At 71.1% G+C, this 45,552-nt stretch carries 35 protein-coding genes and 3 pseudogenes; 17 read left to right on the top strand and 21 right to left on the bottom strand.

Annotation, left to right across the window (positions count from 1 at the left end; all coding sequences use genetic code 11):
- Nucleotides 1-1,416: phosphopyruvate hydratase (gene eno, locus AB0I16_RS17705; RefSeq protein WP_363250291.1), on the bottom strand; the 1,416-nt coding region annotated here is incomplete at its 3' end.
- A gap of 293 nt (nucleotides 1,417-1,709) precedes the next feature.
- Between eno and AB0I16_RS17700 the strand changes: the two genes are divergently transcribed.
- The 5 genes from AB0I16_RS17700 (at nucleotide 1,710) to AB0I16_RS17680 (ending at nucleotide 5,467) form a co-directional block, all read left to right on the top strand.
- Nucleotides 1,710-2,132, top strand: coding sequence for a MarR family transcriptional regulator (locus AB0I16_RS17700; RefSeq protein WP_363250290.1), 423 nt, complete (start codon nucleotides 1,710-1,712; stop codon nucleotides 2,130-2,132).
- A gap of 31 nt (nucleotides 2,133-2,163) precedes the next feature.
- A complete protein-coding gene (locus tag AB0I16_RS17695) occupies nucleotides 2,164-2,538 on the top strand; it encodes a hypothetical protein (protein ID WP_363250288.1) in 375 nt (124 codons plus the stop codon).
- A 317-nt stretch (nucleotides 2,539-2,855) separates the two neighbouring features.
- A complete protein-coding gene (locus AB0I16_RS17690) occupies nucleotides 2,856-3,068 on the top strand; it encodes a cold-shock protein (RefSeq protein WP_363250287.1) in 213 nt (70 codons plus the stop codon).
- Nucleotides 3,069-3,367: 299 nt separating this feature from the next.
- Entirely contained in the window at nucleotides 3,368-5,194 is a 1,827-nt protein-coding gene (locus tag AB0I16_RS17685) for a hemopexin repeat-containing protein (protein WP_363250286.1), read from the top strand.
- 12 nt (nucleotides 5,195-5,206) lie between these two features.
- Nucleotides 5,207-5,467: a hypothetical protein gene (locus AB0I16_RS17680; RefSeq protein ID WP_363250285.1), complete on the top strand. Its 261-nt coding sequence runs from the start codon at nucleotides 5,207-5,209 to the stop codon at nucleotides 5,465-5,467.
- 133 nt (nucleotides 5,468-5,600) lie between these two features.
- On the opposite strand, the gene AB0I16_RS17675 is transcribed toward AB0I16_RS17680, so the two are convergent.
- From AB0I16_RS17675 to AB0I16_RS17655, 5 genes are all read right to left on the bottom strand, one after another.
- Nucleotides 5,601-6,038 carry a hypothetical protein gene (locus tag AB0I16_RS17675; RefSeq protein WP_363250284.1) on the bottom strand — a complete coding sequence of 146 codons (438 nt, stop codon included), beginning with the start codon at nucleotides 6,036-6,038 and terminating at the stop codon, nucleotides 5,601-5,603.
- Nucleotides 6,035-8,179, bottom strand: coding sequence for a site-specific integrase (locus tag AB0I16_RS17670; RefSeq protein WP_363250283.1), 2,145 nt, complete (start codon nucleotides 8,177-8,179; stop codon nucleotides 6,035-6,037). The genes AB0I16_RS17675 and AB0I16_RS17670 overlap by 4 nt, the downstream gene beginning before the upstream one ends.
- Complete coding sequence (locus AB0I16_RS17665; protein WP_363250282.1) at nucleotides 8,176-9,975, bottom strand: hypothetical protein; 1,800 nt, start codon at nucleotides 9,973-9,975, stop codon at nucleotides 8,176-8,178. The genes AB0I16_RS17670 and AB0I16_RS17665 overlap by 4 nt, the downstream gene beginning before the upstream one ends.
- Before the next feature lie 92 nt (nucleotides 9,976-10,067).
- Complete coding sequence (locus tag AB0I16_RS17660; protein ID WP_363250281.1) at nucleotides 10,068-10,415, bottom strand: hypothetical protein; 348 nt, start codon at nucleotides 10,413-10,415, stop codon at nucleotides 10,068-10,070.
- A gap of 326 nt (nucleotides 10,416-10,741) precedes the next feature.
- A complete protein-coding gene (locus tag AB0I16_RS17655) occupies nucleotides 10,742-11,635 on the bottom strand; it encodes a site-specific integrase (protein ID WP_363250280.1) in 894 nt (297 codons plus the stop codon).
- A 508-nt stretch (nucleotides 11,636-12,143) separates the two neighbouring features.
- Here AB0I16_RS17655 and AB0I16_RS17650 point away from each other — a divergent pair.
- Entirely contained in the window at nucleotides 12,144-12,575 is a 432-nt protein-coding gene (locus AB0I16_RS17650) for an SgcJ/EcaC family oxidoreductase (RefSeq protein ID WP_363250279.1), read from the top strand.
- Nucleotides 12,576-12,663: 88 nt separating this feature from the next.
- On the opposite strand, the gene AB0I16_RS17645 is transcribed toward AB0I16_RS17650, so the two are convergent.
- On the bottom strand, nucleotides 12,664-13,056 hold the full coding sequence (locus AB0I16_RS17645) for a DUF393 domain-containing protein (RefSeq protein ID WP_363250278.1): 393 nt from the start codon (nucleotides 13,054-13,056) through the stop codon (nucleotides 12,664-12,666).
- Between the two features lie 75 nt (nucleotides 13,057-13,131).
- Nucleotides 13,132-14,274: an RICIN domain-containing protein gene (locus AB0I16_RS17640; RefSeq protein ID WP_363250277.1), complete on the bottom strand. Its 1,143-nt coding sequence runs from the start codon at nucleotides 14,272-14,274 to the stop codon at nucleotides 13,132-13,134.
- A gap of 767 nt (nucleotides 14,275-15,041) precedes the next feature.
- On the opposite strand from AB0I16_RS17640, the pseudogene AB0I16_RS17635 reads away from it, so the two are divergent.
- A pseudogene (locus AB0I16_RS17635) lies at nucleotides 15,042-16,324 on the top strand (MalY/PatB family protein).
- A 49-nt stretch (nucleotides 16,325-16,373) separates the two neighbouring features.
- On the top strand, nucleotides 16,374-16,880 hold the full coding sequence (locus AB0I16_RS17630; protein WP_363250276.1) for a DinB family protein: 507 nt from the start codon (nucleotides 16,374-16,376) through the stop codon (nucleotides 16,878-16,880).
- 34 nt (nucleotides 16,881-16,914) lie between these two features.
- Here the strand turns inward: AB0I16_RS17630 and AB0I16_RS17625 are convergent, their stop codons facing one another.
- The 7 genes from AB0I16_RS17625 to AB0I16_RS17595 all read right to left on the bottom strand — a co-directional run bounded on the left by AB0I16_RS17625 (nucleotide 16,915) and on the right by AB0I16_RS17595 (nucleotide 24,869).
- Nucleotides 16,915-17,949, bottom strand: coding sequence for a sulfotransferase (locus AB0I16_RS17625; RefSeq protein WP_363250275.1), 1,035 nt, complete (start codon nucleotides 17,947-17,949; stop codon nucleotides 16,915-16,917).
- Nucleotides 17,950-17,998: 49 nt separating this feature from the next.
- Complete coding sequence (locus tag AB0I16_RS17620; RefSeq protein WP_363250274.1) at nucleotides 17,999-18,889, bottom strand: alpha/beta hydrolase; 891 nt, start codon at nucleotides 18,887-18,889, stop codon at nucleotides 17,999-18,001.
- Nucleotides 18,890-18,919: 30 nt separating this feature from the next.
- Nucleotides 18,920-21,580 (bottom strand): SpoIIE family protein phosphatase, encoded by a 2,661-nt coding sequence (locus AB0I16_RS17615; RefSeq protein WP_363250273.1) that lies wholly within the window; start codon nucleotides 21,578-21,580, stop codon nucleotides 18,920-18,922.
- A 133-nt stretch (nucleotides 21,581-21,713) separates the two neighbouring features.
- Nucleotides 21,714-22,385: an AIM24 family protein gene (locus AB0I16_RS17610; protein ID WP_363250272.1), complete on the bottom strand. Its 672-nt coding sequence runs from the start codon at nucleotides 22,383-22,385 to the stop codon at nucleotides 21,714-21,716.
- 111 nt (nucleotides 22,386-22,496) lie between these two features.
- The gene (locus AB0I16_RS17605) at nucleotides 22,497-22,871 is read right to left on the bottom strand and encodes a hypothetical protein (protein WP_363250271.1); all 375 of its coding nucleotides are present in this window, start codon (nucleotides 22,869-22,871) and stop codon (nucleotides 22,497-22,499) included.
- Nucleotides 22,872-22,890: 19 nt separating this feature from the next.
- Complete coding sequence (locus tag AB0I16_RS17600; RefSeq protein WP_363250270.1) at nucleotides 22,891-23,826, bottom strand: hypothetical protein; 936 nt, start codon at nucleotides 23,824-23,826, stop codon at nucleotides 22,891-22,893.
- 272 nt (nucleotides 23,827-24,098) lie between these two features.
- On the bottom strand, nucleotides 24,099-24,869 hold the full coding sequence (locus tag AB0I16_RS17595; protein WP_363250305.1) for an endonuclease/exonuclease/phosphatase family protein: 771 nt from the start codon (nucleotides 24,867-24,869) through the stop codon (nucleotides 24,099-24,101).
- 166 nt (nucleotides 24,870-25,035) lie between these two features.
- Here AB0I16_RS17595 and AB0I16_RS17590 point away from each other — a divergent pair.
- The 4 genes and pseudogenes from AB0I16_RS17590 to AB0I16_RS17575 all read left to right on the top strand — a co-directional run bounded on the left by AB0I16_RS17590 (nucleotide 25,036) and on the right by AB0I16_RS17575 (nucleotide 29,168).
- Nucleotides 25,036-26,009: pseudogene (locus tag AB0I16_RS17590) on the top strand (MerR family transcriptional regulator).
- 83 nt (nucleotides 26,010-26,092) lie between these two features.
- Nucleotides 26,093-26,170 (top strand): annotated as a pseudogene (locus tag AB0I16_RS17585) (TetR/AcrR family transcriptional regulator); the annotation flags it as partial.
- 513 nt (nucleotides 26,171-26,683) lie between these two features.
- Nucleotides 26,684-27,268, top strand: a complete 585-nt coding sequence (locus AB0I16_RS17580) for a DUF2867 domain-containing protein (RefSeq protein WP_363250304.1) — start codon at nucleotides 26,684-26,686, stop codon at nucleotides 27,266-27,268.
- Nucleotides 27,269-27,401: 133 nt separating this feature from the next.
- Nucleotides 27,402-29,168 (top strand): glycoside hydrolase family 18 protein, encoded by a 1,767-nt coding sequence (locus tag AB0I16_RS17575; protein WP_363250269.1) that lies wholly within the window; start codon nucleotides 27,402-27,404, stop codon nucleotides 29,166-29,168.
- A 39-nt stretch (nucleotides 29,169-29,207) separates the two neighbouring features.
- Here the strand turns inward: AB0I16_RS17575 and AB0I16_RS17570 are convergent, their stop codons facing one another.
- Nucleotides 29,208-29,978, bottom strand: coding sequence for a TetR/AcrR family transcriptional regulator (locus AB0I16_RS17570; RefSeq protein ID WP_363250267.1), 771 nt, complete (start codon nucleotides 29,976-29,978; stop codon nucleotides 29,208-29,210).
- 261 nt (nucleotides 29,979-30,239) lie between these two features.
- On the opposite strand from AB0I16_RS17570, the gene AB0I16_RS17565 reads away from it, so the two are divergent.
- From AB0I16_RS17565 to AB0I16_RS17555, 3 genes are all read left to right on the top strand, one after another.
- The gene (locus AB0I16_RS17565; protein WP_363250266.1) at nucleotides 30,240-32,501 is read left to right on the top strand and encodes an MMPL family transporter; all 2,262 of its coding nucleotides are present in this window, start codon (nucleotides 30,240-30,242) and stop codon (nucleotides 32,499-32,501) included.
- 143 nt (nucleotides 32,502-32,644) lie between these two features.
- Entirely contained in the window at nucleotides 32,645-33,916 is a 1,272-nt protein-coding gene (locus tag AB0I16_RS17560) for an APC family permease (RefSeq protein ID WP_363250265.1), read from the top strand.
- A 274-nt stretch (nucleotides 33,917-34,190) separates the two neighbouring features.
- The gene (locus AB0I16_RS17555) at nucleotides 34,191-34,982 is read left to right on the top strand and encodes a phytanoyl-CoA dioxygenase family protein (protein WP_363250264.1); all 792 of its coding nucleotides are present in this window, start codon (nucleotides 34,191-34,193) and stop codon (nucleotides 34,980-34,982) included.
- A gap of 53 nt (nucleotides 34,983-35,035) precedes the next feature.
- On the opposite strand, the gene AB0I16_RS17550 is transcribed toward AB0I16_RS17555, so the two are convergent.
- From AB0I16_RS17550 to AB0I16_RS17535, 4 genes are all read right to left on the bottom strand, one after another.
- Entirely contained in the window at nucleotides 35,036-36,112 is a 1,077-nt protein-coding gene (locus AB0I16_RS17550) for a hypothetical protein (protein WP_363250263.1), read from the bottom strand.
- A 121-nt stretch (nucleotides 36,113-36,233) separates the two neighbouring features.
- Nucleotides 36,234-36,956, bottom strand: coding sequence for an alpha/beta hydrolase (locus AB0I16_RS17545; RefSeq protein ID WP_363250262.1), 723 nt, complete (start codon nucleotides 36,954-36,956; stop codon nucleotides 36,234-36,236).
- Between the two features lie 211 nt (nucleotides 36,957-37,167).
- Entirely contained in the window at nucleotides 37,168-38,391 is a 1,224-nt protein-coding gene (locus AB0I16_RS17540) for a hypothetical protein (protein WP_363250261.1), read from the bottom strand.
- Nucleotides 38,388-39,725, bottom strand: coding sequence for a cytochrome P450 (locus AB0I16_RS17535; protein WP_363250260.1), 1,338 nt, complete (start codon nucleotides 39,723-39,725; stop codon nucleotides 38,388-38,390). Before AB0I16_RS17535 ends, AB0I16_RS17540 begins: the two co-directional genes overlap by 4 nt.
- A gap of 331 nt (nucleotides 39,726-40,056) precedes the next feature.
- Here AB0I16_RS17535 and AB0I16_RS17530 point away from each other — a divergent pair, with 331 nt between their 5' ends.
- Entirely contained in the window at nucleotides 40,057-40,557 is a 501-nt protein-coding gene (locus AB0I16_RS17530; RefSeq protein WP_363250259.1) for an Lrp/AsnC family transcriptional regulator, read from the top strand.
- Nucleotides 40,558-40,732: 175 nt separating this feature from the next.
- Nucleotides 40,733-44,335 (top strand): indolepyruvate ferredoxin oxidoreductase family protein, encoded by a 3,603-nt coding sequence (locus AB0I16_RS17525; RefSeq protein ID WP_363250258.1) that lies wholly within the window; start codon nucleotides 40,733-40,735, stop codon nucleotides 44,333-44,335.
- A 118-nt stretch (nucleotides 44,336-44,453) separates the two neighbouring features.
- On the opposite strand, the gene AB0I16_RS17520 is transcribed toward AB0I16_RS17525, so the two are convergent.
- Nucleotides 44,454-45,149: a L,D-transpeptidase gene (locus tag AB0I16_RS17520; protein WP_363250257.1), complete on the bottom strand. Its 696-nt coding sequence runs from the start codon at nucleotides 45,147-45,149 to the stop codon at nucleotides 44,454-44,456.
- Between the last annotated feature and the right edge of the window lie 403 nt (nucleotides 45,150-45,552).

Here is a 45,552-nt window from a genome sequence, read left to right as displayed (position 1 = left end):
GCGGAAGCGCTTGAGGCCCTGCGCTGGTCCCTGTCGACCGGGGTCGCACCCGTCATGATCACGAGCGCGCTCGCGCAGGGTGTGCGGGAGGCGCAGCGCGGCGCGGCCCGCGTAGCGCGCCGAGTCGCCCAGCTCCTCTTCGATCCGGATCAGCTGGTTGTACTTCGCCGTGCGGTCGGACCGGGAGAGCGAGCCGGTCTTGATCTGCCCGCAGCCCGTCGCCACCGCCAGATCCGCGATGGTGGTGTCCTCCGTCTCGCCCGAGCGGTGTGACATGACGGCCGTCCAGCCCGCCTCGTGGGCCGTGGCCACCGCGGTCAGCGCCTCGGTCAGGGTGCCGATCTGGTTGACCTTGACCAGGACCGAGTTGCCGACGCCGGTGCGGATGCCCTCGCGCAGCAGCGCCTCGTTGGTGCAGAACACGTCGTCGCCGGTGAGCTGGCAGCGGTCGCCGACGCGGGCGGTCAGGTCGCGCCAGCCGTCCAGGTCGTCCTCCGCCATCGGGTCCTCGATGGCGACGATCGGGTAGGCGTCGATGAGCCTGGCCAGGTGGTCGGCGTGCTCCGAGGGCGTGCGGCGCACGCCCTCGCCCGCGTAGTCGTAGACCCCGTCGCGGAAGAACTCCGACGACGCCGGGTCCATGATCAGTCCGATGTCCGCGCCGGGGCGGTATCCGGTGCGCTCGACGGCGGCCGTCACGAAGTCGAGCGCCTCCTCGGCGGTACGCAGCGCGGGCGCGAAGCCGCCCTCGTCACCGACGCCCGTGGAGTGCCCGGCCGCCAGCAGGTCGCGGCGCAGGGTGTGGAAGACCTCGCTGCCCATGCGGACGGCTTCCGCGAAGTTGGCCGCACCGACCGGTGCGATCATGAACTCCTGGAAGTCCAGCGGATTGTCCGCGTGGGCGCCGCCGTTGACGATGTTCATCATCGGCAGCGGCAGGAGGTGGGCGTCGGCGCCGCCGAGGTAGCGGTAGAGGGGCTGGCGGTGGGCCGCCGCGGCGGCCTTGGCGGTGGCGAGGGAGACGCCGAGGATCGCGTTGGCGCCGAGCCGGGACTTCGTGGCGGTGCCGTCGAGGGCGACCAGCGCGGCGTCGAGTCCCGCCTGGTCCGCCGCGCTCCGGCCGCGCACGGACGCCGCGATTTCTCCGTTGACGTGGGCCACCGCGCGGTCGACCCCCTTGCCGTGCCAGCGCGCGGAGTCCCCGTCGCGCAGTTCCACGGCCTCGCGGGCGCCGGTGGAGGCACCGGAGGGGACGGCCGCGCGCCCCAGGGAACCGTCCGCAAGGACGACGTCGACCTCGACCGTGGGGTTGCCCCGGCTGTCGATGATGCAGCGGGCGGTGACGGTCTCGATGGCGGCGTCGACGGTGCCAACTGCTCCGACTGCTCCGATTGCTCCGACTGCCTTCGCGGACATGGGAGTTCCTTCCGTTGCCGTGTGCCGTGGCCCTGGCTGCGACGACGCTGGCGCTGACCCCGACAACGCGGACTCTACAGCAAGGCTGAACAGTTCGGCTGATCAGTTTGGCTGTGCAGCTTTGCTGTTCAGCGCTCAGTGCCCAGAGCGGCGCCTGTGCGGTGCGCTGTGCGCCGTGCAGAGCCGCCGTGCAGCGGCACGGCACAGCGTTGCCTTTGCTCGTCGTCCTGCTCGGCCCCGCTGCTGCGCAGGTCAGGTGTCCGGTCCTGCCGGCCGGCGGGATAAAGTGCCCTATGCCCACCTCGGAAGCCGCCGCCATCGCCGCCGAACTTCGTACCGCGATGGGCAAGCTCACCCGGCGCGTCAAACACGAGGACCGCATCCCGCTGGGCCAGGTCGCCGTGCTCGGCGCTCTCGACCGCAACGGCGCCATGACGACCAGCGATCTCGCCGCCGATCAGCGCGTACGCCCCCAGTCGATGGCCAGGGCTGTGGGACTGCTCATGGAACAGGACCTGGTCACGCGCCGGGCGCACCCCACGGACGGCCGCAAGTCGCTGGTGGAGCTGTCGGACGCGGGCAGGGCCGCGCTAGAGGCGGAGCGAGGCCGCAGGGTCGGCTGGCTCGCGCGGGCCATCGAGTCGGAACTCACGGACGAGGAGCGGGAGTTGCTGGCGCGGAGCGCCACTCTCTTGGACCGGCTGGCCACGCGCTAGTCGACGCGTCACCCGGGCATGGAGCCGGATCGTGGAATGGCTGGCCGAGTACGCCCCGCCGTCGTACGCGGCACTTGAGCCCGGCGCTTCCGACGACGAGATCGTGGCTCTCGAAGAAGCCCTCGGCGTGAGCGTTCCGGCGGAGTCGCGGGCGCTGTGGCGGTTGTCCGCCGGTGAGACCGGTGAGACCGGTGAGACCGGTGAGACCGGTGAGGCCGGTGAGACCGGAGAAGTGCGCAAGTGGACCGGGTTCGGGGAGCGCGAGCGGCAGTACGAGTCGCTGCCCGCCTACCTGGAACTCATGGCGACGTCCAGCTCCTTCATTAGGCAAGTCACTTGTCGGGATGGAGGTTGTCGCCCTGCCTTGGGGTATCGCCGAGGTGAGCCTAAAGGGGCCACGGGGTGATCTTGCCGTGAGGACCCGGCCCGTCACCCGTTCGGCCCAGTGTCGTTGGTGGTGATGTCGACCATCGCCTGAGGTCTGGGGTGGGTTGTGACCTCGATCGAACGGACCGCGTATCCGCGGTTCAAGCGGCTGATCACCGCGCATGAGCTGCACGGCGCCACCACTCCTGAGCAGCCAATCGGCCCCTTCGGGGCGCTGGCCCGAATCTGTCCCGGAGGTGAATCACGCTGGCCAATGGCCTGATCTCCCTACGTCGGAGGGGCCGGAGTGGTGTGATTGGGGTTGATCATCACCCCCTCAGAGAGATCGGCGGCAGCGTGAGCAACCGACAGACCGGCACTGTGAAGTTCTTCAACGATGAGAAGGGGTTCGGCTTCATCGCCCCTGACGGTGGGGGCGAGGACCTGTTCGTCCACTTCAAGGCCATCGAGGTTGACGGCTTCAAGGCCCTCAAGGAGGGGCAGAAGGTGTCCTTCGTCGCCGAAAAGGGCCAAAAGGGCATGCAGGCCGCGCAGGTCCGTCCCGAATAGCTCTTCTAACGTGGTCGCACCTGCGAGTTCCCCTCGGGCGCAACTACCCCAGCCAGCAGCCCCCGGACAGGGGCGCTCAAACATCGATGGCACACGATCAATGCTCGATGGCACAGGGTGCTTTGGCACCAACCGCTGCCCCGTTGTTCGCCGAGGCCGTTGCCGGGGCAGCATCGAGGTGTTTTGGGTCTATAGCACCCAAAATGCCGCAAAATCGAATGTTCATTCGTTATGGGGGGCGTCGGGGCAGCCCGACACGACTTCATGCTGCGGCTGAAGTGCTCCGAGATGGAGACCAGATGACGGCAAACACCAGCACGTGGCAAGCATCTGCAGAGGGCAGGCAGGAGCGCTTGGACCGATGGCGGCGGATGCTGGCGGGAGCGCCAACTGTCGCGTCACATCGGCGGCAGCGGCGCCAAAACCCTGAAACGAATGTGGCGACAGGGGTATGGCTGCACACTGCGGCGCGCGCGGAGACGGGGCGGGAGCTGACCGAGTGGGAGCAGTCGTTCCTGGCGCCGCTAATCGGTGTGCTGGGGGAGGGCGAGGTGCGGGCGCTGGGGCGGGCCTACCGTGAGCAGCGGGATGCCGGCACGGTGGCGCTGGTGCCGCAGGCGGTCGTGCGGCGTGGCCTCGACGAGCCGTTCACGCCCGAGGACGTCGCTGCGCGCATGCGGGCCGTCGGGGAACTGGCGGCCAACCAGCCCAACGTCGCGTGGGTCAACCGCACCCGCCTGCTGGCGGGGGAGCAGTTGGAGACAGATGCGTTCAGCGACGCAGCCGATGCCTACGGCTACGGCCTGACCCTGTTCAACGGCGCCCAGTTCGGTACCGCCACGCAGGAACAGACAGACGGCAGCGCGCCCACGGATGGGTCGGCATCCAACACGCCGTTCAGGGCGAAGCTGGAGTGGGCCGGGTTCCGCTGCCGCCAAGCGGCCGGCGACCAGTGGGGCGGTGCCGACGAGATCTACTGGACCGCGGCCTGTCAGTCCCACAACTACAAGTTCCACACGCGCACCGGCGAGACAGGCAGTGTGTCTGGCAACAACGACTACCCCATCTCCGGCGAGCATGGCACCGGGAGAATGGCGTTCTTCGACGCCAGTTTCACCGGCAATCTCAGCGCCTTGATGATCACGTGCTGGGAGGCCGACCAGTCCAACGCCGAGTGGTACACCGCGCTGGGGAAGGCGCTCGGGGACGCCGTCGACGCGCTGAGTCTGGTCGATTTCGCGCTGAACTTCGTCCCTGGTGCGGACATGCTCGGCTACATGATCACCGGGATGAGCCTCCTGGCGACCTTCTGGGAGGCCCTGCGCAACCACGATGACATGGTCCTCACCCGCGGCTTCGCCCTGAACCGGTCGGACCTGAAGGCGCTGTACTACACCGAAGGCCGGCGCATGACCTTGCAGTTCAATGCGCGCTCCTCGGGGATGGGCCACTTCGCCCTGCATGTGAAGTACACGGGCGACACCCCTCCGGGACCTCCTCCGGAGGGAAGCTTCCAGTTCCTCGCCACCGGCTGGACCGGGCTGCTCGGCTCCTCTTTCACCCGCAACCTCGACGCCGCCTGCCTCGCTCCGGGCAGCGCTACCGACGTCTACCTGTTCCAAGGCGACCAGTACATGCGCTACGACTGCCGCAGCGAGGAGGGCCGCCAGAGCAGGCTGTCCGACGGCTGGCCTGGCCTGAGGGGCACGAACTTCACCAGCAACCTCGACGCCGCCTGCCTCATTCCGGGCAGCACGACCCACGTCTACCTGTTCAAGGGCGACCAGTACGTCAACTACGACTGCCGCAACGAGCGGGCCAGCATCGGCAGGCTCTCCGACGGCTGGCCTGGCCTGAGGGGCACAAACTTCACCAGCAACCTCGACGCCGCCTGCAGCGTTCCCGGCAGCTCCACCGACGTCTACCTGTTCAAAGGCGACAAGTACGTGCGCTACGACTGCCGCAACGAACGGATCCGCAACGGCGTCCAGAACATCATCACCGGCTGGCCGCGACTGGCCGACACCGAGTTCGCCTACAACCTCCAGGCCGGCTGCGCCGTCCCCGGAAGCGGAAAGGACGTTTACCTGTTCAAGGGCGAGCGTTACGTGCGATACACCATCTGACATGCCCTTCCCATGTGGCCCGCCCCCGCGTGGTGCAAGGGCGGCGGGCCACAAAGCAGTAGAACCAACAGTGCGCCGCAGGCACACTCGGCCGCCGGAGAGCTCACCATCGCCTTCGAGGTCCTGGAAATGGCCGCCGAACCCGGCCTCACCCTCACCATCTACACCGCCGCACCCGGCTCGCCCTCCGAAGAAGGACTGCGCCTGCTCGCCTCCTGGGCTGCCACCCAGAACAGCGACAGCCCCTCCACCACAAAGAACGCGGGCCGGTAGCGACACCACACCGGGCAGCTGGGCCACAAAGAATCATGGTGGTCACCTCTCATGGTGCTCGGCGCGGATCTGGTCGACGACGAGCGTCACTTTGCGGTCCTCTCGTGGCGGTGTTCATGGGAGGTGCCCAGCTTCATTCGGGCACTCGTCTGGTTTCTCGCGGGCCCGGAAGCCGGGTGACCTGCTGAGCCGCTGCGAGTTCTTCGCGGGCCTGCTCTAGCTCCAGGGACAGCTCGGTGGCAGCGCGCACCAGGGCGCGAACCCGTTCGCGCTCCGCCGCGAGATCCGTCTTGACCTTCCCCAGGGCCTCGCGCAGTGCGATGTTCTCGTCGGCCATGTCCTGGACGACCTGCGGGGTGAAGTACTGCGCCTTGGCCCGTGCCCGGAACTCATCCACAAGCTCTTTGTGATCGCCGTAGACGACGTCGCGCCGTAGCCCGCACTCGGCGATCAACTCGGTCCCCGTGAGCTTTCCGACGGGCGAGCGCAGGGGTGTCCCAGCCAGAAGGCGTTCTGTGGCGGCGCGTATGTGCTGACGTTCGACTTCCCGGTCTCGGTTCTTCCGCGTCATGCGACCCGACCGCCTTCCACGTGCGTGGCTTCCGCGCGTGACGCCTCGTGCCGCTCGATCACCGCGCAGATCTGCGCCGCTTGTGCGGAAGCTCGGTCCCGGCGCGGACGTGGAGTCATCGGGTCACGAGCCTCGGTTTTTAGGACGAGCAGCCGCATGCGGTGATCGGCGATGTCCCGGTCGGTGTAGGCGAGGTTTGCGCAGGTGCTGTGACACAGCGATTCGTCGGGCCCATCGTCGGCGGGAAGGCCGAGCAGCAGCTTCTCCTTGCGGCACTCGGCGGTTTCGGCACGATGGACGCAGGTCATGGCTTCGCCGTGATGAATGTCGGTGTCGCTCTGCTCGAGGAGCCGTTTGACGCTGGCCTGAGCGCGTACGGTGCGGCCGAGGAAGGTCGCTGCGCCGGCGGTGCGGCGACGGTACTCAGCTGCGGCCGGCCCGCTGACGTGCTCGTTGTCCTCATCCAGGCGGGTCCAGTCGTCCTCGGACTGCTCGAGGACCATCTCCAGTCGCTCCACGGCGACGTCGTCCAGCCAGGAATCGTCACCGGTGGCAGCGTAGTTCAGAGTGACTTTCGTCTTGAGATGGCCGTACTGCAGGGCAGCGGCGATGAGGCCGCGGGGTCGGCGGACGATGAAGTACGCGAGGGTGCGGCGGAAGCGCGACGCGTGCAGGTGCTTGATGGGATCTGGAGGAATCGCGACGCCACCATCGGCGGGGGTGAAGGTGGAGTTCACCCAGTCTTGGAGTCGCTGCAGCTCACGGATGGTCTTGCTGGAGCCCCACGTCAGGGTGCCCATACGATGACTCTTGCGGCCGCTGCTGCCAGGCAGGCGGGTGGGGAAGAGCAGGTCGGTTGCGTGCAGCGTCTCCAGCAGGTCGATGGCCTGGTGTACAGGGCGGACGACGGCCCAGGGGCGGCTGGCCGGTCTGTGTGACTCGGCCGCGGTGCGGTTGTGGCCCTTGCCGCGGTGCCCGAGCACCAGCAGCTCCCCGGAATCGGGATCCTCCGCACGGCAGTCGCGGCGGAGATTGGACACTTCCCCGGGGCGCATACCGGATAGATAGGACACGGTGACGAAACATGCCGCCGTCACCACCCAGACAAGTTCGGGAAGTTCGGACGCCGTGATCGGCTTGTCCCTCCATGGGCGCCCGTCGACCTGACCAGTGACACTACCGATGAAGAAGTCCCCGGCCACCGGAATCCCGGAGGCTTCGGCGATCGAACGTGGCGCGAGGCCGAGGGAATTGGACAGCACCGGAAGCCCGAGGAGGCAGGCCAGGTACTTGTAATCGATTGCGCCGGGGTTCTCGGGGTCACCTGGCAGTGCGACACCCGTGCGGTGCGCATCCCGGAGGAAGAGGTTCATGCGCTCGGTGCGCGGCAGCCCGGCAAACCGCGCCTGCCCGGGATGGGTTCCGGTGTACAGCTGACGGAACTCTCGCCAGGCGTCACGGACATCCGGGCCGATGTCTTCGACGATCCGCAGGGTCCAGTCCAAAAGGGGGATCATCGTGTCCACCGCGATCCTCGCGGTCTTGTTGCCGCGGCCGGTCTGGATGTCCTCCGCGAGCTCGCCCGGAGAACGCCCCTGCCACGGCTCCGCGACGGGCATACGGCATTCCGGAGACAAATACGATGCATAGGCCCACACGGCCCGAACTGCACTCAAAAGCTGACGGCGCGTGCCCGTGCTGGCCTGGATGGACCGGACATGATCCAGATACAGGTCGAGATCACGGTCGTTCACTTCGCAGAGCCGATCGATGCCACGATGCCGCAGCCAGGTCGCAAAAACGCGCAGACGCTTGAACCAATTGCTCACCGTGGAGACGCTCGCCTGATCGATCCCCGTGAACCTGCCCAGAGCGGGCGGGTACGGGCTGTCTAGGGTCGCCAGGATGAAGACCCGGAAGTCGTATTCCAGCAGGCTCGGGTACGTCGACCAATGGAGCGTGATCGATTGGGTGTGCTGGTCCGGCTGCGCTTCCGCCAGCGACCAGACACGATCCCCGACCCTCGACAGTGCCGCGCGGTCGGTTCCGTGCCGTACAGACCGGGTATGGAGCACTTCCCTGTCCGCAAGCGCGCTCAGTAGTGACGGCAGGGTAGCGGCACCGTCCTTGGCCTTGGTCATCGCAGGTCCATCCGTCCGGCCATCAGATCGTTGATCATTTCCGACTGGCGCCCGGTGAGCCGTCGGCGTGCCTGGTCCTGCTCGGACTGGTGGTACTGCCCCACCAGGTCCTCGAGTCGCTCATGGTGCACCGCGTGTCGCGCGTTCCACGTCGCTACGTCGGTGTGAACCTGCAGGTTGCTCAGTTGATCCAGAGCGGCTATTTGCAAGGGGAGTTGGTGGGGCAGCGCGCGGGCGTTCTCGCATCCCAGGCAAGCCAGGAACGATTCTGCGCAGGGTTCGCCCGGAGGGGCCCCAGGGCTGCTGAGGTGATCGGTGCACCCCGCCAGGACGGTGTCCTGTTCACCGGAGACCAGACGGTGAAGGACCGTAGGGTCCAGGTCAGCGTCCCGGGCGGCGCCCTCCAGGTCGGAGGCGGCCCGGGCAACCAGTGCGGCCGGCAGTACAGTGATGCTGCGTCGCTTGCGGGCAGCGGCGACTTGGGAGCGCAGTGCGTCCGCGACGACGACGCGGGACTGGGTAGCGACGTCCCTGCTGCGGGCGAGGTAGTGGTCGTTCATGGTGGACCGGGTATGGGCCACCGGGCGCCGCTTGCGCTCGATGCCGGTCTGCCGCAGCCGCCGCGCCTCCACCGGCTCGACTCCGTCCTTCGTGGGCTCCTTGGTAGGAAATCCGTGCTGAACGGACCATCGGGCGATGTTCTTGGCGTCGGCCCCACGCGTCCAGCGTTTCGCTCCGGATGTCTGCGTCCGGAATCCGGCGAAGGCCGAGCTGTGGCCGCCGTGGCGCCTGGCGAGCTGCGTCAGGTCCAGCAGCAGTTGGTAGACCCGTAGCGGTGAACGAAACAGCCGGGACTCTGGGTCATCGGCGACCAGGAGAACGGCCAGTTTTTCCGGCACATCTTCCACGGGTGTCACCATGTGCTCGCGCTCCGGGCCTCGCCGGGGCTTGGATGCCTCGATCAGCGCGATCTGGGGAACTCCCTCGACTCCACCATCCGGCCGGTAGTGCGCGGCGGGCCAGGCTGCCACCGTGCCGAAGTTCTCCGCGGTCAACACCGTCAGCAACAGGCCGAACGCCGTCAACTCCCTTGAGGAAAGGCACAACCGCCGAGTGATCTCCTGGGATCCTCCCAGCTTCCACACCACCCTCACCATGGTGCCTCCAGGCGCGCGTGGAAGATCGCCCGTGCGCTCGAAGACGTCCAGCAGCATGCCGAGCTCGTGGTCTGGATGCCCGGACCCGACCTGTCCGGCTTGGTAACGGGCCAGGAGATCCTGGCCGGCCCGGATGCGGTCCCGCGCCACCCGAACGTCGTGCCGCAGGGCGACCATGATCCGCTGCATGGCGTTGTCGTCGTATGCCGGGACGTCGGAAAGCTCCGTCACCTCCGGCATCCGCTCCTTGTACAGCGCGTCTCGCACCTTCTTCGACAGCTTCTCGTCATCGCGCCACAGCTGCCGGAGCCGATGAAGGTGGGTGCACTGCGAGGCGGCGTTTCGTCCTTCCGTGTGCTTCCACAGCTCCAGCACGTGCGCCTCAGTGACGTCGCCCGGCCCCCGGACGGTCGGACTCTGGACGGAGAAGTAGCGGGCGAGCCAGGACAGTACCGAGTAGAGGCTCTCGGCCCCTCTCACCCGCTTAACGCCCGAACGCGGCGAAGTACGTTCCGCAAAGGCGGAGGCGAACCAGCACTGCAGGCCCTCATCAATCACGACCCGCTTCCCCTTGGGGTCCTGGATGTTAGCGAAGTCGAAGACCCGCGACCGGGCGCCGGACTCCTCGATGACGCGCACCGCAGTACCCCCCGATGCCTCCAGCAGCCGCTCCGGAGGCCGCCAGTCGCTCGGCGGCATGCCCGCCTGGCGCCCGCCGCGCCCTACCCCGCTCACGCCCGGCCCCCCGTCTGAACGTGGGCGGCCGGACGAGCGACGCTGGTCAGCGTCCGTCCACCCTGCTCCGCCACGGTGCGGATCAGCGCCTCGACCGCTTGGGTCTCCTCGCTGTCCAGCAACTCCATCAAGTAGTCGACCTGCAGCGCGGTGAACGGCTCCAGGTACGCGTCCCGCGTTGTGGACGGGTCCGCGTGCCCCAACATGAGGGACAGCGCGTACCACACGCCGCCGAACATCTCCCGGATGTCCAAAAGTTCCTGCTCGGTGAACCCGTCCAGCTGGGGCTGCCACACCGTCGAGAGCAGCGAATACCACTTGAGGGCGAAGGAGTGCCGGCACATGTGCGGACGGCACCACAACGGCACGAGCCCCTCACCCCCGCCTGCGCCCAGACCCGCTGAATCCGCTCGTTGGCAGCCGTGAACGTGTCCTCCCAGCCCTCGAACTTCTTCGGCATCCCGTTCGGCGACAGCCACAGCGCCAACGGCTCCAGCCCAGACGAGGTGCGCCGGAACAGCAGACGGCGCTCGTCGGGGCCCAGCACGTCTACCGAGAGCGATCCCCCGCCCTCCAGATACAGCAGCCGGCTTCGGGCGTTGTAGCCACGGACCACCCGCTTATACGGGATCTTCTCGTAGGTCCCTCGCCGTTGGGCCCGGCGTATCGCCTACGTCCGGGAACCCTCCAATAGGTCGGCGTAGCCCTCGATCTCCCGCAGCACCGCCCTCGGTATTCGGTACCACCGCCCCTCCTTGGCGCCCTTCCCGCACGCCGCCGCCAGCCAGGCCCGTGCAAGACGGCCTCCAGCGGAACGTGGCATCTCTACATCCAGGACGCTTCCCCACTCCTGAAGGCGCAGCCCCGTGCCGTACAACCCGTCGACGAAGACCGCATCCCGGTCCTCGTTCGGTCCCGACCAGCCAGCTCTGCGCAACCCGTCGAAGCCGTAGCCGCGCAGACCGACGTCCCGCCACTGCTCGAAGGGCGCACGCAGCATCCACTTCACCTGCCGACCACGTGAACCCGCTGGTCGGAGCCCATCGCGCCGCTCTCGTCCAGGACCGACCTCTTGTCCAAAACGGCCGCCGGAGTTCGTTGCCAGGGCGACCCCGGACACCGGGTTCTGGACCCCGTACTTCCCGAACGCCCAGGTGTAGAAGGTGTTCAGAGCGGCACGGTCTGTGTCGAAGCTGGCTGCCTTGATCCGGTCGTCGTTACGTACATCGGTTAGGCGCCAGTCCTTGAACGCCTCCACGTCCCGGGCCGTGGCCTCCCGCCAGCCCCTTCCGAACACCTGCAGGAAGTTCAACCACACGACCAGCGTGTACGCGTACCGCTTCCAAGTCCGGGCCCCGCGCCCCTTCATCGGCGAGACGCGAAAGAACAGATTCACGCCTGGATCGGCAAAGCCCGAGACAGTGAACAGGACCGGCGTGCCATGCTGAGCTCCGTTCCTCGCCGCCCGGTCGTGCAGATCACCGAATCCTCCGAGCATGACCTCACCCAAGGACGGCGGCGGCTTCAGAAAGTCGTAGAACTCGACACTCCAGCGATCCCACATCACTTCTCCAAGGGCGAGCCATGAGCCGATTACCCGACAACTCTGAGAAGCCTAGTGAAGCGCACGGTTCGACCGGCGGCTCCTGGAGGCGATCCCGCCGCACTGTCCGGCGTTGCTGCCGCGGTGGAGGGGCATCGGCCCGCCTGATGGCCGATCCCCGCGGCGACCGGGCCGTACGCGCCGTCGTCAACGGCCGCCGCGCCTCGGGCTAGGCCGCACGCCTCGTGCCCGGCCACGGTCCCGGTCCCGGGGCCGGAACCGCCGCCACCGCCAGGCGCATCAAGGGCAGGGCGCGGCCTGGCGAGGAGCAGCCCGGAGGAGAGGCCGCGAGGGTACGCGACTGTCGCCCCTCGCGGCCCGCACCACGTACCCCGCCGCGCCGACGCCTCGGCCGCCCCGCCGCTCCTCGGCAGTGACACTTGACCTCAAGTGGCCTTGATGTCTGAAGATCTGGTCAAGGGCGGACGGACCGCCCCGTCACCCGACGACCTGTACCGGGAGAGTCGCCATGCGCACCGAGTCATCCACCGCCGAGGCCGCGGAAGTCGCCGCCATCCGCCAAGTCGTCGCCGATGCCGTCGAGTTCCAGAACGACGTGGACCGGTTCATCCCCTTGCACACGGCCGACACGGTCGTCGTGAACTTCGGCGGACGCCGGGTCGCGGGGCGCGGCGCACTGACCGAGGCGATGCGGCAGGCCCTGGCGTCGCCACTGGCCGACGTGATCACCACCGTCGACGTGGAGGACATCCGCTTCCTGCGCGACGACGTCGCGATCGTGGCGAGCGTCAAGCATGTGTCCGACCGCCGGCAGCCGGGGGCCGACGGCGAACCCGTGACCCCGCTGCACGCCACGTCGGGCCGGCTCACCCACATCCTCGTGAAGGAGGGCGGGACCTGGCGGATCGCTTCCGCGCAGACCACCCCGATCCTGGGCTGACCGGCCACCACCGACCGCGACCGGCCGCCCCGCAGTGCCGCCCCGTAGCGCCGTGCCGTCACACCAGGGCGACCGCGACGCTCGGCGACTAGGCGCGGGGCGGCTGTCCGCCGGGCGGTGTGCACGCCGCGGTGCCGCCCAGCCGGTGGCGGTTGTCCGCCACGAGCCGGTAGACACCGAGGGCGGCCCAACGCGCCGGTGGCAGCGTGAGGACCGCTCCCGCCACGCTCCACGCGCCGCCCGCGCTCAGCAGCAGTCTGGCCACGGCCTGCGCGCCGCCGTAGACCCTGCCCACCGGCGTCACCCAGAGCACTTCGTGCTGGGCGCGCTCCGCCGACACGCCCAACGCCGCGAGGTCGGCCCGCTGCCAGGGCGTGACGTCACAGCGCGGGCGTACCCTCCGTTCGATGACCCGCACCGCCGAGGTGCAGAAACCGCAGTCTCCGTCGAAGACCAGCACTGGTCTGTTCCGCGTACGCATACGTCCATCGTGCCCCGGGGGCGGCGCGCATGAAGGGCTCGCCGTGCCCGGTGATCCGTCGCCGTCACCCCTCCGTCACCGTCGTGACGGAGGGGTGCTTCCCGCGGCTGTCTGCGGAGGGGGAGTCAGTTCGATCCGGAAGTCCTGGTCGGCGGCCCCGGAGCAGCGGCCCTGGATGATCTCGGCTCCGTCATGGGTGTCCTGGTGGCGCAGGCTCAGGCAGTGCCCTGAGCCGACCGGGCGGATGCGGAAGTGGCCCGTGGAGGGCGGGCCGAAGCGTTCGATACGGAACTGCTGGGCCCGGTTGTCCTCGGCGCAGTCGTCGCGGGGTTCGAGCAGGTCGCGCCCCGGCCCGCTCGGCAGGACGGTGAGGCACCCGATGCCGTACTTCGGGTGGTGCCACTGGATCTGCACGGTGTCCCTGCCCACCGGTTCGAGGTACAACTGCGGCGAACCGGACTTCCCGCACCGGCGTTGAGCGGCGACGGCGGTCTCGTACCGGCCCGTGCGGTCCCGGCCTTCGGTGAGACACAGCTCCGGCGTGCGAGCGGGGTGGATCTGGGCCCAGCTGCCCACGGCCAGCATGCGCAGCCCGGTCACCGGCATCGTCGGCAAGGCGGCCGGCTCCGACGCGTCGCGGAGCACGCTGCTGGCGCCGAGCGTGCCCAGGACCCCGATGAGCGCGGCGCCGAGCAGGCCGGCCATGCGGCGCCACCGCGCGGCGGTCCGTGCGCGGCCGGTCGTGTCCGAGGCCGGAGCCGCAGGGCCGTCGCCATGGCCGTCCCCCTGGTCTCCCGGCCCACCCGTCTCACCCTTGAGGACATCGCTTCCGGAAGCCGTGCCCCCAGGGGCCTCGTCCTTGGGGGCCTCGTCCTTCGCGGTGCCCTCGTCGCCGAGCGGCACCGGGTCGGCGGTGGCGATGCGGCGGCGCGCCTCCAGCCACTGGCGGGCTTCCTCTTCGCCCAGGCCGCACGCGCGCGTGAAGGCGTCGACGAACTGTTCGCGGGGCAGGGTGACGCGGCCGAGAGTGGTCGCGATCGTGCTGGCCGGAAGTGTGTCGGAGTGCGCGGTGGCCTTGCCCTCAAGCTGGCGGTAGGTCAGCCCGGACCAGAGCCGCAGCGTGCGCAGGGCGGCCGTGAACTCGGCAGACGTCCGGGCCCGAGCGGGCTGGGGCGATTCCTCCGGTGGCGCGGCCAAGCCGTCTCCCTTCTGACCCATTACTTCAGCATGACCCCACAGCGGACCATGGGGCACCGTCTAATCCAGCCTTGTTCGCGCCTGTTCGGAACATCGTGAGCCCTGTTCCGAACAGACGCGAACGCTGAATTCCCTTGTCGGACCGGTGACTGTGCCGACAGTCTCGGCGGGGTCACCTCGCGCGGCCCGAACGGTCGGGGGGCCTCCTGGCCGGCGAGGGACAGCACGGCCCTGTCGGCCGGACCCGCCCCGGGCGAGGCGGCGGCCGACCGGTGCCGTGCAGGGGGGTACGCCGAACCGAAGGAGCACCATGCGCACTCGTGCACGATCTGCCGGCCCCGTGAGGGGCGCCGCCCGGCCGCCGGCCGGTGGTCCGGTCGCGGTCGTCGGCCGGGCAGACCCTGCACCCGCCCGGGCGGGCATGACGTCGACTGCCGCGCAGGGCTCCACGCGGTAGCCGTACCCCCGCACCTCCACGTGCGTAGAAATCCGGCTACCTCTGTATCTCCTGTAATCCCCGTAATCCTCGTAATCCCTCGTACCGTACTGGAATCCGGGGCAAATGATGGACCACCGTGGCCTCCGTACCGCAGCCGATGCCGCAACCGCCGAAAGCGGTGACGCGAGCAGGTGCGAGGCCACTTCTGAGGGGGGACCTTGCTTCGCTGTGGGGCTGCCGATCACGGCTCCCACAGCGAAGCAAGGGGGCTGGCCGGGCGCCTGCCGTGCGCTGGCGCGCCGCCTCCCGATGCTTGCGCCGAGGGCGGCGTGACGGTCCAATACGGAAGATGACCTCTGTCGACGGACGCGCCCCAGGAGACGCCCATGCCGGGCGAGGGCAGCACGCGAACCCCCTGGAAGAGCTCTCGCTGGAGCGACTCCGCCGGCGCGGGAGCATGAAGTGGCGCACCCACCCGGCCGACGTCCTGCCGCTGTGGGTGGCGGAGATGGACGTCATGCTCGCGCCGCCGATCGCCGACGCGCTGCACGAAGCCGTCGCCGCCGGTGACACCGGCTATCCGGCGGGCACGGCGTTCGCCGAGTCACTCGCGGGCTTCGCCTCCCGGCGCTGGAGCTGGGACGGTCTCGACGTGGATCGCGTGGCGCTGATCCCCGACGTGATGACGGGCGCGGTCCAGGTGCTGCGGCTCGTCACCGACCCCGGCGACCCGGTCGTCGTCAACTCGCCGGTCTACGCGCCCTTCTACGCCTTCGTCGAGCACGACGACCGCCGGATCGTCGAAGCGCCGCTCGGGCGGGATCTCCGGCTCGACCTGGACAGGCTGGAGGAGACGTTCCGGCACGCCCGGCGGCGGAGCGGCACCGGCAAGATCGCGTACCTCATGAGCAACCCGCACAATCCGACCGGTACGGTCCACACCTCCGAGGAACTGGCGGCCGTCGCGGAGTCGGCCCGCCGGTACGGAGTCCGGGTCGTCGCCGACGAGATCCACGCCCCGGTCGTGCTGCCGGGGGCCCGGTTCAGCCGTATTTGAGCGTGCCGGGGGCCGAGGACGCCTTCTCACTCATGTCGGCGACCAAGGCTTGGAACCTCGCCGGCATCAAGGCGGCGCTCGCCGTCGCGGGGCCCGCGGCAGCCGGTGATCTGCGCCGGATGCCCGAGGAGGTCCACCACGGTGCCAGCCACCTCGGCGTCATCGCGCACACGGCGGCCTTCCGCCACGGCGACGCGTGGCTCGACGCGCTGCTGACAGGGCTCGACGCCAACCGGGACCTGTTGGGCCGGCTCGTCGCGGAGCACCTGCCCGAGGTCGGCTGCACCCGGCCGGAGGGAACCTACCTCGCCTGGCTCGACTGCCGCCCCCTCGGCCTCGCCCCGGAACAAGACGCCCCCGCGGCGGAGAAGGGCCCAGCGGTGGTCACCGACCTGGCGGGCCCCGCGAAGCTGTTCCTCGACCGGGCCAAGGTGGCCCTGTCGTCGGGGCACGTCTTCGGGACGGGCGGAGCCGGACACGTCCGCCTGAACCTGGCCACGTCCCAGGCCATCCTCACCGAGGCGGTCACTCGCATGGGACGGGCCGTGAGGGAGCGGTCGCACTGCCGTCCGTAGGGCCTCAAAGGCTTCGACATCGGCCGTGTGTTCGGGGATGCTTCGCGGGATGACCAGAATCGATGACACACCCGCCGCGTGGGACGAGCGCACCCAGCTCACCACGTTCCTCGACTACACGCGTGACACCGCCCGCGCCAAGTGCCGGGGCGTCTCCGAGGAGAACGCCCGCAAGGCGCTCCTGCCCGGCTCACCGCTGATGACCATGAGCGGACTGATCAACCACCTCCGCTGGGTCGAGTACTACTGGTTCCAGGTGGTCTTCCTCGGCGAGGAGGACCAGGGCCCGTGGACCGAGGAGGACCCGGACCGCGAGATGCGTATCGCCGTCGACTTCCCGCTCCCGCGGCTGCTCGACGAGTACGCCGGACAGAGCGCCCGCTACCGCGAACTGGTAGCCGGGCGCAGCCTGGACGACAAGGCCGAGGGAACCGTCCGCGGCGGCCTCCGCGTCGACCTGCGCTGGATTCTCCTCCACCTCACCGAGGAGACGGCACGCCACAACGGCCATCTGGACATCCTGCGCGAGATGCTCGACGGCACGACCGGCGACTGAGCGGCGGCTGCGCCTCGTGGCACCGGGCCGGCCGTCAGACCGGCCCGCCGCCCAGGGCCCGGGTGCCCGGGGCGCAGCTCTCCTTCAGTTCACGGAGTCCGGCGGCCGTCAGCTGACGCCGCGCCGAACCCCGGCGGCTGCCGTCGAGCGTGGCGGACGCGCTGTCCAGCCACCGCGGCGAAGGCTCGACGCCGACGAAAGCGGCCAGGCGGGCGAGTTCGTCGCGCGGGGCGTCGAGCAGATCCTCGTAGGCGAGTGACAGGCGCCGGTCTTCGGGGAGACCGGCCAGGAACCGCGTCCCCTCCGTGACCAGTTCCGACCACAGGGCCCCGAAGCGCCGCACGGGCAGGTCCCGGTCGCGTACGAGAGCGGGGTCGAAGCGCTCGGCGAGCAGCGGGGCAAGCTCCGGCGGCAGCGAGCGCACCATGTCGTCCGTGAGCTCGCCGAATCCGGCGACGCCCGTCCTCTCCCTGATCTCCCGCATCATCATGATCACGCGAAAACCCGGGTGGCGGCTCATGGACAGGGCACAGTCAGGACCGTCCCGGAAGAGGTGCACGAACCTTGCGTACGGGAACGCTGCCCGCAGCCCCGGTGCCCACCCCGTCGAGTAGCCGGAGCGTTCCACGACGGCGGTGCGTCCGAACCGCTCGCCGAGCCACGCGAAGAGCGCTTCGTGATGCGCGGCGGCGGTCCGTTCGGGCCACGAGAGGACCACCGGGCGCACTTCGTCGAGCAGGCCGTCCGGGTCGTCGGTGAGGTGGGGCAGGACCATCAGGGAGAGGGCGGGGATGCCCGCGGGATCGTCCGTGTACCGCCCCGGGCGGCGTGTGTAGAGGAACTCGGGCATCAGCAGCCCGCTGCGGATCATGCCGGCGAAGTACGGGGTGGGCCGGAAGAGGGCATCCCAGAAGTCCGCACCCGACAACGGCCCTTCAGGGAAGGCCGCGTCACCCACCGAAGCCATGTACTCGTTGAGACTGAGCACGTCGGGGTGGGTGTTGAGGATGCGGGACAGCGCGGTCGAGCCGCTGCGGCCCGTCCCGATGACGAAGGTCAGGCTGCGCACGGTCACCCTCCGGGAGGCGTGGGACGAACGTTGCTGGACAGCGAGCGGTTCAGCACTCTATCCGAGCGTGGGCATCGCGTCGTCCGAGCGTGAGCATCGCCTCGCCGACGTCGCCGACCGCCGCGTCCGGGATGTGCGTGGCGGCCTCCTTGAGGGCGAGCAGCCGTGCCCCGGGGATCTCGCGCGCGAGCGCCTCGCCGTTGCCGACGGGGAAGAACGGGTCGCGGTGGCCGTGGACGACGAGCGTCGGGACCCCGATCTCGGGCAGGCGCTCGCGCCAGCGGGGCCGGCAGTCGAGCCGGGAGAACACCATGCCCAGCTGGTTGGCCAGGTGGACCAGGGGCGCGGAGCCCGGCGTGCGGTCCCAGACGCGCGCGGCGGTCGCGTACGCGGCGGCGGGGTCGTCACCGAGGATCTCCGCGCCGGTGGCGGCGTACCCGGCGACCGCGTCACGGTCGGTCCAGTCCGGCATCGGCCGTGCGAAAAGCCGGCCCATGGCCGCCGGGTCGTGGTCGGGGAGGTCGTCGTCGGGCGGTCCGGGCGCGACCGGGCGGGTGCCGGCCAGGGTGAGTGCGGCGAACGCCTCCGGGTGGTCGAGGACGGCGACCTGGGCGACCATCCCGCCGACGCCGATGCCCGCGAGGTGCGCGGGCCGGCCGCCGAGCGCGTCCGCGAGAGCCGCCGCGTCGGCGGCGAGATCGCGCAGGGTGTACGCGGGGGCCTCCGGGTCCCGCGTCGTCGACCGCCCGCTGTCACGCAGGTCGTAGCGCACCACCCGGCGTCCGCCGGCGGCGAGGCGCTCGCACAGCGCGTCGGGCCAGGAGAGCATCGTGGTGCCGCCCGCGAGCAGGACGAGCGGGGCGCCCTCGTCGCCGAACGACTCGAAGCCCAGGGCGACCCCGTTGGCGTGGATCGTGCTGTCATTGCCGATGTGACTCATGTCAGGGCAGACCCGGCCCGCCGCGTGAACTCATCGCTCCCGCGCGGGGGAGACGTCCGCGTCGGACGGCGGTTCGGGACGGATGGCGAGTACGGCGATGTCGTCGGCGCTGTCGGCCCCCAGGCCGATCAGCAGCTCGTCGCAGAACGTCTCCAGGGGCTCGCGTGCCAGCCTCGTCGCGTACCGGCGCAGCCGGTCGAGACCGCGGTCGAGGGGCTCGTCGCGCCGCTCGATCAGGCCGTCGGTGTACAGGAGCACGGTCGAGCGGGCCGGCAGCACGGTGGCGGCCGTCCGGCGGGGCATCGTGGGCTCCACCCCGAGGAGCAGCCCCGAGCCGCCCTCGATGTAGCGGGCGTCGCCCTCCCAGGTGGTCAGCAGCGGCGGCAGATGGCCCGCGGAGGAGTGCGCCAGCTCCCACGGACCCCGCGCGGCGCCCTTCACGAGGCCGTAGAGGCAGGTGGCCGTGGCCTCCCGGTACAGGCTGTGGTTGGCCAGGTCCAGGCGGCGCAGCACCACCTCGGGCGGCTCCTGGCGGTCCATGGCGATGCCGCGGAGCATGCTGCGCAACTGGCTCATGGCGATGGCCGCGTCGAGGTTGTGCCCGGTGACGTCGCCGATGACGACAGCGGTGTCACCGTTGGGCAGGCCGAAGCTGTCGTACCAGTCGCCGCCGACCTGCGCGGTGGTGGAGGAGGCGGCGTAGCGGGCGGCCAGCTGGAGGTTGTCGACCTGCGGCAACGGGGGCAGCAGGGAGCGCTGGAGGCGTTCGGCGATGTTGCGGGTCTGCTGGTACAGGCGGGCGTTGTCCACGCCCAGGGCCAGGCTGCGCACCAGATCGCCGACCAGGGACAGGTCCTCTTCCGTGAACGCCCTCCGCTCGGTCGTCCGGGTCACGGTCAACGCGCCGAAGATCTCGCCGCGGGCGCTCAGGGGCGCGACGACGGAGCTGCCCGCGCCGAGCATCCTGAACAGCTCCAGGTAGTCGGCGTCCAGCGCGCTGCCGGCCTGGTTCGTCGGCGGGGCACCGGTCAGCAGCAGCGGTCCCGCGCCGCGCAGGGCCCGGGCCAGCGGCCCGCGGGACGCCTCGGAGACCGGCGGGAGCCTGCCCTCGTGCACCACGGGACGCGGCCCCAGTACGTCGCTGAGGGCGACGCAGACCCGGTCCATCTCGGCGTCCTCGGTGAAGAGGTCCACCACGCACCAGTCGGCGAGACGCTGCGTCAGGAGCCGGCCGACCGTGCGCAGCCCCTGCCTGAGATCGAGGCTGTTGCTGAGCGTGGCACCCGTGTCGGCGAGCAGCGTGAGGCGGTCCAGCGGGTTCATGTCCGTCTGGGCGCGGCTCGTGTCGCGGGCGGGCTCCGGGGCCGGTGGCGCGGGTGCTTCGGTGTCCTCGGGGAGCGGTGTCACCTCGCTGTGCGGGTCCGGCGTGTCGAGGGAAGCCGCTGCCCGGGGTGCGAGCCGGGCGACGAAGACGGTCTGCCCGTCGCCGGTCTCCTGCGTCTCGATGTACAGCCGTACGGGTACGACGTGGCCCTCGCGGTGCAGCGCCGGCAGCGGCACGGAGCGGCCCACGATGCGGGCCCGACCGGTGAGCAGCAGGGAGGTGAACGCCGCGCTGTGGCGCCGGCGCAGGTGTTCGGGGATGAGCGTGGTGAGGCGCCGCCCGACGAGGTCGTCCGGCTGCCAGCCGAGCAGGTCGGCGGCGGGCCCGTTCGCGGCGATGATGCGGTTGTCGGCGTCGGCGACGATGGTGGGGGACCGGCTGGCCCGTACGTGGCCGGCGTCCCAGGGCAACAGCTCCGAGACGCTGACCTCCGGTTCATGGGGCATCACGGTCCAGGCCGTGGGGCGCTCCCCGGCGAGCTGGCCCAGGACCTGGTCGAACATCCAGTCCTGGAAGGCCCGACCGCGGGGGAGAGCGGGCAGGGTGAGCAGATGTTCCTCGCGGGCCGCCTCCTCGGCCGCGACGAGCACCTGGCGCAGGACGCGCACCGCGGGCGCGGCACCCGCCGGCAGCGGCAGCCGCATGGAGCGCAGTGGCGCGTCGGGAAGCGGCCCCGCCGACACGACTGCCGTGCAGGCACTGAGCACGTGGTCGATGTCGTTGGCGGTGAGCAGGTCCTCGGGGTGGATTCCCGGCACGCTGCCCGTGGTCAGGGCGAGCGTCAGTTCGCGCAGCACCGCGTGCCGGTGCTGCTGGCTCGCCGAGTACAGGGCGCTGGGCACGTCGACGAGCGTCACCGTGCTCCCGGAACCGGCGCGCGGGACCGCCGTACCCCACCCGGGTGACGGCGGTGCCGGACCGTCCGTCCACAGCTCGAACCACACGGTCTTGTGCCGTACGCCGACCTCCACCCCGTGCCGCGATGCCAGGTGCTCGACGAGGGGCAGCCCCTGACCCGCACCGGTGTACGGAGGGCAGTTCCGCGGCATGGGTTCGCGGTCCGGCCGGTCATCACTGACCTGCACGCGGATTCTGCCGTGGAGGAACTGGACCGACACCTCGGCCTCGGTGCGCGCGTGCAGTACCACGTTGGTCACGAGTTCGCCGACCAGCAGCTCGGCCGTGTCGGCCGGCTCGGCGGGGACGCCTTCGAGAGCGGCCCGTACGAGTCGCCGGGCCGCCGCCGCGCTGGTCGGCGCCTCGGGGAACCTCCGTGACACAGTCTCCGGTCGGTCGGCGTCGCGCATACCACCAGTGTGGCCTCGCGCCGCCCACCTCGCGCCCGGCTCCCGGCATCACCGCAGGTGGCAGCGGTGCGGCTGGGGGCCAACCGGGTGGCGCCGGGCGTGACCCGGGGCGGCCGACGGTGACTTCGGGTGATCAGGACGTGGGCGCCGGCTTCGGTTCGCCGGGGTTGACGACCACGACGCCTTCTCCCTCCAGCTTCAGCTGCACGGCCTCGCCGGAGCCGCCCTTGACCATCGAGCCGATGCTCTGGGAGCGGTGCAGCGACGTGGTCAGCCGAGGGCTCCAGGCCACCACGGCGTCGGTGTCCACGTGGACGGGTGCCTGCGGGGTCACGGGCAGGACCAGCGGGATGCCCGCACTGGTCAGTGCCAGCCGTCCGGTGCCGGTGAAGGTGCAGTTGAACAGGCCCCCGCCCGCCATCCCCGCACCCTTGACGGTCGTGATGTCGTAGTCCAGGGAGGCGTCGAAGCACAGGATGTTCTTGCCGTTGACCGTCAGACCGTGGTCGGCGTCCACGTCGACGAGGAAGCAGTGCGCCGCGTCGGACGCGAACCACGCCTCCCCCTCACCCGTGATCGACATCAGGGCCAGGCCCTCACCGGTCACCGCGCGCTTGAGGAAGTTGCCCACGCCCTGGCCCTGCCGCTCGAACTCCAGGGCGCCGCGCCAGGCGACCATGGTCCCCTGCCGGGCCCTGGCCTCACCCTTGACGGCGTAACGGACCGCCATCGGGTTCTCCTGCGTCAGTCCGGGGGCGGACGCGGGCTGTACCAGATTCTCGGGATCGAAGAGATTTCGCTGCATGCGACTCCCGATACCCCGCCAACTGGCCCTCATCCGGGGTGTTTTGCAGGTGGTGCGCGTCAGCGTGTCCCGGCGGACGCCGATGCGCCGGCCGGTCGCCCGATGCGCCGGTCAGTCGCCCCGCACCCCGCCCCGCATCTCGCGCACCGCCTCGCGCAGCGCCGACATCTCGGGCGGCTCCAGGCTGTCGGCGGCGAGGCCGGCGAGGAAGCGCTCCAGTGAGCGTCCGGCGTCCGCAAGGACCCGCTCCGCGCCGCTCTGCCGCCGGACGACGACTACGCCGCCGGACACCGCGATCCACGAGACGTCGCCCGGCGGGAAGCCGGTGACCCGAAGGCCCCGGTAGCCGAGACCCCGCAGTGGAGCGGCGCCCGGGGGCGCCGGCGGCAGCGCGGCGATCCGGCGCAGCAGCTCTTCCCCGGCTTCCGGCGCCATCGCGAACACCGGATTCCGCCGCCCACTGTAGAGATCGATCTCGACGTCCATACCGGCCGTTCCGCGTCGGTTACCGTATCCGCTGCCGTTGCGAGTTGCACCCGTAGAAGTATCCGCAGAATACCGTGTACGGGCCGCGGTTGGCGGTCTCCGGGTTGTAGATCACGTTGCCGCTGTTGTCCGTGTTGCGGGCGGCGGTACCGCCGGGCTTGTGGCCCCAGAATCCCTCCTGCTGCTTCCGGTACCAGTGGAAGTCGACGAAGCCGGGACCGGGAGCGATGACCAGCGCCACCAGGTAGCGCGGCTTCTCGGCGTCCGGGAAGCAGTCGAACCGGTGGTGCATTCCGTCGCACAGCGACGCGCGCGTCATTTCGGCGGTCGTGATGGATTTGTACATGCTGCCGCAACCGCGGCCCGGCTGGGCGAACGTATTCGTGCGCCAGTTGCTCGCGTAGTTGTAGCAGTTGTTGTTCAGCCGGACGGTCGAGTCGTTGTTCCAGAAGTCCGGATTGAACGTCCCGAGTTCGATGGTGCAGGTGACTTCCGCGGTCTCCTGCTCCGCTCCCTGTTCCGTGCGCTGTTCCGTCTCAGCGGAGGCGGTCCTGTCCGTGACGGTGAGGCGGGCGGGGGCCGCGAGCTGCGGGATCAGCAGTGTGCGCAGCGAGGCGTCCAGCGGTCGCGCCGCTTCGTCGGTGGCGCTGGGCTCGCCGCGCTCCATCAAGGTGATGAGCCGCTCGCCGAGCTCGGCCGCGCGGGTGCCGCGGGCCTGGGCGCCGACGGGAAGGTACAGCCTCGGCTCGGGGCCGAAGTCGTTTCCGACCTCGTCGTTGATCGGTTCGATCCAGAATCCCCTGACGCCGAGGCCGCCCTCGGCCGGTGCGTCATCGAGGAACAGGTGCCGGTTTCCGTCCACCTCGCGGAGCAGCGCCCGCACTTCGTTCTCGTCGATGACGTCGGAGACGGGGTCGGGACGGCCGGAGAATATGTCTGCCGTGACACGAAGCATATGTTCGTCTCCCTCAATTTCGCAGCAGCGGATCGCCGACGGGGATTTCGTTGTCCCCACTCATGCTCGGCCGCCCCGGAGATCTGGGAACCGGACCCCGGGGAATCATCGATCACGTCGCTGTGCGGATTGCAGTGACAAGGGATCTACTCCGCATCTCCCCGTGCGTCAACAGCCGTGGATATCAACCGGAACTATTCGGCCGCCGCTACGGCACTTGCAGCGGATGACTACGCAGAAATCGCTATCCCGACGGGAGATCCGGAATCGGCTCATCCCGTCTCGGCGGCGGCAGGTACCCGCAGAGCGGCCAGTACGGGCAGATGGTCCGTGGCCGCCCTGAGGTCCTCCTCGTGGACCCCGGCGAGACCCATCGGCACCCCGCACCCCAGCACCTCCACCCCGCGCGTCGCGAAGACGGCGTCGATGCGCTGCAGGGGATCGCCGAGCCGGGTGGTGTGCTCCCGCCCCCACGGCCGCGTCGCCCAGCCGTCCTGGAGGGCACCGGCGAGCAGACCGAAGGTCCGGCCGTCGGGCCGGTCGTTGACATCGCCACCGGCGACGGCATGCGGCACGTCGAGGGCGGACAGCCGTTCGAGGAGCAGTCGGCCCTGCTCGTAGCGCTCCCGTTCGTCGATGCTCAGATGACAGCTGAGCACCCCGAGCCGGGCGGCTCGGCCCCACCGCAGCACGGCGGTGGCGAAGCCACGCTGGTGCAGACCGGGGGTCCGGGGCAGCAGGACGTCCTCGGTGTGCTCCACGTGGGCCCTGAGCGAGCACAGGATCATGGGCCCGGAGGCGGTGGCGCCGCCCGACACGTACACGAGCCCGGAGCTCCGGGCGAGACGGGCGGCGGCCTTGCGCCAGCGGAAGAACCGCGGTGCCTCTTGGACGCAGACGACATCGGGCCGACAGGCCGTGATCACCCGGCCGAGGGCCGCGACGTCGTCACGCATGGAGCGGACGTTGTAACTGAGCACGCGCACGACCACCGACCCGTCGGCCTCGGTCGCCGAAGCGGGCAGATCCCGCACACCGCCCATCTCCCCACTACCGGTCTCCATGCCACTGATCTCCGTGCGCTGGACTTCGCTGGACTTCCCGCTCTCCATGATCCTGGCATGCCGGGACACCGGACGGCCGAGGCCGGGCGGCCGGCTTGACCCTCGACCTTGTGCAGGGCCCAGAGTTCCGGACGTGGAGAACGACATGCGCAGCATCGGCGAGACGGCCCGCGACAGTGGCCTGGGCGTGAGCGCCCTGCGGTTCTACGACCGGGCCGGTGTGCTCGTCCCGGCCTGGGTGGACCCGGCGAGCGGGTACCGCTGGTACGAGCCCGAGCAGCTCGAAGAGGCCCAGCTGCTGGCCCGCCTGCGCCGGGCCGGGATGCCGCTCGCGGACATCCGGCTGGTGCTTGCCAGCTGGTCCGGTGCGGACACCGATCTGGTGCGGAAGCTGCTCACGGCGCATCTGCGCCGCCTCGAACAGGGGCTGTCCGACGCTCGCCGCGCGTTCTCCACGCTCCGGGCTCTACTCGACCACAGGGAGAACGACATGGCCTCGCTCCACACCACCGCCCTCCGGCTGTCCGTCGCCGCGCCCGAACTGGCCGCCGCGCTCGACGCGGTCCGTTTCGCGGCGAGCACCGACCCGGAGCTGCCGATGCTCGGCGGCGTCCTGTTCGACATCGAGGGGGAGAGCCTCCACGTCGTGACCACCGACCGGTACCGGCTGGCTGTCGCGCGGGCGGGTATCGCCGGACATGGCGAGGGTCGCGTTCAGGCCATCGTGCCCGGCCCGCTCGTCGGCGCGATGCGGGCACTGCTCGCCGGCGAAGGCCCCGTTCGGCTGTCCGCCGACGGTGGCCGCGTGGCGCTGGAGGCCGGAGCCAGGCTCTGGAGACCGGCCCCGTCCGCTCCGGGGAGGAGGCCGGAGCGCGTGAGGTCAGCGTGCTCAGGGTGGGGGAGGGCGGCGCGGTGGACCTGTGCGCCGACGGCACCGACGCTGCCGACGACCCGTACCGCGTAGGCGTCGACCGCGAGTTCCTGCTGGAGGCGCTGACCGCGGGGGACAGGGACCGGCTGGTCCTGGAGTTCGGCACCCCCACGACGCCGATCGCGGTCCGCCGGCCCGACGACGAGGACGCCTTCTCGATCCTGATGCCGGTCCGCCTGGAGGACTGACGGACTGACGGCCGTCCAGGAAGCGGAGTCGGCCGAAGAATTACCCCCAAGCAGACCGAAGTGCCCGCACGCGCGGCGCCCTCCTGGAGTCGGCCGCGCGCAACCTGTCCCGCTACGGCTACGGCAATCTCGTACTCGAACAGGTGGCACGCGAGGCCGGGTTCACCCGTGGGGCGCTGTACCACCAGTTCAAGGACAAGCAGGATGTGGCCCTGGCCGTGATCCAGTGGATCAGCGAGACCTGGACCGCCCAGGTCGGGCCGCTCATCGAGCGGGAGACGGAGCCGGTGGCGGCGTTGCTCGCCCTCGCGCGCGGCCACGCCGTCTACTGCCGCCGCGGCGGTGCCCGCGTGGCCACGGCGCTGCGGCTTGAGTTCAGCGGGCAGGACCACCCCGTCGGGCACGAGATCGAGCGCGCCTACGAACTGCTCGTGGCGCGCTGCGAACGCCTCGTCGCCGCCGCGCGCGAGGCGGGCACGGTCCCGCAGGGACCCCCCCGTCAGGACGGTCGCCCTCGCCGTCGTCGGCGCGCTCGACGGCACGGTGACCGCCCTGGCGGGCCAGGAGCCCCACGACGCGTCCCTCACCGTCCGCGCGGTCGCGGGCGTGCTCGGTCTCGACCCCTCATCGGATCTCATCGCTCACGCCGCCGACGACCGGACGGAGACCACGCCGTGAAGCTCCCTGACACCGCCCACACCGCGAAGCCCTGGCGCGTCCACGGGATCACCCCCGACTTCCGCCTCTACGACGTCTGGGCGCTGCCCACCCCCGGGGGCCCCGACGACTTCCCGCTCCTGGTCCGGAACACCGTGGAGGGCGACACGTCCGACAACCCGTCCCGCGTCGCCCGCGCGCTCTTCGCCATCCGCTGGAAGCTCGGCAGGCTGTTCGGCTGGGACGGTCCGGGCGCGGGCGTGGGCTCGCGGGTCGCGACGCTGCGCGACCGGCTGCCCGCGGATCTGCGCGCGGGGGACGCGGGGCCGGAGTTCGCGACCCTGCCCTTCCGTTCCGTGTTCCTGACGGATGACGAGTGGGCCGCCGAGATGAGCAACCGCACGGTGCACGCGGTGATGCATCTGAGCTGGGTCCCCGACGGCACGGGCGGGTACCGGGGGCAGATGGCCGTCCTGGTGAAGCCCAACGGACTCTTCGGCAGGGCCTACATGGCGGCGATCGCCCCGTTCCGGCACCTCGTCGTGTACCCGCCGCTGATGCGGGAGATCGGGGACACCTGGCGGGCGAGCCGCCGGCGGTAGCCCACTTGTCTCCGCGTGCGGGGCGGTTCGCCTCTCCCGGGGTCTTGACAAGAGGATTGGTCTGGACCAACGATGCGCACAGCAGCGGTGGCCACCGTCGTTCACTCTCGTCCTGCACCTCCTGGAGGCACCCATGGACCGTGTACGTCAAGGCAGACCCGGCGTTCGCCGGAGAATCGGCGCGGCGATCGCCGTCGGTGCGGCCGCCGCGCTCACCGTCACCGGCCTCGCCGCACCCGCCCAATCGGCGGACGCCGGAGCCGCGGACGCCAGGGCCACGGACGCCAAGACGGCGGCTGCCGCAGCGGACGTCAACGTCGCCAAGAACGCCGGGTTCGAATCGGACCTGTCCAACTGGACCTGCGCCGCGAACAGCGGTGCCGCCGTCACGACCCCCGTGCACGGCGGCGCGAAGGCGCTGAAGGCCACCCCGTCCGGCCAGGGCACCGCCGAGTGCTCCCAGATCGTCAAGGTCAAGCCCAACTCCACGTACAAGCTGAGCAGTTGGGTGCAGGGCAGCTACGCCTACCTCGGGGCCCGCGGCACCGGGACCACCGACGTGTCGACCTGGACGCCGGGCAACTCGTCCTGGCAGCAGCTCTCCACCAGCTTCACCACCGGAGCGAACACCACGTCGGTCACCGTGTACACGCACGGCTGGTACGGGCAGAGCGCCTACTACGTGGACGACGTGAGCGTCCTCGGGCCCGACGGGGGCGGCGACACCGAACCCGAGGAGATACCGGCGGTGCCGGCCGGCCTCAAGGCGGGCACCACCACGTCCACGTCGGTGGACCTGTCCTGGACCCCGGTGTCCACGGCCACCGGGTACACCGTCTACCGCGACGGCACGAAGGTCGCCTCGTCGAGCGGCGCCTCCACCACCGTGACCGGCCTCGCGCCGGAGACCACGTACAGCTTCCAGGTGAGCGCCGGCAACGCCGCCGGCGAGTCCGCGAAGTCCACGGCCGTGTCCGTGCGGACCGCCAAGGGGAGTGACGGCGGGGACGGCGGCCCCGTGCCCAAGCACGCGCTGACCGGCTACTGGCAGAACTTCGACAACGGCGCGACCGTCCAGAAGCTGCGGGACGTGTCGTCGCAGTACGACATCATCGCCGTCTCCTTCGCCGACGCCACCAGCACGCCGGGCCAGATCACCTTCAACCTCGACCCGGCCGTCGGCTACGCCTCCACGGCCGACTTCAAGGCGGACATCGCCGCGAAGAAGGCCGCGGGCAAGTCCGTGATCCTGTCCGTCGGCGGCGAGAAGGGCACCATCTCGGTCAACAGCGACGCCTCCGCGACGGCGTTCGCGAACAGCGCGTACGCGCTGATGCAGGAGTACGGGTTCAACGGCGTCGACATCGACCTGGAGAACGGCATCAACCCCACCTACATGACGAAGGCGCTGCGCCAGCTCTCCGCGAAGGCGGGCCCGAAGATGGTGCTCACGATGGCGCCCCAGACCATCGACATGCAGTCGACGTCCGGTGGGTACTTCCAGACGGCCCTGAACGTGAAGGACATCCTCACGGTCGTCAACATGCAGTACTACAACAGCGGTTCGATGCTGGGCTGTGACGGCAAGGTCTACAGCCAGGGCAGCGTGGACTTCCTGACCGCGCTCGCCTGCATCCAGCTGGAGGGCGGCCTCGATCCGTCGCAGGTCGGCATCGGCGTCCCGGCGTCGACGCGGGGCGCGGGCAGCGGTTACGTGGCCCCGTCGGTCGTGAACAACGCCCTCGACTGCCTGACCCGCGGCACCGGCTGCGGTTCCTTCAAGCCGTCGAAGCCGTACCCGGGGCTGCGCGGCGCGATGACGTGGTCCACGAACTGGGACGCGACGGCGGGCAACGCCTGGTCCAACAGCGTCGGCCCGAAGGTGCACAGCCTTCCGTAGCGAACAGCGGTAGACGGCCGAGCGGGACGGGACGGACCATCACGGTCCGTCCCGTTCCGTCTGTTCGGCCGCCGGGGGAATGCGGCGATGGGTGTCATCGAGCAGGTTCCGCATCGCCATGCGGTAGAGATCGGCCTGGTGGGAGCCGAGGAAGCCGGTGTGCCCGAACACCTCCAGGGCCACCATGCCGTGCATGTACCCCCACACGCTCAGCATCAGGGCGGTCGCCGGGGGCGGCAGGGCCTCCCCGCCCGCGGGATCACCGCTCGAAGGCGACAGTTCCTCCAGGCACGCGAGGAACTCCGGGGAGAGCGAACGCACGTCTGCCGCCGCCAGTTGCGCACGTGTGAAGCCGCGGAACAGTTCCCGTGCGAAGACCTCGCTCATCCGGCGGTTCGCCCGCGTGGTGGGCCCGTCGACGGGCGCGTGGTAGTGCCGCAGCGGTGCCCCGTAGAGGAGTTGGAACCGCTCCGGATGGTCGATGGCCCACCGGCGGTACCCCTCGGCCGCGACGACCATCCCCGGCAGATCCGGATCGTCCGCTGCCGCCGCAGCCGACTGCACCGCGTCCGCCACGTCCTCGTACGCCTTGGTGATCAGCGCCGTGACGAGGTCGTCGCGGCTCGGGAAGTAGTGGTAGAGCGCCTGCACGGTCATGCCGAGGCTGCGCGCCACCGCCCGCAGCGACAGCGCGTGGGGGCCCTGCTCGACGATGTGGGACTCGGCGGCGCTCACGATCTCCTGGGCGGCGACCGCCCGGCGCCGCTCGCGCAGGGACGGTCGCACCGTCGGGGCCCGGTCAGTGGACATGCGGCGACAGTACGGCCGTTGGGCCTGCCGCGACACCGGAACGGTCAACCTGTGAAGAAAATCTAACACTGCCAAAACAAGTTGCTCCCCGCTAGCGTCGGGGACGGCGACGAGGGACACGCGGGACCTGTACGCACCGCGTTCCGAGCACGGCCCCGTCGCCGTTCCGGCGCCACCGGCAGCAGAGCGCGCACGTCCTTCCGTCCTCCTGCGCACCGGCCGCCGCATGCCCTTCTCACCCCGAATCCAAGGAGTGCGCGCGTGTTCGAACGCATAGCCGAACTGACAATCCGCCGGTCCCGGCTGGTCCTCGTCGTCGCCGCCGTCGCGGTGGTCCTCATGGGCGCCCTGGGCGCCGGCGCCTTCGGGAAACTGCTGGGAGGAGGCTTCGACGACCCGGCGTCCGAGGCATCCCGGGCCAGGGCCGCCATCGACGAGAAGTTCGGCGGCGAGACCAACCTGGTCCTGCTGGTTCGCGCCACGGAGGGCCGTGTCGACGCCCCGGCCACCCGGCGGAGCGGCCGGGCACTGGTCTCCGAGCTCAAGAAGGAGAAGAGCCTGGAGAACGTGGTCTCGTACTGGGACGCGGACCGTCCCGGCCTGCGCTCCGAGGACGGCCGCGAGGCCATCGTGCTCGCCCGCGTGCAGGGCCACGACGTGGAGCAGCAGGAGAACGCCGAAGCGGTCATCGACGACTACGCCGGCACCTACGCGGACACGCTCACCGTCAAGGCCGGAGGCAGCGCCGGCGTGAGCCACGAGATGGGGCCGCAGACCGAGAAGGACCTCTTCCTCGCCGAGGCCATCGCCGTGCCGCTCATCCTCCTGCTGCTCCTGGTCGTCTTCGGAACCGTGGTCTCCGCGCTGCTGCCGCTGCTCATCGCGCTCATCGCCGTCGTCGGCGTCTTCGCCGAGCTCTACCTCGTCGGCAGCGTCACCGACGTCTCCGTCTTCGCGATCAACCTCACCACGGCGCTCGGCTTGGGACTCGGCGTCGACTACGCCCTGCTGATGATCAGCCGGTTCAGGGAGCAACTGGCGGCCGGGGCACGCGTGGAGGACGCCGTCCGCACCACCATGAGCACCGCAGGCCGCACCGTGGCGTTCTCCGCGGCGACCGTGGCGGCCGCGCTCGCCGCGCTCATGGTGTTCCCGCAGTACTTCCTCCGCTCCTTCGGCTACTCCGGCGTCGGCGTCGTGGTCATCGCGGCCGGTGCGGCGCTGTTCGTGATGCCGGCCCTGCTCACCGTCCTCGGCCACCGCGTGGACAGCGGCCGGATGCCGTGGGCGAAGCGGGAGCGTGCCCGCACAGGGGCGCCCCTGTGGGGCCGCCTGGCCCGCACCGTCATGCGGCGGCCCGCGCTCACCGCGCTCCCCGTACTCGCGGTTCTGCTCCTCGCGGCGAGCCCGCTCCTCGGCATCACCTTCGGGACGGCCGACGAACGCGTGCTGCCCGAGGACGCCGAGAGCCGCCAGGTCTCCGTCGCGCTGCGCGAGAACTTCCACGGCAACGACGCGGCGGCCCTGCACGTCGTCATCGACGAGGCCGTGGACAAGGCGGGCCTGACGTCATACGCGGCGGAACTCTCCGCCCTCGACGGCGTGACCCGGGTCGAGGCGAGCACCGGCGTCTACGCCGACGGAAGGACCGGGCCGACAGCCCCCGGCAACGCCGCGCTCGGCCACTCCACGGCACAGCGGCTCAACGTGGTGAGCACCCTGACCCCGAAGTCGGACCGGGCCAAGGAGCTGGTCGAGGCGGTCAGGGAGGCCGCACCGCCCGCCGGGACACACCCGCTCGTGGGCGGCGTCGACGCCGAACTGGTCGACTCCAACGACTCCATCGCGGGCCGGCTCCCGCTGGCCGTGGGCCTGATCGCCGTCACCACCTTCCTGCTGCTCTTCCTGTTCACCGGCAGCGTCGTGCAGCCGGTGCGCGCACTGGTCCTCAACGCGGTCAGCCTGGGAGCCACCATCGGCGTCATGACCTGGATCTTCCAGGACGGACACCTCTCCGACCTGCTCGGCTTCACGCCTCAGCCGATGGAGACGTCGATGACCGTGCTGATGTTCTGTGTCGCCTTCGGCCTGTCGATGGACTACGAGGTGTTCGTCACCAGCCGGATCAAGGAACTGCACGAACTCGGCGAGGACGACGAGTCCGCCGTCGCCGACGGCCTCGGGCACACCGGACGCATCGTCAGCGCGGCGGCCGCACTGATCGCGGTGAGCTTCTTCGCCTTCGGCACCGCCGAGATCAGCTTCATGCAGCTGTTCGGCCTCGGCAGCGGTCTCGCCATCCTCATCGACGCGATCGCCGTCCGCGGCGTCCTCGTCCCGGCCGCGATGCGGCTCCTCGGCCGCTCGGCCTGGTACGCGCCGGCCTTCCTCCGCGGCCTCCACGCACGGTTCGGCCTCAGCGAGGGCCGCCCCGCCGCCGAACCGTTGGCGGCTCCGGAACCCGGGCCCGTGACGGGAACGGTGCATGCCCTCCGGGGAGACACCGAGGCGCGCGAGAGCTGAGCCCGGGGGAGGGCCGGGGCAGGGCGCGGTGCCGCCGTGCGGCCCGCGGCGGGCGGCGGCGGGCGGTGGCGCGGCCTTCTATATCGTCTCCGCTGTCGGAGCCCGAGACCGGGACCGGCCCCGTGACCGAGGAGCACCCACCCATGAGCAAGCCCACGACCGCCGCCGGCCCGCCGGACGAGCTCCACCGGCGGCTCGGTGTGTCCGACGCCGTCGTGATCGGCCTGGGGGCGATGATCGGCGCCGGGATCTTCGCCGCGCTCGCCCCGGCGGCCCGCGCCGCCGGCTCGGGGCTCCTGACCGGCCTGGCGCTCGCCGCGGTGGTCGCGTACTGCAACGCCACTTCCTCGGCCCGGCTCGCGGCCCGCTACCCGGCGTCGGGCGGCACGTACGTCTACGGCCGCGAGCGGCTGGGTGACTTCTGGGGGTACCTGGCGGGCTGGGCCTTCGTGGTCGGCAAGACGGCCTCCTGCGCGGCGATGGCGCTCACCGTCGGCACGTACGCGTGGCCGGAGCACGCCCAGGCCGTCGCGGTCGCCGCCGTGGCGGCGCTGACCGCCGTGAACTACGCCGGGGTGCAGAAGTCGGCGCTGCTGACCCGGGCGATCGTGGCCGCGGTCCTCGCGGTGCTCGCCGCCGTCGTGGTCACCGGCCTCACCGCGTCGGCGGCGGACGCGGCCCGCCTCGACATCGGGGGCGACGCGACCTTCGGCGGGGTGCTCCAGGCGGCGGGCCTGCTGTTCTTCGCGTTCGCCGGGTACGCGCGCGTCGCCACCCTCGGCGAGGAGGTCCGCGACCCGGCCCGCACCATCCCGCGGGCCGTACCGATCGCGCTCGGCATCACCCTCGTCGTCTACGCCCTGGTCGCGGTCGCGGTCCTGACGGTGCTCGGCCCGCAGGGACTCGCGGGGGCCGAGGCACCGCTGTCGGAGGCGGCGAGGGCCTCGGGGGCCGACTGGCTCGTCCCGGTCGTGCGCGTCGGCGCGGCGGCGGCCGCGCTCGGCTCGCTGCTCGCGCTGATCCTCGGAGTCTCCCGCACCACCTTGGCCATGGCCCGCGACCGGCACCTGCCGCACGCCCTGGCCGCCGTCCACCCGCGGTTCAAGGTCCCGCACCGGGCCGAACTGGTGGTGGGCGTGGTCGTCGCGGCCGTGGCCGCCACCGCGGACGTGCGCGGGGCGATCGGCTTCTCGTCGTTCGGGGTGCTCGCGTACTACGCCGTCGCCAACGCCTCGGCGTGGACCCTGACTCCGGAAGAAGGCCGCCCGGCACGGATCGTGCCCGCCGCCGGCCTCGCCGGCTGCCTGGTGCTGGCCTTCGCGCTGCCCCTCTCCTCCGTCGTCTCCGGGGCCGCGGTGCTGGCGCTCGGCGTCGTCGCCTACGGAGTCAGACGCGCTCGCGCGGACCGCGGCTGAACGCACCGACCGGGTCCGGACCGCTGCCTCACGTTTCGGAGGGCTGCGTCGTCGTAACGGTGAGGACGACGACGGCGTCGCAAGCGAGGCGCCGCGCGGCGGGTTCACCGGCCCGGCGTCGGACGAACGACTGGAGCGGGTGGCCACCCCAGCCGGCTCCCCGCCGACGCGGGCGGCGAGGCCCGGCCGCGGGCGAGGCGGTCGGCGGCCACCCGACAAAGGCGGTACGCGGACTGTCGGGCGGCAGGGGCCGGTGGCGCGGCACGGTGGGGGCATGGACGACACGACCTTGGTTTCCCGCTTCCTCCGCGACGGCTTCGTGAAGCTGGAGGGCGCCGTCGCGCCACGCGTGGCCGCGGACTGCGCGCGGCTGCTGTGGCGCGAGACGGGCTGCGACCCGGACGAGCCGGCCACCTGGACGCAACCCGTGCACTGGGTGGCCGGCATGGCGCAGGGCCCGTTCGCCGCCGCACCCAACTCCCCGGCCCTGCACCACGCGTACGACCTGCTCGTCGGCGCGGGGCGCTGGGAGCCGCGCTACTCACTGGGCACGTTCCCGCTGCGCTTCCCGCACGAGGAGGAGCCGGACGACGCGGGCTGGCACATCGAGGGCAGCTACCTGCCGGAGGGCGAGAGCTGGTACTTCACCAATCTGCGCTCACAGGGGCGGGCCTTGCTGATGCTGTTCCTGTTCAGCGAGGTCGGAGAGGAGGATGCCCCGACCCGGATCAGGGTCGGTTCCCACCTCGACGTGCCGAAGGTGCTGGAGAAGTACGGGGCGGACGGGGCGAGCGGGCCGACCCTCGCACCCGACCTGGTGGCGGCCTCCGACCACCGGCCGCTCGCCCTCGCCACCGGGGCACCGGGCGATGTCTTCCTGTGCCATCCGTTCCTGGTCCACGCCGCGCAACCGCACCACGGGGTGCGTCCGCGCTTCATGGCGCAGCCGCCGCTGATGCCGGCCGCGCCGTACGAACTGGAGCGGGCCGACGGCGCGTACTCACCCGTGGAGATCGCGATCCGCCGGGGTCTCGGCCGGGACACCCCGGCCACCGGACACCGCTGAGAAGGGCACTTCGCCCACCGGGGAGCCCCCGGGCCACGTGGCCTCCGCTGCCGCTAGTCCCCACCACCACCTCCGTCTCCGCCGCCGCTGTCCCCGCCGCCGTCGCTGCCGCCCCCGTCTCCGCCGTCCCCGCCGTCGGAGCCCCAGCCGTCCGAGCCGCCGGGTTCGTTGTCGTCGCGACCGCGGCCCAGATTGCTGTACCAGGGGCGGTCCCAGGCTTCGTCGGGGGCGATCGGCTCACCTGCCCTCACCTCCGGGCGGCGGCGCTTTAGCGGAAAGCGGGCCGTGCCCGTGGTGTCGCCCAGGCCGAACGCCGCCGCGAAGGCGTGGGCCATGACGGCGTCGAGCGGGTCCGCGCTCTCGTGGTGCACGGGCGCCAGCGGCAGCAGCACCGTGTCGGGGTCGAGATCGGGCCGGCGCGGAGGCCGTTCGATGACGGCGACCCGCTCCTCGTCGCGCAGCAGCCAGGAACTCCTCTGGTCGGCGCGCCGCAGCTGCCAGACGACGCCCTGCGGCAGGCGCGCCTCCGCGTAGCTCTTGGACTTGCGCAGCTTCCTCTTCAGGACGAGGGCGGCCGGTACGTCCCCGACGTTCATCCGCAGCCCCTGCGCCGGATCGGCGGTGCCGCTCAGGAGGCCGTACGGTGCTCGTATCCGTACGGCGGGAGCCCCAGGACCCCATACGTCCACGCGTATCAGCCGGCGGTCCACCGCCACACCCACCGGCCCGGCGGGGCCGTGCGCGTACCGCCGGGCCATCCACAGCGGCACGCCCTCCGCGCGCGCCCGCTCGGCCAGGGCGGTCACCTGCGCGGGGCCGCCGCAGTGCCGTACCGCCAACTCGCCGAGCGCGCGGGCGAACTCGGCCGGCCTGCGGACCTTGACGGGAGTGGTGGTGCCGGTGACCCGAGTCACCGGTACGAGGCCGCCGGCCGCGGCCAGCTGGTCCAGTGGGCGTTCCGTGCCGCCGCCGCCGAGCCAGTGGCCGCGCCGGAACGCCTCGGCCATGGCCGGCAGGTTCAGCTCGCTCAGCGGTGTGACCTTGCCGCCGCGACGGAAGTGCGCCTCTGTGAGCTTCGTGGTCCGCGCCAGCGGATTCCTCGACTGTTCCGTGTAGAGCGCCTGGCTCATGCCATCTCCCGAATCCGTGCAGTACGGCTACCGAGCCTACGATCTTCAGGACGTGCCCGTACGGCGTGCGGTTCCGGGGGAGGCATGGGCCTGGCGGCTTACGCGGCCGGGCGGCCCGGCGTCACTTCAGGTGGCGGCCGAAGAACCGGTTGCCGTCCTCCATCTCGAACCACGGGGTGCCGGTGTGCCCGCCCGGATTGGCGTGCAGCGTCTTCTGCCGGGTGCCGAAGGCGTCGAACAGGTCCAGGGCCCGCTGCCGCGGGTTGCCCTCGTCGTCCCACTGCAGCAGCAACAGCAGCGGAACGGCGACCTGCCGGGCCTCCTCGCGCTGGGCGCGCGGCACGTAACCCCCGGCGAAGAGACCGGCGGCCACGATGCGCGGTTCGACCACCGCGAGGCGGATGCCGAGGGCGGCCCACCCCGAGTACCCGACCGGGCCGCCGATCCCGGGCAGCGACAGGAGGGCGTCCAGGGTGGTCCGCCACTCCGGGGCCGCCTTCTCGACCAGCGGGCCGACGAGGGACTCGAAGATCTCGTCGACCGGCTCGCCGGCCGCCATCGCCCGCCGGAGTTCGGCGCGCGCCCGCTCCTCGGCCGCGGTACGGGGCCGGTCACCGCACCCGGCGGCGTCGATGGTGGCCACGGCGTAGCCTTCCGCCGCGGACCGGCGGGCCCGCGCCACCAGCCGGGCATCCCTCTTGGGCAGGCCGTTGTTGTGGGCCGTCAGGATCAGCGGGGCCGGCCCCGCCGACGCGGGTGTCCAGAGGGTTCCGGGGATGTCGCCGAGGGTGAACTCGCGCTCGGTGACGCCGTCGTCGAGGCGCCGTTCGGAAGTGAAGTGCATGGTCGTGCCTTTCGGGAGTGCCTGCGGACGGCGCTCCCGGACGACCTGTCGTCCGACCGTGACCCCGGAGGGGAGCACCCATGTCGATACTGCGTTCACGGGTACCACCTCCTCGTCCTCTCGCACGGCCTCCGGGAAGCTAGCAGCGGCCGCGGTGGCCCGCCAACCGTTTTTCCGGAGGCCGCTCACGTCACGTCGCGCCCGAGGTGGCTCAGCGCAGGGTGCGTACGAAGACGTCTCCGATCAAGTTGTCGTCGTCGGGGACGAGACCGGGGTGGTAGGAGCTGAGGACGGCCGTCGACTCGTCCGTGCTCAGTGCCGCTCGGGCGACGGTGACCGGCCTGCCGTCCTGGCCCGGTGACAGCAGCTCCTCGCGTCCGGACCGCGGGTCGCGCAGGACGAGCCCCAACGTGTAGCCGTCCGCGTCGGCCGTGTTGAGGAGCAGCTTCGACCCGTTCGCCGACAGGTCCGACAGGATGGTGCGATCGGTGGGGGAGCGGCCGTCGTACCGCTGGAGCGTGCCGGTGCGCAGATCGCGGACGAAGGCGTTCCAGGATGTGCTGGTGTTCCCGTTGGGGTCGGTGCCGGGGACCAGGTTCGTGGCCACCGAGCTGAAGCCGACCTTGGAGCCGTCGGCGCTCAGTACCGGAGAGAGCGCGGATCTGTCGGCCGGTGACCCGTCGTGGGTGACGTCGGCCTGCACGGTCTTCCCGGTCACGCGGTCGTACACCAGGATGTCCGCCTTGTCGTCGTCGGACGGCCCCGAGTAGCCGACCCGGTAGGCCACCTTCCGGCCGTCGGCGCTCATGGAGATGTCCTGGCACTCGCGGGTCGTGGGCGGGCCCGCCCGCCACAGCCGCTCGGTGCGGCGGTCGAGGAGCATGACCCGGCAGTTCGACACCCCGTTCTCGTCGGCGGCGGTCTCCGCCACGAAGGCGACGTACCGTCCGTCCGCGCTGAGCGGGGCGCCGCCGTGGTCCGCGCGGTAGCCGTCCTCCAGCGCGGGCGCCACGGGTTCGACGCGCCCGGTGCGCAGGTCCAGCACGTGGACGGAGGTCCGCTGGGTGGCGGCCGCGTACGAGTTGAACGACAGGTGGCGCCCCGCATCGGAGACCTTGGGCAGCGTCGTCGACTCGCCCGGCAGCTCCACGCGCTTGAGGGGTGCGCCGGGAGCCGTCCGGTAGAAGACGTTGTTGCGCATCTCCGTGCCCGGCACCAGGTTCGTCGCCGACGACATGAAGGCGACGACGCGTCCGTCCGCGCTGACGGTCGGGTCGACCGAGTGGTGGTTGCCGCCGGTGCCGTCGGGTGCGACGCTGATCCGTTCGGTGTGCGCCACCCGGTCGCCGCCCGCCGCCCCCGCGGGCGAGCCGAGACAGGTGAGGGCGGCGGCCGCGAGGGCGGCGGTCAGGGAGATGCGTGACGCGGGTCTCATCGGGTGGGTTCTCCTTCTGTGCCGCGCGGGTGGAGTGTCATGCGGATGTCGTCCGCCGCCCACAGGACGAAGCGTTCGACGGGTTCGACCTCGTGGCCCGGCACGGGCCGGAAGCGGAAGCGTTTGAGCAGGACGGCCAGGACGAGTTCGGCCTCGACCATGGCCAGGGCGGCGCCCTCACAGCCGCGGGGGCCGATCCCGAAGGGGACGTAGGCCAGCTTCGGCCGCTTGGCCACCTCGGCGGGGGTGAAGCGCTCCGGCAGGAACCTCTCGGGCTCGGGCCAGTGGTCGGGGTTCATGTGGACGGCCCAGAACGGATAGAACACCGTCGCCCCCGCCGGGATCTCGTAGTCACCGAGGACGAGTGCCTCCGTCGTCTCCCGCGCGCCGTAGGGGCCGGGCGGATAGAGCCGCATCGACTCCTTGAGGGCCATGTCGAGACGGGTGAGCTGGCGCAGGTCGGCGTAGTCGGGTGCGGGGCGGTCGCCGAGGACGCGGTCCAGCTCGTCCGCGACGCGTTCGGCCACCTCCGGATGCTGCCCCAGCAGGTACAGCGTCCAGGAGACGGCGACTCCCGTGGTGTGGTGCGCCGCCAGCAGCGTCACCATGACGGTGTCGCGGATGCGCGCGGGACTCTCACCCGCCTCCACGAGCGCCCCGATCAGGTCGCTGGTGTCCGCCCGGCCGCCCGAACCGCGCGCGGCGACCACCCCGTCGACCGTCGCGCGCAGCAGGGCGAGGGCCTCGTCGGCCCGTACGGCCCGTTCCTCGGGGGTGCCGGGGACGGGCGCCTGGTAGAGGCGCCCCAGGTACTCGGTGAGTACGTCCTCGAACGCCGCGATGACACGGTCGGAGTCCGGGACGTCGCCGCCGAGCGCGAACCGGCAGATCATGCGGAGCGTCAGCGCGGTCAGATCCTTCTGCAACGCGACGGGCTCGTGGACGCCCCGCTCGGCCCACCGGTCGGCGAGAGCCGTGGTCAGCTCCGTGAACCGGGCGAAGTGCCGCTCGTGGGAAGGGCGTCCGGCGAGGACCGAGAGCAGCAGCCGCCGCCAGGGTGTGTGCTCCTCGGCGTCGAGCACCTGCAGGTTGCCCGCCTCGCACAGCGGGGCCAGGAACTCGAAGAGCCGCTCGGGACGCTTGTCGATGTGCGCCGTGGCCTCCAGGAGCACGGGGTCGGCCACCGACACCGCCGTCTCGGAGCCGGGCAGTTGAAACCGTACGACGGGCCCGTACTCGGCGTGCAGACGCAACTGGTAGGTGTGCAGGCCCCCCGCCGCCGTGATGGCGCCGACCCCGCCGTCGGCGCGGGGCTCCGGACCGGGAATGCGCATCGCCGGACCTCCTCCCTCCTCGGTGACGCATGGGTGACGCACGCTCACCGCCGCAGCCTAGGCGCGTGGCGTCCGGAAGGACCCGGTCGCGACAGGACAGTTGCGACACGTCATGACGCGTACGGACGTCGCGACACGTGGTGACGCGTACGGAAAGGGCGGCACGACACTTGTGCCACTGGCGCACCGCATCGACCGTCTCCGCGTCCACCTGTTCAGATTCCAGGTGTCCTGCACTACCATCGGCGCTCAACCGACGGCCGAGGCGCAGCCGCGTGTTCACTCCCGGAGGCCGGCCCTCACCCACCACAACACGCAAGGCGAGGTCAGCGTGGCCGCTCTCGACGTCCTGGACATCTCCATCCTGCGAGAACTGATCACCCGGCCCCGGGCGGGGATGCGTGAGCTCGCCCGCACGCTCGGCATCGCCCGCGGGACGGTGCACACGCGGGTGAGCCGCCTTGAGCGGCTCGCCGTGATCACCGACTACGCGCCGCAGGTCTCACCGGCGCAGCTCGGCTATCCCATCCTGGCCTTCGTCCATCTCCACCTGGCGCAGGGCCAGCTCGCACGGGTGACGCGCGCCCTCGTACTCGTCGAGGAAGTCCTGGAAGCACACTCGACGGCCGGGGAGGGAGACGTGCTGTGCCGCGTCGCCGCCCGGGACACCGCGCATGTCGAGGAGATCATCCAGCGCTTCCTGCACCTGCCGGGTGTGGTGCGCTGCCGCACCGAGATCGCGCTCAGCGAGCGGGTGCCGAGCCGCATCACACCGCTCCTGTCCCTCGTCGCCCAGGACCTCGCACCGGACAAGACGGACAGGGGCGCCTGACCCCGGCGCCTGACCTCCGGCACTTGCCTGTGCCGAAGGATCACATGGCCCAGCGAAACCAGCGGCATTCTGGTCCAACGGCTCGACGGGCGGCCCCTCGGCAGGGCCGCGGGCCCATGCTGGTGCGACTGTGCCCCAGCGCGCCCCGCGCCCCCGAGGATGAACAGGAGGCGAGATGACGACCTTCGCCGGTCCCGACTTCCGTCCCCACGACGACGACCCCGACGACGAACCCTCCGGCGGACACGGTGGGGAACGCTCCGACGAACGCGACGGCGCGCCCGTCGACCCCCGTCGGCGGTACCGGGCCACGGCGGGTCGAGCGCAGCTCACCGGCATCCAGGCCCTGGCGCGGTTGCCGATCGACCAGCACCGGCGCGACCTCGCCGCGGGAAGGGACATCGCCACCTTCATCTCCGGATACGAGGGTTCACCGCTCGCCGGCTACGACCTCGAACTGGGGCGCCTGCGCGAGCTGCTGGCGGCCAACGACGTGCGGCACGTGCCCGGCCTGAACGAGGAGGCCGCGGCCACCGCGGTCCAGGGCAGCCAACTGGTCAACACCCTCGACGGCGCCACGCACGACGGTGTCCTCGGCATCTGGTACGGCAAGGCCCCCGGCCTCGACCGCGCCACCGACGCCCTGCGGCACGGCAACCTCATGGGCTCCCACCCCGCGGGCGGCGCCCTGGTGCTCGTGGGCGACGACCCGGCCGCGAAGTCGTCGAGCGTGCCCTGCTCCTCGGAGCTGGCGCTCATGGACCTCGCCCTGCCCTTCCTCTACCCGGCCGACTCCCAGGAGGTCATCGACCTGGGCCTGCACGCGGTCGAGCTGTCGCGGGCCAGCGGTCTCTGGACAGCGCTGAAGATCGTGACGGCGGTGGCCGACGGCTCCTCGCTCGTCGACCTCGGGGCCGAGCGTCCGGCGCCGGTCCTGCCCCCGGGCTCGGGCCGTCACGAGCCCACCGCCCGCCTTCTCCAGCCCACCCTCGGCCCGCTGGAACGCGACCTGATGACGACCCGGCTGCGCCTGGCCCGCGAGTACGGGCGGCTCAACCGGCTCAACCGGATCGACGTGCGCGGGGACGGCGACGTCATCGGCATCGCCGCCGCCGGCCGCACCTACCGCGAGCTGCGCGCCGCGCTCGACCGGCTGGGCCTGACCGACGCCCGCCTCGGAGAGGCCGGTGTCCGGCTCCTCAAGATAGCGATGCCCTACCCCCTGGACGCCGAGGCCGTCGTCGAGTTCGCCGCCGGTCTCGACCAGATCATCGTCGTCGAGGAGAAGCGCTCCTTCGTCGAGACCGCCGTACGCGACATCCTCTACGGACGGGCCGGCGCGCCCCGCGTCCTCGGCAAGGAGGACGAGCGGGGCAGGGAACTGATCCCGCCCCATGGCGAGCTCGACGCAGACACGCTTCTCCGCCCGCTCGCCCGCGTGCTGGCCGACGGCGGAGTGCCCGTGGAGGGGCAGCGCCTCGAACGGATCGGGGGGCGCACCCAGCTCCCCCTGGTCAGCCTCCCCAAGCGGGCCCCCTACTTCTGCTCCGGATGCCCGCACAACAGCTCCACCAAGGTGCCCGACGACTCACTGGTCGGCGGCGGCATCGGCTGTCACGCCATGGTCCTGCTCATGGACGAGGAACAGGTCGGCACCGTCACCGGCCTCTCCCAGATGGGCGGAGAGGGCCTGCAGTGGATCGGCATGGCGCCGTACACACGGCGCGAGCACTACCTGCAGAACCTCGGTGACGGCACCTTCGACCACTCCGGCTCACTGGCGGTCAGGGCCGCCGTGGCCGCCGGGGTGAACATCACGTACAAGCTGCTCTACAACTCCGCCGTCGCGATGACCGGCGGCCAGAGCGCCGTCGGCGCCATGGACCTCCGCCAGGTCGTCGACGTCCTGCGCGCCGAGAAGGTGGCCCGGATCATCGTCACCTCCGACGACGTACGCAGGACCCGGCGCACGCGGCTGCCGCACGACGTGCCGGTCTGGGACCGCGGCCGGGCGGAGGAGGCGCAGCGGGTACTTGCGGGGACACCCGGCGTCACGGTCCTGATCCACGACCAGGAGTGCGCCACCGAGAAGCGGCGCAAGTGGAAGCGCGGCAAGCTCGACAAACCCACCACCCGCGTCTTCATCAACGAACGCGTCTGCGAGGGCTGCGGTGACTGCGGGCAGAAGTCCAACTGCCTCTCGGTCCAGCCCGTCGAGACGGAGTTCGGCCGCAAGACCCAGATCCACCAGGCCTCGTGCAACGTCGACTACAGCTGTCTGCGGGGTGACTGCCCGGCCTTCATGACGGTCACGGGCGTGGAGCCGGCCCGCGGTGTCGTCGCGGGCGGCACGGCCACCGACCCGCGGGTGCGGGGCGACGCGCCCCTCCCGGACCCCGCCCCCGCCGTACCCGGACCCGACTTCGGGGTACGGCTGACCGGCGTCGGCGGCACCGGCGTGGTGACCGTCTCGCAGATCCTCGCCACCGCCGGCCTCCTCGCCGGCTGGACGCCGCGTTCGCTCGACCAGACGGGGCTGGCGCAGAAGGGCGGCGCGGTCGTCTCCGACATCCGCTTCCACCGCACGGGGAAGGGGCGCACCAACAAACTGGGCGCCGGTGAATGCGACCTCTACCTCGGCTGCGACATCCTGGTGGCCGCCGACGAGACCAACCTCGGCGTGGCCTCCCCCGACCGGACGGTGGCGGTGCTCAACACCGCGCGGGTCGCCACGGGGCACATGGTCGCCGACGTCCGCCAGACCTTCCCCGACCCCGCGGTCCTGAGCGAGCGGCTGCTGGCGCGGGTGCGCCCCGGCGCCGAAGTGCTCGACGCCCGCGAGACGGTGCTCGCGCTGCTGGGCGACGACCAGTATCTCAACACCTTCCTGGTCGGCATCGGGTTCCAGCGGGGCGCGCTGCCGCTGCCCGCGGCGGCGGTCGAGGAAGCGATCCGGATCAACGGCGTGGCGGTGGAGGCCAACCTTCAGGCGTTCCGGTACGGACGGCTGTGGGTCGCCGACCGCCGCGCGGTGGCCGCCGCGGCCGAGAAGCACGGCTCCCGCGCGGCCACGCCCGGCCGTGGGAGGACCGACACCACCGGCACGTCCGCCGACGCCACGCCGCTGGACCGGCTCGTGGCCCGTAGCGTCCGTGAGCTGACGGCCTATCAGAACACCGCCTACGCCGCTCGTTACGCCGAGACGGTGGACGCGGTCCGCGCGCGGGAGCGAGAAGTCGTCCCCGGCTCCGAGGAGCTGACCACGGCCGTGGCCGCGAACCTGTTCAAGCTGATGGCCTACAAGGACGAGTACGAGGTGGCCCGCCTCGCCCTCGACGAGGACGTCGCCGCCGAGCTGACGGAGCGGTTCGGCCCCGGGGCGCGGGCGCAGTGGAACCTCCGGCCCCCGGTGCTGGGGGCCCTCGGGATGCGGCGGAAGATCCGGGTCGGTGCGTGGTTCCGCCCCGCCTTCACCGCCCTCCACGGCCTGCGCCGGCTGCGGGGGACCGCCCTCGACCCCTTCGGGCGTGCCCACGTGCGCAAGGTCGAACGAGCGCTGCTCGACGACTACACCGGGCACGTCGCCCACCTGCTCGCCGGTCTCACCCCCGCCGCCCACGCGACGGCCGTGGAGATCGCCTCGCTCCCCGACATGGTCCGCGGCTACGAGGAGGTCAAACTCCGCAACGTCGCGGCCTACCGCGCCCGCCTGCGGGAGCTGACCGAGCGCTTCGACGGCGGCGCCGACGGGGGCGGGCCCGACGGCGCCCACGAGTGAACCGTCCGTGAGCAGGGCCCGGACCGCGCGGCTCACGGCACCGCGCTCACCGCCTTGCCCTGGCAGGCGTCAGCGGGTGGCGCAGCGGGTCGCGCGGGTCCGGGCGGCCTGCCGGGGCTCAGGTGCCCGGCTTGCGGCCGTAGACGAAGACGTCGTCGCCCTTGCGCAGCATGTCCCAGTACTTCACGGCGTCCTTCTTCCTCATGTTGACGCAGCCGTGGGAGCCCGGCGGCGACCAGACACTGACGCCGACCGAGTGGAACGCCTGGCCGCCGTCGAAGAACTGGCTGTAGGGCATCGGCACGTGGTAGATGCTCGACACGTGGTCGATGTTGCGCCAGTAGACCTTCGTGAGGCCCGTGCGGGTCTCGTGGCCGTTGCGGCCGGTACGCACCGGGACCGGACCGTACTTGAGGTTCTTGCCGTCCTGGATCCAGCTGAGCTGGAGCGTCAGGTCGACGCAGGCGATGCGCCCCTTGTCGGTCGGGCACTTGCCCGCCTTGTTGGGGTTGTCGCCCACGGCCTTCTGCTTGTTCATGAGATTCATGACGCCCCAGGTGACACTGCCCGCGTACCCGGCGTTGGGGCTGATCTTGTGCGTGGTCTGGAAGCTCTTGATGGCCTTGCAGTCGGCCGGCGACTGCTTGCCGTCCACCGGGCGGCCGAGGAACTTCTCGACCTGCTTCTGGTACGGCCCGGTCTGCGTCGAGCACGAGGCGGCCTGAGCGCTGCCGGTGCCGAGAGCCACCGTGAGCGGGGCCACCAGCATGGTGAGCCCCAGAGCCACGGCGCCTGATCTACGTAGGTCCCCCACTGCTGCCTGCTCCTTATTCGTCATGTGTTCGTCATGCGTCATGTGCCCGCGGGTCGGATTCCACCTGTTAGACAGGCCGGCCCCATGGTTCGTTGCAGGACGAATCGACACAGATGCGTAACGGTGGATGCGTGACAGTGGGTGACCGTGCACGCCGGGGCCTGCCGGCCCCCTCGACAGCCGGTAGGTGTTCACTCGCCAGGGTGATGAAGCCAACCGGCCGAAGCTGCTAGCGTGCCGGATCGACCACTTCTTCACCATTCTCGCCTTCGCATTCGCCTCTGTATTCGCCTCTGCATTCATCTGCGCATTCCTGCGCATTCCTGCGCACTCACCTTCGGTTTCTCCTCCGCTTCCCGTCGCGGCAGTTCACGGGACAGCGGACCCTATGACGCTCCAGCCA

The sequence above is a fragment of the Streptomyces sp. NPDC050703 genome, from assembly GCF_040654435.1.
Classification (GTDB): Bacteria; Actinomycetota; Actinomycetes; order Streptomycetales; family Streptomycetaceae; genus Streptomyces.
Note: the sequence above shows the minus strand (reverse complement) of the source record. Positions and strands in the feature narration are given on the sequence as shown.

Coding starts and splice junctions, on each gene's coding strand:
- AB0I16_RS17700 (WP_363250290.1), top strand. CDS start 1,710: ATGCCCACCTCGGAAGCCGCCGCCATCGCCGCCGAACTTCGTACCGCG.
- AB0I16_RS17685 (WP_363250286.1), top strand. CDS start 3,368: ATGACGGCAAACACCAGCACGTGGCAAGCATCTGCAGAGGGCAGGCAG.
- AB0I16_RS17680 (WP_363250285.1), top strand. CDS start 5,207: ATGTGGCCCGCCCCCGCGTGGTGCAAGGGCGGCGGGCCACAAAGCAGT.
- AB0I16_RS17675 (WP_363250284.1), bottom strand. CDS start 6,038: ATGACGCGGAAGAACCGAGACCGGGAAGTCGAACGTCAGCACATACGC.
- AB0I16_RS17670 (WP_363250283.1), bottom strand. CDS start 8,179: ATGACCAAGGCCAAGGACGGTGCCGCTACCCTGCCGTCACTACTGAGC.
- AB0I16_RS17660 (WP_363250281.1), bottom strand. CDS start 10,415: ATGTGCCGGCACTCCTTCGCCCTCAAGTGGTATTCGCTGCTCTCGACG.
- AB0I16_RS17655 (WP_363250280.1), bottom strand. CDS start 11,635: ATGTGGGATCGCTGGAGTGTCGAGTTCTACGACTTTCTGAAGCCGCCG.
- AB0I16_RS17650 (WP_363250279.1), top strand. CDS start 12,144: ATGCGCACCGAGTCATCCACCGCCGAGGCCGCGGAAGTCGCCGCCATC.
- AB0I16_RS17645 (WP_363250278.1), bottom strand. CDS start 13,056: ATGCGTACGCGGAACAGACCAGTGCTGGTCTTCGACGGAGACTGCGGT.
- AB0I16_RS17640 (WP_363250277.1), bottom strand. CDS start 14,274: ATGGGTCAGAAGGGAGACGGCTTGGCCGCGCCACCGGAGGAATCGCCC.
- AB0I16_RS17630 (WP_363250276.1), top strand. CDS start 16,374: ATGACCAGAATCGATGACACACCCGCCGCGTGGGACGAGCGCACCCAG.
- AB0I16_RS17620 (WP_363250274.1), bottom strand. CDS start 18,889: ATGAGTCACATCGGCAATGACAGCACGATCCACGCCAACGGGGTCGCC.
- AB0I16_RS17615 (WP_363250273.1), bottom strand. CDS start 21,580: ATGCGCGACGCCGACCGACCGGAGACTGTGTCACGGAGGTTCCCCGAG.
- AB0I16_RS17610 (WP_363250272.1), bottom strand. CDS start 22,385: ATGCAGCGAAATCTCTTCGATCCCGAGAATCTGGTACAGCCCGCGTCC.
- AB0I16_RS17605 (WP_363250271.1), bottom strand. CDS start 22,871: ATGGACGTCGAGATCGATCTCTACAGTGGGCGGCGGAATCCGGTGTTC.
- AB0I16_RS17600 (WP_363250270.1), bottom strand. CDS start 23,826: ATGCTTCGTGTCACGGCAGACATATTCTCCGGCCGTCCCGACCCCGTC.
- AB0I16_RS17595 (WP_363250305.1), bottom strand. CDS start 24,869: ATGGGCGGTGTGCGGGATCTGCCCGCTTCGGCGACCGAGGCCGACGGG.
- AB0I16_RS17575 (WP_363250269.1), top strand. CDS start 27,402: ATGGACCGTGTACGTCAAGGCAGACCCGGCGTTCGCCGGAGAATCGGC.
- AB0I16_RS17570 (WP_363250267.1), bottom strand. CDS start 29,978: ATGTCCACTGACCGGGCCCCGACGGTGCGACCGTCCCTGCGCGAGCGG.
- AB0I16_RS17560 (WP_363250265.1), top strand. CDS start 32,645: ATGAGCAAGCCCACGACCGCCGCCGGCCCGCCGGACGAGCTCCACCGG.
- AB0I16_RS17555 (WP_363250264.1), top strand. CDS start 34,191: ATGGACGACACGACCTTGGTTTCCCGCTTCCTCCGCGACGGCTTCGTG.
- AB0I16_RS17550 (WP_363250263.1), bottom strand. CDS start 36,112: ATGAGCCAGGCGCTCTACACGGAACAGTCGAGGAATCCGCTGGCGCGG.
- AB0I16_RS17545 (WP_363250262.1), bottom strand. CDS start 36,956: ATGCACTTCACTTCCGAACGGCGCCTCGACGACGGCGTCACCGAGCGC.
- AB0I16_RS17540 (WP_363250261.1), bottom strand. CDS start 38,391: ATGAGACCCGCGTCACGCATCTCCCTGACCGCCGCCCTCGCGGCCGCC.
- AB0I16_RS17535 (WP_363250260.1), bottom strand. CDS start 39,725: ATGCGCATTCCCGGTCCGGAGCCCCGCGCCGACGGCGGGGTCGGCGCC.
- AB0I16_RS17525 (WP_363250258.1), top strand. CDS start 40,733: ATGACGACCTTCGCCGGTCCCGACTTCCGTCCCCACGACGACGACCCC.